Origin of the sequence: Labrys okinawensis, from assembly GCF_002982075.1 — a bacterium.
In the GTDB taxonomy this organism is placed as follows: domain Bacteria; phylum Pseudomonadota; class Alphaproteobacteria; order Rhizobiales; family Labraceae; genus Labrys; species Labrys okinawensis_A.
Genome location: NZ_PUEJ01000015.1, coordinates 1 through 57,172, shown reverse-complemented (window position 1 = coordinate 57,172; position 57,172 = coordinate 1). Strand labels below are relative to the sequence as shown.

Sequence of the window (57,172 nt, the reverse complement as noted above, 5' to 3'; positions counted from 1 at the left end):
GCTTCGGTTTGGCGGCGGGAGCGCCGCCATCCTGGTCCTGCGATTCGGCGGGCGCGGCCCGTTTTGCCGGCGCGCCTTCGCCATCCTGTCCGGCGCCCTTCTTGTGGCGCTTCAGAATGTCTTCGACCGAGGGCTTGGCGCCCGGCGCGGGCGCTTCGGTGGTGGGCGCCTGGGCATCCTGCGCCAGCGCGGTCTGCACCAGTACGATCGCCGTGGGCGAAACGGCGAGCATCAGCGTACCAGCCAGACGGATCAATTTTTTGCGCAGGAGCATCGCGACCTCTTTTGATTGGGCCGCCATCATCCCGATCGCGGCTGAACCGAAACTGAACGCGGATCGCCGAATATCCGTCGGTGCCCGGGACGCGTTCCCCGGCGTCGGACGCGATGCCGGAATCGGGGCCAATGCTGCAATCCATTGTTCCCGCATCGCTTTTGCCGAAAGCCGGCCCTTACCGGCACGATCCTCTAACGCTCGATCCGCGTCGACAGGATGAGGGAGGTCGAGGTGCGCTCGACGCCTTCCAGCGCACCGATGCGATCGGCGAGTTCGTCGAGCTCGCCGACCGAACGAGCCTCGATCACCGCGATCATGTCGAAATTGCCGCTGACCGAATGCAGCGTGCGCACGGCGGGAATTTCGCGCAGGCCCGCTTCAACTTGACGGATCAGTTTCGGCACGGTGGTGAGCAGCACATGGGCGCGCAGCAGCGAGCGGCTATGCTCCTCGGAAAGCCGGATGGTGTAGCCGGCGATCACGCCGCGACGTTCGAGGCGGGCGAGGCGGCTCTGCACGGTGGTGCGGGAGACGCCGAGACGCCGGGCGATCTCGGCCGTGGAGGCGCGGGCGTTCTCGCGCAGGATGGCAATCAGGGCATCATCGGCGGGTGTCGTCATAGTGACGCTATATCGTGCGGCATTGTGCAAAGAAAGTTCGGCATATCGTCGAAATGCAGGCTTCGAAAGGAAGGGTGGCAGGCGTAGGCTCTTTGACGAGATCTTGGACAGGAATCGCGACAGGGGAGGCCCATGATGCGCAAGGTCGTAGTGGCGGGAGCAGGCAAGATCGGGGCCTGCATCGCCGATATCCTGGCGGTCAGCGGGGACTATGACGTCACCGTGATCGACCGGTCGGCCGAGCAGCTGGAGGGGGCCGAGCTGTCGGCGGCTGTGGAACAGCGCGAACTCGACATCGAAGACGAGCGGGCCCTGCGCACCGTCCTGGACGGCGCCTATGCCGTGCTCAGCGCCGCGCCTTTCCATCTCACCACCCGTATCGCCGAGGCGGCGGCGCGTGCCGATGTCCACTATCTCGACTTGACCGAGGACGTCGCCTCGACGCGCCGGGTGCGTGATCTCGCCGCCTCGGCCAAGAGCGCCTTCATTCCCCAATGCGGCCTCGCCCCGGGTTTCATCTCGATCGTCGCCAACGATCTCGCCCAGCAGTTCGACAGCCTCGATTCCATCCGCATGCGCGTCGGGGCTCTGCCGCAATATCCTTCCAACGCGCTCAACTACAACCTGACCTGGTCGACCGACGGCGTCATCAACGAATATTGCGAGCCCTGCGAGGCGATTGTCGACGGCCACCGGGTCGAGGTGCCTGCGATGGAGGAGCGTGAGGAGTTCTCGCTCGACGGGGTCACCTACGAGGCCTTCAACACTTCGGGCGGGCTCGGCAGCCTGTGCGAGACCTATCTGGGGCGGGTCCGCACGCTGAACTACCGCACCATCCGCTATCCCGGCCATGCGGCGATCATGAAGGCGCTGCTGAACGACCTCGATCTCAGGCACCGCCGCGACGTGCTCAAGTACATCCTCGAAAATGCCCTGCCGGCGACGATTCAGGACGTGGTGGTGATCTTCGTCACCGTCAGCGGCAAGCGTCATGGCCATCTGGTGCAGGAAACCTATGCCAACAAGATCTACAACCGCCGCGTCGGCTCCCGGCTGCGCAGCGCCATCCAGGTGACGACGGCCTCCGCCATCTGCGCCGTGCTGGACATGCTGGTCCAGGGTGAACTGCCGCAGAAGGGCTTCATCCGCCAGGAGGACATCGCGCTGTCGGCTTTCCTCGCCAATCGCTTCGGCAGCGCCTACGCACAGACGGCGGCTCGATAGGTTTCTGGGATCGCAGGCCTCCTCGCCCATGGGCGCCAACTTAAGGGCCGGGCGAGATGATTGGATTGAAGATAAGGCTAGTGCGAGTCCCTTTCGCCCCGTTCTTACGTTAGCGCCTATAGGCGCGCTCGCCTGCATCTTCCTCGCCTCCAAGCTCGCAATTTCAAGAGCAGGCGAGGACGCCTGCGATGCCAGGGAGCATCCCCCCTCCAGTCATCTCATCTCTTGATAATTAAGCATTATGCTTTAATAATTGAGAACTTTCCGGCTCAAGATCTTTCATTCCTTGGAGCACGATGGCGATCATGTCCCAGCCGAACGCGCCCGCGAGCCGCAAGGGCAGCAACTCCGTGCAGGTGCGCCGCTACAATGAGCGTGTGGTGCTCGAGGCCCTGCAGCGCCTCGGCCAGGCCTCCAAGGCCGAACTCGCCCGCTCGGCCAATCTCACGCCCCAGGCCGTGGCCACCATCGTCGACCATCTCGAGGAGGTTGGGCTTATCCGCCATGAAGGCAAGAGGGCCGGGCAGGTGGGGCAGCCTTCCACGCTCTATGCGCCGGCGCCCGATGGTGCCTTCTCGATCGGCCTGCATGTCGGCCGGCGGGCCTTCGATGCCGTGCTGGTCGATTTCACCGGCCGGACCCTGCGCATGGAGACCAGCGAATACGAATATCCCGAGCCGCGGGTGGTGGCAGAGCTGGCGGCTGCCTATGTCCGAACCTTCCGGGCCGGCCTGGCGCCCGATCTGCGCAGCCGGGTCGTCGGCGTCGGGGTGGCGATGCCCTATTTCATGGACAGCTGGACCAAGGAACTGGGCATGCCGGCTTCGATCACCCAGGCTTGGGAGGATTTCGATTTTGCCAAGGCCCTGGGCGACAGCATCGACCTGCCGCTGTTCTTCGAGAACGACGCCTCCGGCGCGGCGACGGCCGAGCTGGTCTATGGCCGGGGCCGCGAGGTCCGCGACTTCATCTATCTGTTCATCTCCACCTTCATCGGCGGGGGGCTGATCATCAATGGCAATCTGGAGACCGGCCCGAACGGCAATTCGGCCGCCTTCGGTCCCTATCCGGTGACGCCTTCGCTGCTGTCGAGCGTGCCCCCGCCGAAAGGGCCCTTCGAGATCCTGCTGCGCCGGGCCTCGATCCATGTGCTGACCAACCATTTGCGCGAGAATGGCGTGCCGATCCGGCGGGCGCACGAACTGGCGGAGATCGGCCAGCAAGCCGAGCCTTTCCTGGGGGAGTGGATCGAAGACTGCGCCGACGCGCTCGCCCAGGCCATCGTCGGCGCCATCGCCGTGGTCGATGTCTCGGGCATCGTGATCGACGGCATCCTGCCGGCGGCCATTCTGCAGCGGACGGTCGAGGCGGTGTCGCACCGTTTCCAGGCGATCGTGCCCGAAGGCCTGTTCGCGCCCGAGATCGAGGTGGGCACCATGGGGCCGCGGGCGGCGGCGATCGGCGCGGCCATCCTGCCGCTCTACGCCATGTTCGCGCCGGACAGCGCCACGCTGGTAAAGGCCAAGGCGCCGGGCGTCGGTCGCGCCAGCCTGAAGGCCTATATCGGCGCGGGGTAGGCGAGGGGCCGCAGGCTTGACAGTCCAGGGGTATGGATATATCCATTTGCTTTAATAATTAAAGGGGGGACGATGATGGAGGGCGTATCTCGGTCGCGTCGTCGCCGGTGGGCAGCGTCATGAAGAACGGCCTAGCCGATGAGGATTTCGGAGCCTCGCTCGCCACTCCCCTCGCAGCTGCCGGGCTGGTGAAGGCCTCCAAGCGTTTCGGCGGAACGATCGCCCTTTCCGACGCCAGTTTCGATCTCCTGCCGGGCGAGGTGCTGGCGCTCCTGGGGGAGAACGGCGCGGGCAAGAGCACCTGCGTCAAGCTGCTCGCCGGCGTCTATAGGCCGGACGAGGGGGCGGTAACCATCGGCGGCCAGCCGGTGGAGCATTGGTCCCCCCTCGAAGCCCAGCGTCGCGGCATTGCGGTGATGCATCAGCATCCCGGCCTGTTCGGCGACCTGACGGTGTTCGAGAACATCTTCGTCGGCCACATGCCGCGGCGCTCGCTGGCCCGCATCGACTATGAACGCATGCGTGAGGAGGCGCGCGCCCTGCTCGATGTGGTCGGGCTGCAATGCCTGCCCGAGGATCCCTTGAAGGAACTGCGCACCTCCGAGCAGCAACTCGTCGAGATCGCCCGCGCCTTGTCGGTCAACGCCAAGGTGCTGATCATGGACGAGCCGACCGCGGCCCTGTCCCAGCGCGAGGTCGAGCGTCTCTTCGCCGTGGTCGCCGATCTCAAGGCCCGCCAGGTGGCGATGATGTTCGTCGGCCATCGCATGGAGGAGATCTACCGGATCGCCGATCGCATCGCCGTGCTGCGCGACGGCCATCTGATCGGCGTGAAGCGGGCGGCCGAGCTCGACCGCGACCAGGCCGTGCAGATGATGATCGGGCGGCCGCTCAAGGCCATCTACCCGCAATGGGACTCCAGGCCCGGCCAGGAAGTGCTCGCCGTCTCCGGCCTGTCGCGCGAAGGGGCGTTCGAGGACGTCTCCTTCACGGTCCGGGCCGGCGAGATCCTCGGCCTCGGCGGGCTGGTGGGCAGCGGGCGCACCGAGATTGCCCGCGTGCTGTTCGGCATCGACCAGCCGACGGCCGGCCGCATCGAGATGGCAGGCAAGGCAGTCACCTTTGCCGATCCACCCGCCGCCATGGCCGCCGGCATCGCCTATGTCTCGGAAGACCGGCTCGGCCAGAGCCTGGTGATGGATTTTCCCATCCTCGACAATGCGTCCCTGCCGGTAATCGAGAAGGCGACGATGGCCGGGCTGGTGATGCGGCGGCAGGAACTGGCCCTGGTCGAACCGCATCTCAAGCGCCTGAAGCTGAAATTCCGCAGCTTCGACCAGCCCGTGAAGACGCTCTCGGGCGGCAATCAGCAGAAGGTGGTGCTGTCGAAATGGCTCGCCACCCGGCCCAGGCTCCTCATCCTCGACGAGCCGACCCAGGGCATCGACGTGGAGAGCAAGTCCGAAGTCCATACCATGATCGCGGAACTCGCCCAGCAGGGCCTGGCGATCATCCTGATTTCCTCGGAACTGCCGGAACTGGTGAGCATGTGCGATCGCATCGTCGTGCTGCGCGAGGGCCGGATGACCGGCGCCTTCTTACGTGGGGAGGTCGACCAGGAAAAGGTAATCCGTGCGGCCACGGACGCTGGCGGCGCCTCGGCCAGCGAGGTTCCGCAGGCGCGGCGGGAAGAGGCTGCAAGGCGCGATGAGCCAGAGGGTACCTGGCTCAAGGCACTGCTGCGCCGACGCGAGGTCGGGCTGGTCGGGGCCATGGCGGCCGTGGTCCTGCCGGTGATGTTCCTCAATCCGCGCATGGTCAGCCCCGAGAATCTCACGGCCATCGCCATGGACGCGGCGCTCCTCATGATCGTCGCCGTGGCGCAGATGCTGGTCCTGCTCACGCGCAACATCGATCTGTCGGTAGCCTCGGTGATCGGCCTGTCGGCCTATGGCGCCGCCAGCTTCATGCACGCTTATCCCGACAGCTCGGTGCTTCTGGGCGCTGCCGCGGCCTGCGCCATCGGGCTCGCCTGCGGCGCGCTCAACGGGCTGGTGGTGACCCTTGGCCGCGTGCCGGCGATCGTGGTCACGCTCGGCACGCTCTCGGTCTTCCGCGGGCTGAACAGCCTGTGGGCGGGCGGCCGCCAGATCAGCGCCGACCAGGTGCCGCAGGCCTGGCTCGACATGACCAGCGCCCGTATCGCCGGCATTCCGGCCGTGATCCTCATTGCCCTTGCCTGCCTGGTTGCGATCGGCGCGATCCTCAAGCACTGGCCGCTCGGCCGCGAGCTCTATGCCATCGGCTCCAATCCGGATGGAGCCGCCCTCATCGGCATCCGCCGCACGGCACTGGTGCTCGGCGCCTTCATGCTGGCGGGCCTGCTCGCCGGTTTCGACGGCGCCTTGTGGGCATCGCGCTATGCCACCATCGACGCCCGCGTGGCGCTCGGCTTCGAACTCACCGTGATCGCCTCGGTGGTGGTGGGCGGCGTCGCCATCAGGGGCGGTGCCGGAACGGTGCTGGGCGTCGCGCTCGGTGCGCTGACGCTCCTGGTGATTCAGAACGGCCTGACGCTGGTGCGCGTCGATCCGCTCTGGCTGCAGGGGGTCTATGGCCTCGTCATCCTGCTCGCCATCGGTGTCGACACCGTGATCGGGCGACGGACCCAGCAGGGACGGAGGGCGCGATGAAGACCAGTCTCATCGAAAGGATCGCCAGCTGGGAGAACTTCCTGGCCCTGTTGACGGTGGCGGTGCTTGCCTATGCGGTCTTCGCGGTGCCGAACTTCGCTACGGTCTTCAACATCTCGCAGGCCATTGCCGGCGCATCCGAGCGGGCCCTGATCGTGCTGCCGATGGTGCTGCTGATCATCGCCCGCGAGATCGACCTCTCCGTCGCCAGCATCCTGGCTCTCAGCAGCGTGGTGTTCGGCCTGTTGATCCGCGAGGGCGTGGCGCTGGAGGGGGCGATCGCGCTGGCACTGCTGACCGGCATCCTGGCAGGCGCTTTCAACGGCGTGCTGGTGACCTATCTCGGCCTGCCCTCGCTCGTGGTCACCCTCGGCACCATGGCGATGTTCCGCGGCATCGGCTACATCCTGCTCGGCACCGGCTCGGTGAACGAATTTCCCGAGAGCTTTACCGATTTCGGCATCGACACGCTGGGCGACACGCCGATCCCCTGGACGATCGTGCCCTTCCTCGTGCTGGCGCCGGTCTTCGCCGTCCTCCTGCAGAGGAGCGGCATCGGCCGGCGCATCTATGCGATCGGCGGCAGTCCCGATACGGCGCTCTATGCCGGGGTGCGGGTGGCGCGCATCCGCCTCGGCCTGTTCGTGCTCAGCGGCTTCATCTGCGCCATCGCCTCCATCGTGTTCACGGCCCGCCTCGCCAATGCGCGGGCCGACAATGCCATCGGCCTCGAGCTCGACGTCATCACCATCGCGCTGCTCGGCGGCGTCAGCGTCTTCGGCGGCAAGGGCAAGCTCACCGGCGTTTTCCTGGCGCTGGTGCTGATCGCCACGCTGCGCAACGTACTGGGCCTCAGCCAGATCGGTGGCGATGCGCAGGGTACGGTGATCGGGCTGTTGCTGATCTTCTCGCTGCTGCTCAGCACCACGGCCCAGCGCCTCTATGGCGGCCTCCAGGCGAAGTTCAAGACAGCCGGCCTGCCGAAAGGGCCGGAACGGACGACCTGACTGAAAGCGTAGACCAACAACGACCTGAAGAGAGGCGTGAAGGAGGAGACGAGCCATGAAAAAAGCGATGAGAACACACCTGATCCTGACCACGGCCATCCTGCTCGGCGCAGCGGTCCCGGCCCTCGCGGCCGAGAAATGCGCCAAGGAGCCGGTTACCGTCGGCTTCCTGCCCAAGCTCGACACCGACCCCTATTTCCAGGTCGCCAGGACCGGGGCGGAAGAGGCCCAAAAGGAGATCGGCGGCAAGGTGATCCAGCAGGCGCCGTCCCAGGCGACCGCCGAAGCCCAGATCGAGTTCATCAACAATCTGGTGTCCCAGAAGGTCGACGTCATCGCCATCTCCGGCAATGACGCCAATGCCGTGACGCCCGCCCTCAAGCGCGCCGCCAAGCAGGGCGTCAAGATCGTCTCCTATGATTCCGACGTCTCGGAAGCCGCCCGTTCGCTCTTCTTCAACCAAGCCAAGGGCGACAGCCTGGCCGAGATGATGCTGGAAAGCATGGGGCAGATGATCGGCTATGAGGGGGATTTCGCCATCCTCTCCTCCACCCCGACCGCCACCAACCAGAATGCCTGGATCGACTTCATCAAGAACAAGATGAAGGAGCCGAAATTCGCCAAGATGAAGCTGGTGCAGATCGCCTATGGCCAGGAGAGCGAGCAGGTCAACCAGCAGCAGGCCCTGGCCCTCGTCCAGGCCTTCCCGAACCTCAAGGGCATCATCATTCCCGCCGGCATCGGCCTGCCGGCCGCGGCGCGCGCCCTCGAACAGGCGGGCAGCCTCGGCAAGGTCAAGCTGACGGGCCTGGCGCCGGCCACCCTGATCAAGAAATACATCCAGAACGGCTCCGTCCAGGACATCTGGTGGAACGTCAAGGATCTCGGCTACCTCACCTATTACGGCGCCCAGCAACTGGCGCAGTGCAAGATCGAGGGCAAGCCGGGCGACAAGTTCAAGGCCGGGCGGCTCGGCGACTATACTGTGGGCGAAAAGGGCGAAGTGGTGCTCGGGCCGGCCAAGATCGTCACGCCGGCCAATGTCGAGGAATTCAAGTTCTAGCCGAGCCGGCGAAGGGAGCGGGCCTTATCATGCCCGGGCTTGACCCGGGCATCCAGTGCACGGGCCGTCGCCGCTTCGAACGCAAGACTGGATTGCCGGGGTCGAGCCCGGCAATGACAAGGCTCGAGCCACCTTCGTTCAGACATTCGGGACATTCACATGCCGCAATCCTGGTCGCTCGACTGGTCGCATGGCCAGGTGACGGTGCATGCCGGTGCCGCCGCTCTGGGCCGCGTGCGCTTTCGCCTCGAGGATGGCCGCTTCGTCGAACCCTTCCACGAGGCGCCCTGGATCACGGCCGGCGAAAAAGTCGAGCCGGGCCTGGAGAATCTGCGCGGCGATTGGCCGTGCCTGCCTTTCGGGCGGCTCTACAGCAGCGATGATCCCCTGGTCGGTGCCTGGCGGGGACTGGTGGATGCCTCGCTGCCGGACGCCGCCCATCCGCTCGTCCCGAGCGACCGCCTGCTGCATGGCTACAGCGCGGCGTCCGAATGGAAGCTGGTGGCGCGCATGCAGGATGCGATCAGCCTCAGCCTCGATTATCCCGGCGACTCGCCCATCGAACGCATCACCCGCACGATCCGGCCGATCGATGGCCAGGCGGGGTTGGAGGTCTCCGTCGAGATCCGGGCCCGGCGCCGTTGTGTCAGGCCCTTCGGCTTTCATCCCAACTTCGCCCTGCGCGGTGCGCCGGGATCCTTCCGCATCGAGCCCGGCCCCTATCGGTTCGGCCTGACCCATCCGGTCGCGGAGCCGGCGGCGCGGGCCGAGCCGGACCGCCGGTTCACGACACTTGCCGATGTCGCGGTGAAGGCGGGCGGCAGCGAACGTTTCGACAGGCTGCCCTTCGCCGATGACCGCGAGGACATCTTGCAGCTCTGCGGCATCGAAGGCGGCGTGCATCTCATCGATGAGCACGACCGCGTCGCCTGGGATCTTTCCTGGGACACGGCGAAGCTGCCATCCTGCCTCCTATGGATGAGCAATCGCGGCCGCAAGTTCCCGCCCTGGAATGGGCGGCATCTGTGCGTGGGTGTCGAGCCCGTGGCCTCGGCCTTCGATTTCGGGTCGGTGATCGCCGCCTCGGACAATCCCATCGCGCGTGCCGGCGTGCGCACGGCGCTCACGATCGAGCCCGAAACTCCGCTCACGCTCGGCTGGCGCATTCGCGGCCATGCCCAGGCGCCAAGCTAGCGCGACGGTTGCGTTTGTGTGAATGAGCGCAGGATGTGCGGAGTGTCGGGCTCCGGCTGACATCTTATCTGCCGGTGAGGACTTGGCTTTCAAGATGTCAGCCGGAGGCTGACACTCCCAATCCCGCCAAATGTGATTATAGTGCTGGCACCCCGCCTGCCGGTTCGCCTTTGTGGGCGCGTATTCAACTGGGTGAGGGCGCGTTGATCGCAAATTGCGCGGCGAAAGCCCGGATATAGGCGGGCCGGGCTTCGCCGCGAGCGACATAGGCCGCCAGATTTCGATATTCGTCCAAAAGACCGGATGGCCTCAGGCGCAGCAGCACGGATACCATCAGGAGATCGCCCGCGCTGAACGCACCGTCGAGCCAGTCGGCATCGCCCAGGCGAGACGAGAGCTGGTCGAGCCGGGCGCGAACGCGGTCCTTGACCAGCGGCAGGCGCTCCTCGCTCCAAGGCTTGTCGGCTTCGAATATCCTGGCTGTCACCAGTTCGAGGATCGGGGGCTCGACGGTGTTGAGCGCGGCAAACATCCAGGTGATCGCCCGCGCGCGGGCATCGGGAACCCCCGGCAGCAGGCCCGCATGCTTCTCGGCGAGGTGAAAGACGATCGAGCCGGTCTCGAACAGCGACAGGGAACCGTCCTCATAGGTGGGAATCTGGCCGAAGGGATGCAGGGCCAGATGGCCGGGCGCCTTCATGTCTTCGAAGGAAACCAGGCGAACCTCATAGGGCTGGCCCACTTCCTCGAGCGCCCAGCGGACGCGGGTGTCGCGCGCCAGTCCCTTGCCGCCGTCGGGCGAGCGTTCAAAGGCCGTGATGGTGATTGTCATCGCATCCTCTACCTTGCGTGAGGCGAATTTCTTCGGCCTCCTATTGGAACGACGAACGAGCCTGCCGGAGGGCGACATCGGCCTTGAATTATTTCCAGGGCCGGGCGCAGATCCAACAGGCCCGATTCCGATCTAGGGGCGTTGGGGAAAGAGCGAGGTCGCATGAACTACCCTGCCGGAACAGCCTATATCGATGGCGCCTTCGTGCCGATGTCGGAAGCCAAGATCTCGGTGCTCGACTGGGGCTTCCTGCATTCGGATGCGACCTACGATGTCGTGCATGTCTGGAAGGGCCGCTTCTTCCGTCTCGACAGTCATATCGAGCGCTTCCTGCGCTCAGCCGACAGGCTGCGCCTCACCCTGCCCGTCTCGCCCGGGGAATTGGCCCGGATCCTCGCCGAATGCGTCGCCCGTTCCGGGTTCCAGGATGCCTATGTCGAGATGGTGCTGACGCGCGGCGCCTCGCCGACTTTCTCGCGCGATCTTCGCGATGCCCGTCACCAGCTGATCTGCTTTGCCATTCCCTTCGGCTGGATCCTCAGGCCGGAACAGCGCGAGGCCGGGCTGTCGATCGTACTGTCCGACATCCGCCGCATCCCGCCGGATTCGGTCGATCCCACCGTCAAGAACTATCACTGGCTGGATTTCGTCATGGGCCTCTACGACGCCTATGACCGCGGCGCCCAGAGTGCCGTGCTGACGGACGCCGGGGGCAATCTTGCCGAAGGTCCCGGCTTCAACATCTTCACCGTGCGCCAGGGCCGGATCGCCACGCCGGATCGTGGCGTGCTGCGCGGCGTCACGCGCCAGACCGCCATCGCCCTCGCCGCCGAGCTCGGCTTTCCCCTGGAGGAGCGGCTCGTGGCGGCGGCCGAGGCGCTGGCAGCCGACGAGGTCTTCGTCACTTCGACCGCCGGCGGCATCATGCCGGTGACGCGGATCAACGCCGCCGCCGTCGGCGCGGGCCGCATGGGGCCGGTCACGAGGGCGCTGCTCGAAGCCTATTGGGCTAGGCACGATGATCCTGCATGGTCGACGTCGGTCGACGAGGTGCTCTCGGGGAACCTAGCAGGATAAGGCGTGACGGCCTTCCCCGCTCCGCGAAGAAGGCGAGCCATCGCTTCCTGCTTGCTGCATGTTCGATGCCGCCATGGCATTTTTTCTTGTCTCTTGGCAGGCGGCAGCCCTATGTGCATTCATGCTGTCATGCAGCATGACGATGCTGCAGGGCATTTCTCGCCTTTTCGACACCTTGTTCCAACGGCCTAGAGACTTCCCTCCATGTATGATTATGACATGCTCGTCATCGGCTCGGGCCCGTCCGGCCGGCGAGCCGCCGTACAATCGGCCAAGCTCGGCAAGTCGGTCCTGGTGGTGGAGAAGGGGCGGCGCGTCGGCGGCGTGTCGGTACATACCGGGACGATTCCTTCCAAGACGCTGCGCGAGACGGTGCTCAACTTGTCGGGCTGGCGCGAGCGCGGCTTCTACGGCCGCGCCTATCGCGTCAAGCAGGATATCGGCGCCACCGACCTGATGGTGCGTCTGCAGAAGACGCTCGACCACGAGGTCGAGGTGCTGGAGCATCAGTTCAGCCGCAATACCGTGCGCACGGCCCGCGGCGAGGCGCGCTTTCTCGGGCCGCACGAAATCGAGATCACCACGGAGACCGGCACGCGCAGCACGGTGACGGCCAACTACATCCTGATCGCCTGCGGCACGCGCCCCTTCCGCCCCGACTACGTGCCGTTCAATGCGGACAATGTCTTCGACAGCGACGAGATCATCGAGCTGCCCCGGCTGCCGCGCAGCCTCACCGTGATCGGGGCCGGGGTGATCGGCGTCGAATATGCCACCATCTTCAGTGCCCTCGACGTCGCCGTCACGCTGATCGAGCCGCGCTCGAGCTTCCTCGATTTCATCGACAAGGAACTGATCGAGGAGTTCATGCATGAATTGCGGGACCGCAACGTCTCGCTGCGCCTGGGTTCGCCGGTGGTCTCGATCGAGTGCGAGGACAGCCGTGTCGTCACCAAGCTGGGCGACGGACGCAAGGTATCCTCGGAGATGCTGATGTTCGCCGCCGGGCGCGTCGGCAATACCGACAGGCTGAACCTCGATGCGGCCGGCCTCAAGACCGATCATCGCGGCCGCATCGGCGTCAATCCGGCGACCTTGCAGACCGAGGTGCCGCACATCTATGCGGCCGGCGACGTCATCGGCTTTCCCAGCCTCGCCTCCACCTCGATGGAGCAGGGACGGGTGGCTGCCTGCCACGCCTTCGGCCTCGATCCGCCGCCGCCGCCCGAATATTTTCCCTATGGCATCTATTCGGTACCGGAGATCTCCACCACCGGCCTGACCGAGGAGGAAGTACGCCAGAAGGGCATTCCCTACGAAGTCGGCATCGCCCGGCTGCGCGAGACCTCGCGCGGCCATATCATGGGGCTGAACAGCGGCATCATGAAGATGATCTTCTCGACCAAGACGCGGCGCCTGCTGGGCGTGCATATCTTGGGCGAAGGCGCGACCGAACTGATCCATATCGGCCAGGCCGTGCTCAATCTCAAAGGCACGATCGACTATTTCATCGAGAACACCTTCAACTATCCCACCCTCGCCGAGGCCTACAAGATTGCCGGCCTCGACGCCTGGAACCGGATGGGGCGTTAGCGCGGCGCTGTCCGGGCCCTGTCCCCGCCTCGTGTAAAATCATAGGAGTTCGCCGTGTCCCCTGACCGCAAACTCGTCGTTCTTCTCGACGTCGACAACACGCTGCTCGACAATGACCGCTTCGGCGAGGACCTCGGCGACCATATCGAGGAAGCCTTCGGGGCGGACCAGCGGGCCCGCTACTGGACGATCTACGGCAAGATCCGCGACGAATATGGCTATGCCGATTACCTCGCCGCGCTCCAGCTCTTCCGCGCCGGGCTGGACGATGATCCCGGCCTGCTGCAGATGTCGAAATTCCTCTTGGAATATCCCTTCGCCGAACGCGTCTTTCCGAGGGCCCTGGAGGCGATCGCCCATCTCAAGACGTTCAGCGCTCCGGCCGTGCTCTCGGACGGCGACATCGTGTTCCAGCCGCGCAAGGTGCAGCGCGCCGGCCTGTGGGATGCGGTGGAGGGGAGGGTGATGATCTATCTGCACAAGGAGCAGATGCTGGACTCCGTGCAGCGCCATTATCCGGCGGCGCATTACGCCATGGTCGACGACAAGCCGCGACTGCTCGCCAAGATGAAGGCGGTGATGGGCGAAAAGCTCACCACCATCTTCGTGCGCCAGGGCCATTACGCCCTGGAGGCGGACATGAGCACCATCGAGCCCAAGCCCGACGTCACCATCGAGCGCATCGGCGATCTCCTGACGCTGGATCGGGCGGCTTTCACGAAGGCGGGATGAATTGGGGGGCGGGTCTTCAGACCCGCCATCTTCGTCCCGGCGGATGCTTGGTCTGAGGACCTGACCAATCGTCTCGATCAGTGCAGAGAAAAGCGCGGTTTTGTCATGCCCGGGCTTGTCCCGGGCATCCAGATGCAGCTCCAGCCGAGATTGCGGCCCTGGGTTGCCGGGACCAAGCCCGGCAATGACAAAGAAGGTCGAGGTTCCCGCGACTTTTCGATCAAAGCTCGGGAGGCCTACCCCCCGAGAACAGCCTCAGCGCACCAGTTCAAGGATCTCGAGCGTGCTGCAGCAGGTCTGCGGCATTTCCAGCCGCAGTTTGCGTGGGCCGGCCTTGAACAGATAGGCCACCGCGTCGGATTTGGGCGAGGCGCCATAGGCGACCGGCGGATCGTCGCCATTGGCATTGCCGCCCAGGAAGACGAAACGGGTGTTGCTGACGCGGTAGAGAAAGCCGCTGACCCGCTGGGAGCCGTTCACCTTGGCGAAGAACAGCTTGCCGCCGCGTTCGCTGATGGCGCATTTGAAATAGGGATAGGCGTAGACGCTGCCCTTGCCGTCATTAGCCTTGGAACCGTCGTCGAGCTGGGCGCTGCGGCAGCGCCAGCTACCGACGAGTTCGCGCGTATTGGCGATCGGCCTGGGCTCACCGGCGAGGATCTCCTCCAGGGCTATGCCGTCGGCCGTGTAGCGGGCGTTGGAGCCGAGCACCGCATCGACGGCGCTGCGGCGCGTCTGCTCGAAATTCATCAGGCGGGTGCGATCGGCATCCTCGATCGAAACGGGCAGCAGCGGCGTGGGATCGAAGTCGGAGGCGGCCAGGGCCGTGCCGGTGGCGGCCGCGAACCAGGCGAGAGCGGCGACGGCCAGACGACATCTAGTCATGATGATACTTCCAATTGGCAAGACGATCTGTTTGCCCCAGCTGGTGCTGCCCTGGCAAGGTGGTCGCAGCGTCATGGGTCATCGCGCGGTGTCTGGAGCCCGGAAGTATTTTCGCCTAAATGCTAGGTGCTTTTCTTCCGCCTGCCCTGCAACGGCGAGACATTGTTTGTGACTGTTCGCTATCTCTTCGCTGCTGCCCTCCTGCTGGCGGTTTTCGCTTGCCTTGCCACGCCGGGCAAAGCCCAGGCGCGCCAGGAGAGCCTGGACGAGGCGATCTGCCGCCTGATCGAGACCTCGGCGCGCGCCAACGACATTCCGCCCGAGCTCTTCACGCGGCTGATCTGGCGCGAGAGCAGCTTCCGGCCCGGCGTCACGTCCAGCGCCGGCGCCCAGGGCATCGCCCAGTTCATGCCGGGCACGGCGGCCGAATGGAAGCTCGACGATCCCTTCGATCCCGAAAAGGCGATACCGGCTTCCGCCGCCTATCTCACCGCGCTGAAGAACCAGTTCGGCAATTGGGGACTGGCGCTCGCGGCCTACAATGCCGGCCCCAGGCGCCTGTCGGACTGGTTCACGCGGCAGCGCTATTTGCCGGCGGAAACCGAGGCCTATGTCCGCTTCATCACCCATCGCAGCGTCTATGACTGGGCTTCCGCCGACGGGCTCAAGCGTGAGCGGGAGCCAGCCAAGCCGGCCAATTGCCTCGCCGTCGTCACGGCTGTGCGCAAGGAGGCGCCGCGCATGATCGAAGGGCCCTATGCGCCCTTCGGCGTGCAGCTGTCCGGCAATTTCTCCAAGGCGATCGCCATCGCCTCCTATGAGCGGGCGGTCAAGCGCTTCCCGGCCATCCTGGCGGGCCGGGAGACCTTGATCATCGGCACGCGCATGGCCGGGCGCGGGCGGCGGGCCTTTTATCGTGTCCGCTTGCCGGCACGCAGCATGCGTGAGGCGGGCCTCATCTGCGACAGGCTGCACCAGGCCGGTGGCAGCTGCGCGGTGCTGCGCAATTGAGGCCGGTGCCGGCCGCCCAAAGAAAAAGCCGGATGCGGGGGCACCCGGCAGTTGGGTCGTTGGGTCGGGCCGCAAAGCCCGAGAAAACCACGAGTGCGTCAACAGCTCGAAGTCATGCGGGCGGGCCCGCTCGAATGCCAGGAACGGTCTCAAGGCATCCGACTGCGAACTCAACCAGTGGGCCGGGGTTTGGTTCCGTGCCTCGGCGAGAAATTTTTGAAGCGGCCGCGAGCGCGCTGCGTAGAGCCTCGGGTGGGGCGCACCGGCGCTGTCGATATCAGAACATAACATGAACAAAATACTCGACAGGCACGGCGAGCTCGCCTAATTTTCCGGTCTCGATTCCGAAGTCGTCCAACGTTTTGCCGGCAGCGGCAGGAACCGGCTGGGCGGAATTCGTGCATCGTCACGGTGGAGCGAGATACCAGCCGATTTCGGTTTTCTGAACAGGGAGATCCGCCAATGACGTCGCAGGCCAGCAAATCCGAACGGGCTTTGCCGGAGGATCTGGAGGCGGACGTGGAGCGCGTCATCGCCGATTGCGACGGCGATGCGCGTATGGCCGTGCGCGTCCTGCTGGTCGCCAACAGCCACGCCATGGCGGAAATCTCCGCGCTCGAGGCCGAGATGGCCAAGCTGCTTGCCGACGTCTCGCGCGGCTATGCCCGCGGCCATTGGGAATGGCTGCTGGAACGGGCCGAGATCGGCATTCCCTATTCCCGGGGATAACCGAACGGAAGCTGATGCAACCCAGCCCCCTCGCTCAATGCAGGCAGGAAAAGAAAAAGCCCGCTTACGCGGGCTGGGAGGTTAGACGAGAGAGAGACGAGCTGGAAAGACGCGAACAACACGGCAGGGAGGGGATCTGTTCGGAGATTGCCGCGCCGTTCGCAGAATCAACTTAGCCGCTACGCTGTGTTCGCGCACACCGGCAAATTTGACGGACATTGGAAGAGACCCGCAGGCTGCGGCCGCCGCCTTGCCCGGCTTGCCGGAGCCTGCAGGACCGCTTGCCTCGCTGCGGGCCGGTGGCTTATGACGGCCGGCATATCCGCTCCGGAAACAGCCTCCGGAAACCGGCTTCCGGCGCCCGGCCGGGTTTTCTGCAATGATGTGAAATGGATAATGAGCTACCTCGATAATTTCATCAATCGCATGACGGCCCAGCGCAACTGCCTCGACCTTGCGGTCGAACTCGTCCGGGGCGTCGAGGGGCCGGTTCTCGAATTCGGTCTCGGCCACGGCCGGACCTATGACCATTTGCGCCAGAACTTCCCCGATCGGGACATCTATGCCTTCGACATCAGGGTGAGCCCCAATGTCTTCGTGCGCCCGGCGGACGAACTGCTCTTCCTCGGCGATATCGCCGAGACCATCCGCACCGCCGCCGAGCGTCTGCCGCGCAAGGCTGCGCTGGCCCATTCCGATCTCGGCCTCAAGGACAGGCAGGGCGCCGTGCCGATCGTGGCCGACATCATCGCTTATCTGCCCGGTCTGATGGCGAAGGGCGGCTTCTATATCTCCAATGTCGACATCGCCCTGGTGGACGGCGAGGTGCCGCCCGCCTTCCGGCGCCGGGACTTTCCCCAGGCGACGGGCGACCAATATCACATCTACGAGATTGTCTGAGAGGGGCGGGCGCATGCCGCCGTGGCGGGTGCCCTCGGGAGAAGTACCGTGAGCGACAGAGTCGAGGAGATCGAGGGGGTCAGGGTGCTGGTCTGCGCCGGGGACGGCGAGAAACTCGCCGGCGAGGGCGATGTGAACTGCTTTCTCGGCAAGGCCTGGGAGCAGGAGGCGACTATGATCGCGATTCCCGTCGCCCGGCTCGCTGACGATTTCTTCCGCTTGCGCACGCGGCTCGCCGGCACGGTGGTGCAGAAATTCGTCAATTACCGCCTGCGCCTCGCCGTGATCGGCGACATCTCGGCCTGGATCGCCGGTAGCGACGCCCTGCGCGATTTCGTGCGGGAAGCCAATCGCGGGCAGGATATCTGGTTCGCCGCCGACCTGGCGGAGCTGCGCAGCCGGCTATAGGCTTACCGTTCCGGTGACAGTCCATTTAATTGACAAAGCCAAAGCGCTCCGAGAGGTTACTTGCCTCCACGTCAAAAAGATCAACGATTTCAGGGATAAATGGCGGAGAGGGAGGGATTTGAACCCCCGATGGAGTTGCCCCCATGCCGCATTTCGAGTGCGGTGCATTCAACCACTCTGCCACCTCTCCGCAGCTGGTCGGGCGCTTCATATAGATATGCGCCGCGCGGGGCAAGACCGGAAGGGCGGAAAAATTGGGAGAAAATTGCGGCATGGCGCGGCGGACGATCGGGGCGGGCGCTTTGGCCCTGTCGTCCTGGTTCCAAAGAGCCGGCGAGAAAAATGGAAGCCTGCGTCGGTGTTTCGATTGCCAGCGGCGGGCGAGGTGCTTAAGTCGGGAGGGCGCCTGCGTCGGGCCGGCGCCCTCGCGGCATCACAGCGGAGCCCATGTCCGTCATCTCTTCCGCCTATTCGGGATTTCGCTTGGCCTATGAGGCGCTGCGCGGACATCGCGGCTGGGGGCCGGCCTGGCGCAAGGCGGCGCCCAAGCAGGCCTATGACGTGGTGATCGTCGGCGGCGGCGGGCATGGCCTGGCCACCGCCTACTACCTTGCCAAGAATCACGGCATCACCAATGTTGCGGTGCTGGAGCGCGGCGGCATCGGGCTCGGCAATGTCGGGCGCAACACCACCATCATCCGTTCCAATTATTTCTCGCCCGAAAACATCCGCTTCTACGATTTTTCGCTGCGATTGTGGGAGGGGCTGGAGGCCGAGCTCAACTACAACGCCATGGTCTCGCAGCGCGGTGCCCTCAATCTCGTGCATGCGGATGGGCAGCGCGATCTGCTCGCCCGGCGGGCCAACCAGATGCTGCTGGAAGGCGTCGATGCCGAGCTGCTCGACAAGGACGGCGTCAAGCGCCTGGTGCCGCTGGTGGATGTCGACAATGGCCGCTTTCCCGTGCTCGGCGGCTTCCTGCAGAGGCGCGGCGGCACGGTGCGCCACGATGCGGTGGCCTGGGGCTATGCCCGCGCCGCAGACCGGCGCGGCGTCGACATCGTGGAGAAGTGCGAGGTCACGGGCATCACGCGTGAGGGCGATGCCGTGACCGGCGTGGAGACCAGCCTCGGCAGCATCCGCGCCGGCAAGGTGCTGTTCGCCGTGGCCGGGCATTCCTCGCTGCTGGCGGCGATGGCGGGCTTCCGCCTGCCGCTGGAGACCCATGTGCTGCAGGCCTTCGTCTCCGAGGCCGTCAAGCCGCTGATCGACTGCGTCGTCACCTATGGCGCCGGGCATTTCTATGTCAGCCAGTCGGACAAGGGCGGCCTCGTCTTCGGTGGCGCGCTCGACGGCTACAATTCCTATGCAAGGCGCGGCAGCCTGCCGATGGTGGAGGACGTGCTGGCGGCCGGCCTCACGCTGATGCCGGCCCTGGGGCGCCTGCGCGTGCTGCGCCAATGGGGCGGGGCGATGGACATGACAGCCGACGGCAATCCCATCATCTCCACCACGCCGGTGCGCAATCTCTATCTCAATGGCGGCTGGTGCTATGGCGGCTTCAAGGCGATCCCCGCCGGCGGCTTTACCACCGCCCATCTGGTGGCGACCGGCGCGCCCCACCCGCTGATCGCCCATTTCGGCCTGGAGCGCTTCCGGGAGGGGCGGGTGATCGATGAACGGGGCATCGGCCCCTATGCCTGGATGCATTGAGATGGGCGAGCCCGTGGCAGCATTTATCGTCATTGCGAGCGTAGCGAAGCAATCCAGCCTTTGCGCCCTTTGGCCCCTGGGTTGCTTCGCTCGAGCCAATCCATATGGATTGGCCGGGCTCGCAATGACGTCGAGCTTTAATGCCAAGGCCTCCCCGTCATGCTGAGAATTGCCTGTCCCCATTGCGGCCTGCGTGACGAGGTCGAGTTCCGCTATCGGGGCGATGCCTCGGTGCGGCGGCCGGGCGAAGAGGCCGAGGCGCAAGCCTATTACGATTATGTCTATGAGCGGGCCAATCCGGCGGGCTGGCACCTGGAATGGTGGCAGCATGTGCATGGCTGCCGGCAGGTGCTGAAGGTGCTGCGCGATACCGTCAGCCACGAGATCCAGGCCGTCGTCAGCAGGCATGACGAGATCGCCCTGCCGGAGCGTCCGGCATGAGCGGGCCCTATCGCCTCGCCGAGGGCGGCCAGATCGACCGCGGCAAGCCGTTGTCCTTCCGCTTCGACGGCAAGATCCTGCATGGCTATCGCGGCGATACCCTGGCCTCGGCCCTCCTGGCCAATGGCGTGCGCATCGTCGGGCGCTCGTTCAAATATCACCGGCCGCGCGGCATCTTCACGGCCGGAGCGGAAGAGCCCTCGGCCCTGGTGGAACTGCGTGCCGGCGCCCGGCGCGAACCCAATATCCCCGTCACCACCATCGAGCTCTTCGAGGGGCTGGAGGCGGTGAGCCAGAACCGCTGGCCCACGCTCGGCTTCGATCTCGGCGCGGTGAATGGCTGGCTGTCGCCCTTCCTGCCGGCGGGTTTCTACTACAAGACCTTCATGTGGCCGGCGGCCTGGTGGGAAAAGGTCTATGAGCCGTTGATCCGCCGCGCGGCGGGGCTGGGACGGGCAGCGCGGGAGCCCGATCCCGACAGCTACGACACCATGCATGCCCATTGCGACCTCCTGATCGTTGGCTCCGGGCCATCGGGGCTCGACAGCGCCCTGGCGGCCGGGCGGGCCGGCCAGCGCGTGATCGTGCTGGAGCAGGATTTCGCCTTTGGTGGCTCGGCGCTGCTCGATCCCGCGGCGCGCGACGACCTGACCGACAAGCTTGCCGAACTCGCGGCGCTTCCCGAGGTGACGCTGCTCAACCGCACCGGCGCCTATGGCCTCTATGACGGGCTGGTGGTCGGCGCCGTCGAGCGGGTGGCCGATCACCGCGCCGTGCCGAGGCCGCACGAGGTGCGCCAACGCCAGTGGATCATCCGCCCGGGCCGGATCGTGCTCGCCACCGGCGCGCAGGAACGCCTGATCGCCTTCCCCGGCAATGACCGGCCGGGCGTGATGCTGGCGTCGGCTGCGGCGACTTATGTCGCACGCTTCGGGGTGGCACCGGGGCGAAGGGCGGCCTTCTTCGTCAACAATGACCGCGCCTATGCTTCGGCCAGGCAGCTTGCCGCTGCCGGCGTCGAGATCGCCGGCATCATCGACACCAGGCCCGATTCGGCGGCCGGCCGCGAGGCGGAGCGATCCGGCATCCCCGTCTGGTTCGGCTCGCAGGTCTCGGCCACCGAGGGCGCGCCGCTGCATGTCCTGACCATCACGCCGGTCGCGGCGAGGCTGCGGCCGCAAATGCTGCTGGCCGATCTGCTCTGCATCTCCGGCGGGCACGATCCCCGGCTGCAGCTCGCCGGCCAGGCCCGCCTGCCGTTCGAATGGGACGACAAGGCCGTGGCCTTCCGCGCCCGGGGCAATGACCGGATCGAGATCGTCGGCGATGCCGCCGGTGTGGAGGGGGAGGGCACGCCGCCCCAGCCTTTCTGGGAGGTCCGGCCTTCGCGCGGCGCGAGCAAGGCCTTCGTCGACCTGCAGCACGACGTCACCGCCGACGACCTGCGGCTGGCGGTGCGTGAGGGCTATGCCCATGTCGAGCATGCCAAGCGCTACACCACGCATGGCATGGCGACCGACCAGGGCAAGACCGGCGGCCTCGTCGGCAGCGCCATCCTCGCCGCCGAGAAGGGCGAGAGCCTTGCCGAGACCGGCCTGCCGACCTCCCGGCCCTATGCCTCGCCGGTCTCCTTCGGTGCGCTGGCCGGGGCCGAGACGGGCGAGCATTTCCGTCCCAAGCGCCGCCTGGCTCTGCATGACTGGCATTCGCGGCATGGCGCCGTCTTCGTCAGGCTCGGGCTCTGGCTGCGGCCTCTGGTCTATTCCCCCTCACGCGATACCAGCTGGGCGCCGGTGCTGGCCGAGGCCAAGGCCGTGCGCGAGGCCGTCGGCGTCACCGACGCCTCCTCGCTTGGCAAGATCGACATCCAAGGCCGCGACGCCGGCGCCTTTCTAGACCGCATCTATGCCAACACCTTTTCGTCCCTGCCCGTGGGACGGGCCCGTTACGGCCTGATGCTGCGCGAGGACGGCATCGTCCTCGACGACGGCACCACGTCGAGATTGGCCGAGGACCATTATTTCGTCACCACCACCACGGCCAATGCCGGGCCGGTGCTGGAGCATCTGGAATTCCACCACCAGGCGGTTTGGCCCGATCTCGACGTTGAGATCACCAATGTCGCCGATCAATGGGCGACTTTCGCCGTGGCAGGCCCGAAGGCCCGGGCGGTGCTCGCCCGCATCACCAGCCAGGATCTCGACGACGCCGCTTTCCCTTTCATGGCCGTCGCCGAGGCCGTGATCGCCGGGGTTTCCGGCCGGCTTTTCCGCATCTCTTTCTCGGGCGAACTCGCCTATGAGGTCAGCGTGCCCTCAGGCCATGCCGAGCCGGTGTGGGAAGCGATCCTCGGCGCCGGCAAGCCCTTCGGCATCAAGCCCTATGGGCTCGATGCCCTCAACCTGCTTCGGATCGAGAAGGGGCATGTCGCCGGCAGCGAGCTCAACGGCCAGACCACGGCCGCCGATCTCGGCCTCGGGCGCATGCTCAAGAAGAAGGGCGATTATGTCGGCCGCGTCCTGGCGGGCCGCCCTGGCCTTGCCGACCCCGGACGCCTCGTCCTGGTCGGCGTGAAGGTGGACGATCCCGGCCGCAAGCTGCGGGCCGGTGCCCATCTCACGGCGACGCCGGAGTCGAAGGAAAGCCTCGGCTTCGTCACCGCTGCCTGCCCGACCACCGAGGGGAAGGGCTTCATCGGCCTTGCCCTGCTGCGCGGGGGCAGGGAGCGGATCGGGCAGAGGCTTCATGCCGCCGATCCCGTGCGCGGCGAGGCCTGCGACGTCACCATCGTTTCTCCGCATTTCGTCGATCCGGACAATCTCAGGGTGAAGGATGCTTCGCCGGTCGGGGCCGTCGAGCCGCTGGTCCTGCCGCGTTCGGTGCCCGGTCATCACGCCCTGATCCCCGATCGTCCTTCCGATCGCGTCGCCGAGGTGCAACTGGCCGAGCGCAGCCCCGATATCGCCGAGATCAAGCTGCGCCGGGGCGGGGAGGCGGGCCTGCGCCGGGCGCTCCAGGCCGAGTTCGGCCTCGATCTGCCGGAGCCCGGCCGGTCGGCGGTCTCGGGGGCGCTGAAGCTGCTCTCGCTCGGGCCTGGCGACTGGCTGGTGCTGGACAAGCACGGACGTCCGGGCAGTCTTGCCGTCAGCCTCAAGCATGCGCTCGGCGAGAGCGCCTCGGTGGTCGATCTCTCCTCGGCCTTCGGCGTGCTGCGCCTGTCGGGGCCCAAGGCGCGCAGCGTCCTGATGAAACTATGTCGGATCGACCTGCATCCGCGCGTGTTCGGGCAGGGCCATGTCGCGCGCACCCTGATGGCGCAGATCCCGGTCCTGCTGCACCAGGTCTCCGACGAGCCGGCCTATGATCTCTTCGCCCCCTCGACCCTGGCCCAGGCCTTCGCCGAGGTGCTGGTGGAGAGCGCGGCCGAATATGGCTTGAGGCTGGACTGATCCCGGGACCGCCAGCATCCCTGCTGGCTCTTTGAGACGCTGCGTGTGCAGGAAGTGAGGGCCAGCAAGGATGCTGGCGGTCCCAGGAAAAGCGCTCCGCCGGAGAAGGCGGAACGCTCATTTGCGAACGATACTGCGAGCCTCAATGCTTGGCAGCCGCCGTGGCGCCAATGCCGGTCTGCGACCGGACATACTGGTCGTCGAAGCCGGCCCGGTCCTCGGCGGCGCGCTGGCTGTTGTCGAGCTTGGAGAACAGCCAGATGCCGGCAAAGGCCAGGGCCATCGAGAACAGTGCGGGGTTCTCATAGGGAAACGGCGCCGAGCCCTTGGGGTGGCCGAGCACCGCTTCCCACACGCCGGGCGAGAAGATGACGCCGAGCAGGGCCGAGATCAGGCCGAGATAACCCCCCATCACGGCGCCGCGCGTGGTCATGCCGCGCCACATCATCGACATCAGCAGCACCGGGAAGTTGCAGGAGGCCGCGATGGCGAAGGCCAGGCCCACCATGAACGCGACGTTGACGTTCTCGAAGGTGATGCCGAGCACCATGGCGACGATGCCGAGGACGATGGTGGTGATCTTGGAAACGCGGATCTCGTCCTGCTCCCTGGCCTTGCCGCCCTTGATCACGGTGGCGTAGAGGTCGTGGCTGATGGCGGAGGCGCCCGCCAGCGTCAGGCCGGAGACCACGGCCAGGATGGTGGCGAAGGCGACGGCGGCGATGAAGCCGAGGAAGACATCGCCGCCGACCGCGTCGGCCAGATGGATGGCGGGCATGTTGATGCCGCCCCGGATCGCCTCCAGCCCCTTGGACGGATCAGTCAGGAAGGCCGGGTTGGTCGACACCAGAGTGATGGCGCCGAAGCCGATGATGAAGGTGAGGATGTAGAAATAGCCGATGAAGCCGGTGGCGTAGAACACCGATTTGCGGGCTTCCTTCGCGTCGGCGACGGTGAAGAAGCGCATCAGGATGTGCGGCAGGCCGGCCGTGCCGAACATCAAGGCGAGGCCGAGCGAGATGGCCGAGAGCGGATTGGCGAGCGTGCCCGGCTGCATGATCGCCGCGCCCTTGGGATGGACCTCCACCGCCTTGGCGAACAGGGCTTCGGGGCTGAAGTTGAAGGTGAGCAGCACCATCAGGGCCATGAAGGTGGCGCCGCCCAAGAGCAGGCAGGCCTTGATCAGCTGCACCCAGGTGGTGGCGACCATGCCGCCGAAGGTGACGTAGAGCATCATCAGGACGCCGACGATGACGACGGCGTAGCTGTATTGCAGCCCGAACAGCAGCTGGATCAGCTTGCCGGCGCCGACCATCTGGGCGATCAGGTAGAAGGCCACCGTCACCAGCGTGCCGAAGGCTGCGAGCACGCGGATCGGCGTCTGCTTGAAGCGGAAGGAGGCGACGTCGGCGAAGGTGAACTTGCCGAGATTGCGCAGGGGCTCGGCGATCAGGAAGGTGACGATGGGCCAGCCGACCAGCCAGCCGATCGAATAGATCAGGCCGTCATAGCCCTTCATGTAGACCAGGCCGGAAATGCCGAGGAAGGAGGCCGCTGACATGAAGTCGCCGGCAATGGCAAGGCCGTTCTGGAAGCCGGTGATGCCGCCGCCCGCCGTGTAGAATTGCGAGGCCGATTTGGTGCGGTTGGCGGCCCAGGCGGTGATCCCCAGCGTGAGAAGGACGAACAGGCCGAACATGACGATGGCGTGCCAGTTGGTCGCCTGCTGCTGGACCGGTCCGGAGACCGCGTCGGCGAGGGCCTGGGTGGCGGTGAGAGCCGGCAGGAAGGCGGCGAGGGCGAGGGTGCTGCGCTTCATCCGCGTGCCTCCTTGACGATCTCCTGGGTCAGCGTGTCGAATTCCGCATTGGCCTTGCGGACATAGATGCCGGTGAGGATGAAGGCCGCGATGATGACGAGGATGCCGATCGGAATGCCGATGGTGGTGACGCCGGTGCCCAGATGCTGCCCGAGCACGCCCGGCAGATAGGCCACGACCAGGATGAAGCCGAAATAGATGATCATCATGATTGCCGAAAGCGTGAGGCTGAGCGTTCTTCGGCGCCGCACCAGTTCCTGATATTTCGGATTTTGCTCAATGGATTTGTAAGAAGACATGTTGTTTCCCCCGACGCCGCTTTACCGGCAAGGCAGCCCAGATTTTTGTCGGCCCACCATCTGGTTCAACCTAGAGCAAAGCGCGTTCAAGCGTGAACGCTTATTTGCTCTAGGTTATTGTTCTGACGCGTCTTTGCGATTCTTGGTGACTCCGTCTAATCGCAAAATGCTTTAGAATTAAGCCAACATGTCGCGCAATGGACAATTGCGGCTATGCCCATCCCTTGGCCGTCCTGCGCCTGTTGTTGTGCGTTATTGCGTTGATGAGGCTTGGTCGTAGCCTGGGTTCCTTGGAAAATTCTCGGTCGTCCGGCAGCAATGCCGGATGGGCCCATCTGCCCGCGTGCTGGTGAAAACTCGGACTGGTCAACAATATCTTAACAGCCGCTTCCTAGCCTGACCGCAACACGAGCGGACAAGGCGGGCATGGAGACGATCTCGGTCATTCTATTGTTGTTGCTGGCGGTCGTTCTCAGCGGCGCGCTGGCCAGGATGCTGCCCATCGTCCTGCCTCTGCCACTGGTTCAGATCGGCTTCGGCGCGCTCATCGCGTCCTTTGCCAATTTCAGGGTCGAGCTCGATCCGCAGGTCTTCTTCCTCCTGTTCCTGCCGCCACTGCTGTTCCTGGATGGCTGGCGCATTCCAAAGGATGGCCTGTTCCGCGACAAGGGCACCATCCTCGAGCTCGCCTTCGGCCTGGTTGTGTTCACCGTGATCGGGGTCGGCTTCTTCATTCACTGGATCATCCCGTCCATGCCGCTGGCGGTGGCCTTTGCGCTCGCCGCCGTGCTGTCGCCGACGGATCCGATCGCGGTATCGGCCATCGCGGCCCGAGTGCCCATCCCCAAGCGGCTGATGCATGTGCTGGAAGGCGAATCGCTGCTGAACGATGCCTCCGGCCTGGTCTGCATGCGTTTTGCCGTCGCCGCGGCCCTGACCGGCACCTTCTCCTTCACCAGTGCGCTCGGCACCTTCCTGTGGGTGGCGAGCGGGGGCATTGCCATCGGCATTGCCGTCACCTGGGGTGCGTCCCTCGCCAATCGCTGGGTTGCGCGCCGCTTCGGCGACGAGGCGGGCTCCCAGGTGCTGGTCAGCCTGCTGATCCCCTTCGCCGCCTACCTCCTGGCCGAAGAATTGCATTGCTCCGGCATCCTGGCGGCCGTCGCCGCCGGCATGACCATGAGCTATGTCGAGCGTTTGGGGCAGTCGCTGGTCGCGGCCCGCATGCGCGGCGGCGCGGTGTGGGACATGGTGCAGTTCGCGGCCAACGGCATCATCTTCGTGCTGCTCGGCGAGCAGATTCCCCAGATCGTCGCGGCTGCGGCCGAGAGCCATGGGGCGATCTGGATGATCGTCTACGTCCTCGCCATCACGCTGGCGCTGGCGATCCTGCGTTTCCTGTGGGTGTGGACCTCGCTGCGCTTCACCCTGTTCCGCGCCGCCCGCAAGGGCAAGGCGGTGATGCTGCCAAGCTGGCGGCTGATCGCCGCCGCCTCGCTCGCCGGCGTGCGGGGCGCCATCACCCTGGCCGGCGTGCTGACGCTGCCTCTGGCCCTGACCGACGGTTCGCCCTTCCCGGCGCGCGATCTCGCCATCTTCCTGGCGGCCGGGGTGATCGTGATGTCCCTGGTGGCAGCGAGCGTGGGGCTTCCCCGGCTGCTCAAGGGCCTGGAATTGCCGCCCGAACCGTCCCATCAGGAAGAGGAGGACCAGGCCCGCATCGCTGCGGCGGAGGCCGCCATCAAGGCGATCGAGCGCACCCAGCACGAATTGGGACTGGGACGCAGCGATGCCGATCTCTATGTCGATGCCAGCGTGCGCATCATGGAACTCTATCGCCAGCGCATCGACGGGCATCTGCAGACCGGCGAGGAAGCCGAGCTGACTCGCCGGATCGACGAGATCGAGCGCCAGCTGCGCCTGGCGGGCCTCAGGGCCGAGCGCGACGAGATCTTCCAATACGCCCGGACACGGCGGCTTTCGGACGAGGTAGCTCGCAAATTGGTGCGCGAGCTGGACCTGTTGGAGGCCCGCTTCGCGACAGGGTGAGGCGGGCAGGAGCCAGATTGGTGGGTCGATCTCCTCAGCTCCATTATTTGATGGAGCTGGATCGACCATCTTCCTTCGAGCGGGGCAGTTTCAAGATGGTCGATCTGGAGATCGATCCACCTGTCTTGCGCTGTACTCCGCAAGATCGGGCCCATGCCTGAAATGTTCGTTTCCATCTCTACCAATTGTTTATAATTCAAACTTTTAGGTCGTAAGGCCCGATAAGTTGACTCTCATCATGTTTGTTTTGTCATCGATGCGTTTTCCCTACCATCGTCGCGAAGCGGGCTGATGTCGTGTATCAGGGACTCATGCTTTGAAAGGGTCTCGAGAATGAAGAGCGAAGTGCGTGCCGTGGTGATCGGCGGGGGCGTGGTGGGATGTTCCATCCTCTATCACCTGGCCAAGATCGGTTGGACGGACGTCGCCCTCATCGAGAAGAACGAGCTGACCTCGGGCTCGACCTGGCACGCCGCCGGCGGCATGCACACCTTCAATGGCGATGCCAACGTCTCCAAGCTGCAGAAATATACGATCGACCTCTATCGCGAGCTGGAGGCGCTGACGGGTCAGTCCTGCGGCATCCACGCCAATGGCGGCCTGATGCTCGCCGCCAATGAGGGCGAGATGGACTATCTGCGCCTGGTCGCCAGCCGGGCCCGCTACCTCGACATGGAAACCGAGATCATCCCGGTGGCCGAAGCCAAGCGGCGCAACGTGCTGATCGAGGAGAAATACTTCACCGGTGCGCTCTGGCGCTCGGATGGCGGCCATGTCGATCCCTGGGGCACCACCCACGCCTATGCCGCCGCGGCCCGCAAGCTCGGCGCCGAGATCCATCGCTTCACCCGGGTCACCGGCCTCAGCCAGCGTCCCGACGGCTCTTGGGACGTCGCCACCGACAAGGGCTCCATCCATGCCGAGCATGTGGTGAATGCCGGCGGCCTGTGGGCTCGCGAGATCGGGCGCATGGTCGGCATCGAGCTGCCGGTGCTGGCGATGGAGCACCATTACATCGTCACCGAAGCCATCCCGGAGCTGGAGGGCCTCGAGAAGGAGATCATCAACACCACCGATTTCTCCGGCGAGATCTATGTGCGCCAGGAGGGTAAGGGCGCGCTGCTCGGCACCTATGAGCACAATTGCACGCCCTGGTCGGTCGACAAGACGCCGGATGATTTCGCCACCCAGCTCTTGCCCGACAATTTCGACCGCATCGCCCCCGAGCTGGAAGTCGGCTTCGAGCATTTTCCGGCCGTCGGGCGCGCCGGCATCAAGAAATCGATCAACGGGCCCTTCACCTTCGCCCCCGATGGCAATCCGCTGGTCGGCCCGATCAGGGGCCTGCCGAATTTCTGGGTCGCCTGCGCCGTGATGGCGGGCTTCAGCCAGGGGGGCGGCATCGGGCTGACCCTGTCGCGCTGGATGGCCGAGGGCGATCCGGGCGCCGACATCATGGCCATGGACGTCGCCCGCTTCGGCGTGTTCGCCACGCCGCGCTACACCAAGGCCAAGGTGATCGAGAATTATCGCCGCCGCTTCCGCCTCGCCTTTCCGAACGAGGAACTGCCGGATGCCCGCCCGCTGCGCCGCACGCCGGTCTATGGCCGCCTGAAGAAGGCCGGCGCGGTGTTCGGCGCCAATTTCGGCCTGGAACACGCGCTCTGGTTTGCCCCGCCGGGCGTCGAACCCGTCGAGAATCCCACCTACAGGCGCTCCAACGCCTTCCCCTATGTGAAGGCCGAATGCCTGGCCGTGCGCGAAGCCGTCGGTCTCTATGAAACGTCCAACTACGGCAAATACGAGATCACCGGCGCCGGTGCGCGCGCCTGGCTCGACAAGCTGCTGGCCTGCAAGCTGCCCCGCCCGGGTCGCATGGCGATCGCGCCGATGCTCAACTCGCAGGGCCGCATCGTCGGCGATCTCTCCATCGCCTGCCTCGCCATCGATCGCTATCTCCTGATCGGCTCGGGCTTTGCCGAGGCTTATCACCTGCGCTGGTTCTGGCAGCAAGAGCCGCCCGAAAACGTGCATGTGCGCTCGGCGGCTTCGACCCTGACGGGCTTTTCCGTTGCCGGCCCGAACGCCCGCACGCTGATGCAGCGCCTCATGCGCGAGGATCTCTCGCCGGACGCCTTCAAGCTCTTCGCCGTCAAGGAGACGGCGGTCGGCATGTCCCCGGTGATCTTCTCGCGCGCCGGCTTCACCGGCGAGCTCGGCTATGAAGTCTGGAGCACGCCGGATTTCCAGGCCACGCTCTATGACGAGATCGTCGAAGCGGGCGCCGACCTCGGACTCAAACTGTTCGGGGGCAGGGCGCTCTCTTCCTTGCGCCTCGAAAAGGGCTATGGCTCCTTCAACAAGGATTTCCGGCCTGATTACACCCCGGCCGAAACCGGGCTCGACCTCTTCATCGACTTCAAGAAAGAGGGCTTCACCGGCCGTGACGCCGTGCTGGCGGAGCGCGAGCGCGGCCCGAAGCGGCGGCTTGCGGTGCTGGAGGTCGATACCGATACCGAGGTGATCGGCTACGAGCCGATCCTCAAGGACGGCAAGGTCGTCGGCCATGTCACTTCGGGCGGCTATGGCCATTATGTCGGCAAGAGCCTCGCCATCGGCTACGTCAAGAGCGAGTATCACGAGGAGGGTGCCGCCTTCGCCATCGACATTTTCGGTGAGGATCGTCCGGCCATCCTGCGCGCGGCACCCCTGCACGATCCCAATGGCGGGAGGCTGCGCGGATGAGCCGGGAAAACACCGGGTCTGAGCACGGCCGTGCCGGCCGGCGCGAGCGCGGCGCCCGCAACACTGGACCGTTGACGACGCAATTGCCGCGGCTGACCAACCGCTTCGCGCCGGTCGATATCCTCTCGCCCGAGCAGGTCGAGCGCATCCTCGATGCCGCCTATGCGCTGCTCGAAACCGACGGCATGAAGATCCTCAGCCCGAGGGCGCGCCAGGCCTATGCCGCCCATGGCGCCCTGGTCGACGAAGCGACGCAGATGGTGCGCCTCGGCCGCGACATCGTCGAGGCCATGCTGGCCAAGGCGCCCGGCAGCTTCGTCCTGCATGCCCGCAATCCCGAACGGGACCTGCATGTGGGCGGCAATGTCGTCAATTTCGGCCCCGTCAACGGCGCGCCCAACATCCGCGACCTCGATCGCGGCCGCCGCTATGGCGACCTCGAGGCCTTCCGCGACATCCTCAAGATCACCAACGGCCTCGGGCTGCTGCATTGGCAGGGCGGCGTGGTGGTGGAGCCGGTCGATGTCGCCGTCCCTGTGCGGCATCTGGAAATGTACCGCGCCCATATTGAATTGTCGGATCTGGTCTGGGCGGCGCGCGGCGTCGGCGGCGTGCAGGCACGCGATGCGCTGGCGCTTTCGGCGATCGAGCATGGCTGCAGCATCGAAACCCTCGCCGAACGCCCGACCCTGATGACGGTGACCAACGTCAATTCGCCCCGCGTGGTCGACGAGGACATCCTCGACAGCATCATGATCATGGCCGAACATGGCCAATGCGTGGTGATCACGCCCTTCACGCTGATGGGCGCGATGGCCCCGGTGACCCTCGCCGGTGCCCTGGTGCAGCAGACGGCCGAGGCCCTGTCGATCATCGCGCTCTGCCAGATGCTGAGGCCTGGCGCGCCCTGCGTGATGGGCGGCTTCACCTCCAATGTCGACATGAAGACCGGCTCCCCCGCCTTCGGAACGCCCGAATATGTCAATGCGGCCCTGGCGACGGCCCAGCTCGGCCGGCGCCTCGGCGTGCCGGTGCGCACCAGCGCCGTCAATGCCAGCCCGGCCCCGGACGCCCAGGCGACCTGGGAGACCAGCTTCTCGCTCTGGGCGGCGATCATGAGCCACAGCCATCTCATCAATCACGCGGCCGGCTGGCTCGAAGGCGGGCTGTCGGCGAGCCTCGAAAAGATCGTGATCGACGCCGAATTGCTGCGCGGCTGGGCCGAGATCCTCAAGCCCGTCGAGTTCGGCGACGACGAGATCGCCCTTGATGCCATCCGGGGTGTGGCGCCGGGCGGCCATTTCTTCGGCTCGCCCCACACGCTCGCCCGCTACGAGAACGCCTTCTATCGCCCCGTGCTCTCCGACTGGTCCAATTTCGAGAACTGGCGCGACGCCGGCGAGCGCACGGCGACCGACCGTGCACTGGATGTCTGGAAAAAAACGCGGAATGCCTATGTCCCGCCGCCCCTCGATCCGGCCGTGCGTGAGGCTGTTGATGCCTATATCGCCAGGCGCAAGGAGGAGATCGGGGGATGAGCCCAACGGTATCAAGACCGAACAAGCGATAGGCGCAGCGCCGGTTTTCTGGGATCGCTACTTCCAGCCGGCTCTTCCTTCTTGACGAGTACAGTGGTTGCAAAGCCGGCTGGAAGCCGCCGGTCCCAGGAAGGGTGGTCCCTACAAATCCCAGGCCCGATAGAGTTCGTTGAGTGCCTTTGCCGTGTGGCATTCGACGGCGGGCAGGCCGGATTGGCCGATGATCGCGGCATATTTGCTGGAGCTGTCGCGAGTCTTGACCAGGATCCAGTGGACCATCTCCCATTTGAGACTGTCCTTGGCGCCCTCCAGATGGCCGGCGCGGCTGGAGCGGTTGACCAGCGTGCGCTTGAGATAGCGATAGAAGCGCAGCCAGTGATGGGAGGTGATCAGGATCGCACCCGTCGCCCGGGCGAAGCGCTGAGGCATCAGGCGCGAATAGTTGCCCTCCATCACCCAGCGCTCTTCCATGATGGCAGCATCGTGCAGGGCCGCGAACTCGGCCTCCGGCCGGGGCTGCCAATCGGTATGGGGCAGATGGTGGAGCTGGTCGAGATGCACGGCGGGCACCGCGAGCTTTTTGGAGAGGGCGACGGCCAGCGTCGACTTGCCGGCATTGGAAGGGCCGAGGACGACGATGCGCTCGCCGAGGCAAGCCAAGTCTTTCACGGTCGTGGGCAGCATGGTGGCACCGATCATGAAAATTGGGGGCGAGCCCAATGCGCCAGGCGGGTGGCGTTGTCAATGACGGTGCCAGAGAAGGCGGAGTATGGCCTGCCCGTTCACCCCGTTGTGATCGGGCAATTGCCAGGGTTACGAATAAAATCCAGCACGGTGTGTTTTCCAGACGAACCTTCTGCGTGACGGATCGAGACGGAACTGAGCCATGACCACCGCAAGCACGACCACCGCAAGACTGAAGAGCCTCTCGCTGGGAGTCATTCCCCTAGTCGCCTGCCTCATTGGCGCGAGCCAGGCCGATTCCGCCCAGGCGCGCAACTGGCGCATCAATCCGGCGCGGACCTCGGTGGGCTTCGTCGTCGACGGCATCGGCTGGCCACGCACCAAGGGGCGCTTCCGCGATTTCGACGGCAGGATCTCGATCAATTTCGACAACCCCGCCGCTAGCCGCGTCAGTTTCAAGGTGGCGGCGAAATCAGTCGATGTCGGCTCGCCCTCCTTCAACGACTATCTGCGTACCGATGCCTTCTTCGACGTGGCGCAATATCCCACCATCACCTTCACCTCCACCAAGGTCGAGAAGGTCGATGACAGCCACGCCCGGGTCACCGGCGATCTCACCATCCGAGGTATTACCCGACCGCTCACCATCGATGTCGCCCTGGACAAGCCGGCCGACAGGGGAAGCTCGCAGATCGGCTTCCGGGCGACGGGCGTGATCAAGCGGCTCGCCTTCAACATGAGCGCGGGCTTTCCGGCGATCAGCAACGACGTCGACCTGATCGTCACCACGGAAGCGCAAGCTCAATGAGAAAGACTTGCCCAGTGACGAGGGTGGTGATGAAGGGAACGGCATCCCGCAGCCATCGCTGGAGCGCGACCGGGCAATTCCTGCATTGGTCCTGCGCTGCCCTCATCCTGTTCATGCTGGGGCTCGGCCTTGCTATGGTGGAATGGGTGGAGGACCAGGGCCAGCGGTTCGATCTCTACCAGCTGCACAAGAGCCTGGGCGCTCTCGTCTTCCTGCTGATGGCGTTGCGCGCCGCCTGGCGCCTCCTGGCCCGCGCGCCGGTATTGCCGGAGAGCATGCCGCGCCATGAACGCGTGCTGAGCAAGACCGTGCATGTCGCCCTCTATGGCCTGATCTTCGCCATGCTGGTCACCGGTTATGTGATGATCTCGGCCTCGCCGCTGCCGCTGCCGATCCAGCTGCCCGGAGGAGGGCATGTTCCCAATCTCGTTGCGCCCGATTTCGAGCTTTCCGAACGGATGAAGGCGCTGCATCACCGCATCGCCTTCGTGCTGATCGGCCTCGTCCTGCTGCATGTGGCCGCCGCCTTCAAGCACTGGCTGTGGGATCGCGACGGCGTGCTGCAGAGCATGCTGCCGGGGCGGGGCTGAGGCTTCATTGCTTTGCCAAGCAGGACCGACTCCGCGTAAGACAGGTTCTTGGCCTTGCCTTGCTCGGAGTTTGCCATGAACGGTGCGCAGGACCTCGGCGGCATGATGGGCTTCGGGCCGATCGCGCCGGAAAAGGACGAACCTTTCTTCCATGCCGACTGGGAGAAGCGGGCGCTGGCCGTGACGCTGGCGATGGGCGCGACCGGCTCCTGGCCGCTCGATGCCGGGCGCTATGCGCGCGAGAGCCTGCCGCCGGCGGATTATCTGTCCTCCTCCTATTACGAGATCTGGATCAAGGCCTTGATCAAGCTGCTGCTGGCGAAAGCGCTGGTCAGCGAGGCCGAGCTTGCCGAGGGGCGGGTGATCGAGCCGGGAAAACCGCTAAAGCGCGTGATCAAGGCCGCCGAGGTGCCGGCTGCGCTCGCCGCCGGTACCCGCTGCGACCGCCCGGTCACCCAGCCCGCGCGTTTTGCCGTCGGCGAAGGCGTCAGGGCGCGCAACGAGCACAAGATCACCCATACAAGGCTGCCGCGCTATGCGCGCGGCCATCTCGGCACCGTCGTGGAGGCGCATGGCATGTTCGTGCTGCCGGACAGCAACGCCCATGGCGAAGGCGAGAACCCCGAATGGCTCTATACGGTGCGCTTCGCCGGCACCGAGCTCTGGGGGCCGCAGGCCGACCCGACGCTGACAGTGATGCTCGATCTGTGGGAGAGCTATCTTGACCCCGCTTGACGCCATTCCGTCCATTCCGCGCGATCGTGGCGAACCCGTGTTCCGGGAGCCCTGGGAGGCTCGCGCCTTCGCGCTTGCCGTCTCCCTCCACGGAAAAGGCGTGTTCACCTGGCCGGAATGGGCCGAAGCGCTGGGCCGCGAGATCGCGGCGGCGCCTGCCGACGATGGCTCGCATTACTACGAACACTGGCTGTCGGCGCTCGAGAAACTGGTGGCAAGCAAGGGCCTTTCGAACAGACCGGGAAAAGGGTTCGGATAGGGATCGCCACCCCTCATCCGCCTGCCGGTCCCTTCTCCCGCAAGGGAGAAGGGGGATTTTTTGAAAGCGCAACGCCAACCGATAGCCTTCTCCCCCTGCGGGAGAAGGTGCCCCGAAGGGGCGGATGAGGGGTGGACGCACCCCATCCTACCAAGGCAGCCCAGCCCGAGCCAGAATGGTGTCCTGGACCACCGTGGGAGATTGCAGGATGTCGGCATTCCAGAAACGGACGATTGTAAACCCTTGTGCCGCCAGCCAGCTGTCACGAATGTGGTCGTGCGTGCTCTCGGCGTGCTGGGAGCCATCCGCCTCGATGATGAGGCGATATCTAAGGCAGACGAAGTCGACGACATAACGCCCGATCGGTACCTGGCGGCGGAACTTCAAATAAGCAAGCCGACGGCCGCGCAAAAGATGCCAAAGCTTGGCCTCAGCATCCGTAAGATCGTGACGCAATTTACGTGCGAAATCGCGTTGCTCAGGCTTCATGGTTTCCATCCAGAGGCCTGAGCAGTTTCGTGCTGGGAGGGGTTTCGTCCACCCCTCATCCGCCCTTCGGGCACCTTCTCCCGCAAGGGGAGAAGGTAAAGTGGCTTACCGCACCAGGATGTTGCGGAACTGCCAGGGGTCGGAGGTGTCGATGTCCTCCGGGAAGAAACCGGGGCGGCCGTCGAGCGGGGTCCAGTCGGTGTAGTAGCCCTTGACCGGGCCGAGATAGGGCTTCTGCACCTCGAGGCACCGGCGGAAATCCATTTCGTCGGCCTCGACGATGCCCGCGTCCGGATTCTCCAGGGCCCAGACCATGCCGGCGAGCACGGCCGAGGTGACCTGCATGCCGGTGGCGTTCTGGTAGGGCGCGAGCCTGCGGGTCTCCTCGACCGTGAGCTGGGAGCCGTACCAATAGGCGTTCTTGCCATGGCCGTAGAGCAGCACGCCGAGTTCGTCCGCGCCGTCCTCGATTTCCTTCTCGTCGAGGATGACGAACTTGTCCTGCGCCTTGCCGGCGGCGCCGAACATCTCGTGCAGCGAGAGCACGGCGTCATTGGCCGGGTGATAGGCGTAGTGGCAGGTCGGGCGGTAGACCGCCTCGCCATTCTCGTGCACCGTCAGATAGTCGGCGATCGAGATCGCTTCGTTATGGGTGACGAGGAAGCCATATTGCGGGCCGGGCGTCGGGCACCAGCTCAGCACGCGGGTGTTGGCGCCGGGCTGCAGCAAATAGATCGCCGCGCCGCAGCCTTCCTTGTGGGTGCGGCCGGTCTCGGGCATCCAGGTCTCGTGCGTGCCCCAGCCCAGCTCTGCCGGCTGCATGCCTTCGGAGATGAAGCCCTCCACCGACCAGGTGTTGACGAACACCCCGCGGGGCTTGGGATGCTTGGCGCGCTGGGTGTCGCGCTCGGCGATGTGGATACCCTTGACCCCGACCTTGCGGGCGAGCGCGGCCCATTCCTCGCGGGTCTTGGGATCGGCCGAGCCGTGGCCGGTGGCCTCGGCGACGTCGAGCAGGGCCTGCTTAACGAACCAGGAGACCATGCCGGGATTGGCGCCGCAGCAGGAAACGGCGGTGGGACCGCCGGGCGTGCGGCGCTTGGCGGCCAGCATGCTTTCGCGCAGGGCGTAGTTGGTGCGCGCTTCCGGGCCGGCATTCTTGTCGAAATAGAAGCCGAGCCAGGGCTCGACCACCGTATCGATGTAGAGCGCGCCGAGGCTGCGGGCAAATTCCATGATGTCGACGGAACCGGTGTCGACCGAGAGATTGACGCAGAAGCCCTGGCCGCCGCCGGCGGTAAGCAAGGGCTGCAGCAGGCTCTTGTAGTTGTCCTTGGTAACGGCCTCCTGCACGAAACGAATGCCGTGCTCCTCGATGATCTTGCGGTCGGCATCGAGCGGATGCGGGTCGATGATGACCATGCGCTCCTTGTCATATTCGAAATGACGCTCGATCAGCGGCAGCACGCCGCGACCGATCGAACCGAAACCAATGATCACGACGGGGCCGGAAATCTTACCGTAGACAGGCCATTGAGCCATTCAATCCTCCAAAATGTGCAAGCCCCAGCGTTTAGGCGCTGGGACCGGCGGGTGCAAGTTTTGTCGCGTGAATGTGAAGCGGGGATGACACGGAGTGTCGACCTTCAGGTCGACATGTCCTTCCAACGGGCTCGGCATTGCCGAATGGCGGTGTTTCAAGAATGTCGACCTGGAGGTCGACACTCCAATTTCGAAAACTACGCCGCGAAACGCAAGCCGGTGTCGTTGGCCGCCTCGGCGACGAGCGCCGCGAAATCGGGCGCGGTTTCGAGTTCGCCGGTGGCGTTCACCAGGCCGGCCGCTCCCACCAGCCCGTCGGGCACCAGCTCCAGGCCGAGGAAGCGGTTGCGCTCCACCGGACCGGGCAGCCAAAGGCGCTCGGTGAGGTCGGTCGAAAAGCCGAAACGGCTGTAATAAGGGGCATCGCCCACCAGGAGAATGGCCTTGTGTCCATATTCCTGCGCGTAGCCGATGCCATGCCACATCAGGCGCGCGCCGAGACCCTCGCTGCGATAGCTGATATCGACGGCGAGCGGTCCCAGCAGCAGGGCCGGGCGGCCGGGGCCGGCGGAGATGTTCCACAAGCGCAGCGTGCCGATCAGCCGGCCGTCATCGACGGCGGCGAAGGCCAGGCCCTTGGCCGGCAGGCGGCCTTCGCGCAGGCGCTCGCTGGTCTTGGCGAAGCGGGACGGACCGAAGCAGGCGTCGAGCAGGGTCTCGCGAGCTTCGAGATGGGAGGAGGCTTCCTGGACAATACGGATCATGGCCGTGGCTCCTTCAAAGGATAGAGCGACAGCCCTCGCACCGATGAAACGGCCGTACGGGACGATGGGAGGTCATCCCGTGCGCGATGCAGCGCAAAGCGATGCGTCGCAGACACGGGACTGGGTTCAGGATGAGACGCCAGAGCGGTCCCGGATCTGCATCGCATCATTGCATGCTGAGATGCGTCCGGGATGACACCCTTGTCAGATCACCACGGAGGCCAGCGGCGGGAAGCCGTTGAAGCCGATGGTGGAATAGGTGGTGGTGTAGGCCCCGCAGGCTTCGATCAGCACCTTGTCGCCGATCGACAGGCTCACGGGAAGATCATAGGGGGTCTTCTCGTAGAGCACGTCGACGCTGTCGCAGGTCGGTCCGGCCAGGACGCAGGGCGCCTTGGCGTCACCGTCCCTGTTGGTACGGATCGGGTAGCGGATGGCTTCGTCCATGGTCTCGGCAAGGCCATGGAACTTGCCGATGTCGAGATAGACCCAGCGGATCTCGTCCGTTTCGGCTTTCTTGGACACCAGCACCACCTCGGCCTCGATCATGCCGGCATCGCCGACCATGCCGCGGCCCGGCTCGATGATGGTCTCGGGCAGCTGGTTGCCGAAATGGGTGCGCAGCGCGTTGAAGATCGCTTCGCCATAGGCGGGCACGCCTGGCATGGCGCGCAGATATTTGGCAGGGAAGCCACCGCCCATGTTCACCATCGACAGCGTGATGCCACGCTCGGCCATTTCGCGGAAGATGCCGGCGGCGGTGGCCAGGGCGCTGTCCCAGGCCTGCACATTGCCCTGCTGCGAGCCGACGTGGAACGACACGCCATAGGCGGTGAGGCCGAGGATCTGGGCCTGCTCGAGCACGTCGGGCGCCATGGAAGGCGCGCAGCCGAACTTCTTCGACAGCGGCCATTCGGCGCCGGCGCCATCGCACAGGATGCGGCAGAACACGCGCGAACCGGGCGCGACGCGGGCGATCTTCTCGACCTCGGCCACGCAGTCGACGGCGAACAGGCGCACGCCGAGCTCGAAGGCGCGGGCGATGTCACGCTCCTTCTTGATGGTGTTGCCGAAGGAGACGCGATCGGCGCCGGCGCCGGTGGCCAGGACCTGCTCGATCTCCACCACGGAGGCGCAGTCGAAGCTGGAGCCGAGGCTGGCCAGCAGGTTGAGGATCTCCGGGGCCGGGTTGGCCTTGACGGCGTAGAAGACGCGGGTGTCGGGGAGCGCATGCGCGAATGCCGAATAGTTCCGCTCCACCACGTCGAGATCGACGACGAGCCGGGGGCCGTCGGCGGGGGTACGTCGGAGATAGTCGAGGATGCGGTCGGTCATGGCGGGTCTCCCCAGAATCCAAAGGGTGTCACAGATCGGTGCGACACCACCGCCGCCGCGGGGTGGAGCCGCGGACGTTCGATGCTGACGCGCCGCCCACCGCCGGAAAGGCCGGATGCCTCACCGCGACGGGATGCAAATCGCCACACAACGGATCAAGCCGCTGCATGGTTCGAAACTGCCTTGGATTGGATCGGGATACCCGGTCCGCACGCCTGGCAAAGAGAAACAAGCCTCTTCAGTCGCTGGATATGGAAACCAGCCGAGACCAAAAAAGCCCGTTCGTCGTTGCTTCAAGCTGCGTCCCCCGCGGAGTACGGGGTTCACCGGTCGCCTCCGGCTGCCGATCGTTGTTCGGGATTAGATGATGTCGGCACTTGAACGATGCCTGATCACCTCAGGGGATCACTGCCGCGATCCCTGTACATCCCTGGCGACCGTCCAGCCTCTTGTCTGGATGTCCACCGACCGACACGCGGCCACAGGCACGTGCGAAATTGGGCAAGGCGGGAAATAGGGAGAATGGACGTCACATGCAAGAAAAATTTTCGCCCGGACCGAAATTTTTCTGCGACGCAAAAAGTCAAAATTCACGTGGCCGGCAAAGGAGTTATGCCAAGGGCCCGCTCGCATGCCGACGACAGGGGCCGGAGCGGGGCCACGGGGCCTTACATGGCGCCTTTTTTAGGCGCGACGACCGGCGATCGCAGCCTGATAGGGGATTTGACTCTCGCCGTGTGGTGCGATCGCAAAGGCAGCTTTGGCCAGCTTATGCGCATGCCTGCTGATGTCGTCGGGCCAGCCGGCGATCATGGCAGCGAATTTTTCGTCGTCGCCGGCAAACAGGGCGCGAATCGCTTCCTCATAATGGGGCTCGTCGCCGGCCATGGCACTCATGAAACGGTAGGCGGCCTCGCGCGCCTCGCGCAGCCGGTCCGTCGCCTCGGAGGCATGGCGTGCCTCGTCGACCAGCCGGCGCAGCGCCACGGAGGCACCGCCCGGCTGGGAGGCCAGCCAATCCCAATGACGCGGCAGCAGGGTGATTTCGCGGGCGACGACGCCGAGCTTGGGACGCCCCGGCCCGCGCGGCGGCGGCTCGATCAGGGCATAGCGCGCGCGGATGTCCTCCGGCGTGCCGCGCAGGTCGAGATCGACAGGTCTGCCCGTCGCCTCTTCGAAAACATGCACCGGCGAGGCCTCGCCCGCGTCCTGGGCCTGGCGGATGGCGATGGCAACGGTGATGGCATCCCCTTCGGCCAGACACTTGCGTCCGGCGAAGGCGATGAGGGCAAGATGGGTCATGATCGCTGATCCAGTTTAACCCGGAGGATAAGCTCGGGCGAAATCGATGTCAATATTACCCGGGTGAATATGGGCGCGCATCCGACAGAGAGGCCGGCCGTGCCAGGAAAACGGCAGGCGTCTTTTTCCTGCATGGCAGCCCTGTGTGCGGTGCGGCAGAGATTTCTTGCAATTCATGTTGCGGTGCACAATATCTTGGATCCTAGGGAGGTGACGACTCGGGGGTAAGCCACGAGGACTGCGAGATGAACCAGATCACCACCATGGCCCCCAGGGGCATTATCCGGCAGTTGAGACCGTCCGATCTGCCGAAGTTTCGCGATCACCTGCTGCGGCTGGACCGCGAAAGCCGGCATGACCGTTTCAACGGCGGCATCAGCGCCGCCTTCGTCGCCGACTATGCAGAGCGCAGCTTCCGCGATGGTGCAACCGTGATCGGTTATGTCGAGGATGGCCAGGTTCTCGGTGCGGCCGAATTGCACGAATTGCCCGAATTGGCGGAGCCGACGGCTCAGATCGCCTTCAGCGTCGAACGTCACCGCCAGCATCAGGGCATTGGCGGGCGCCTGTTCGCGCGCCTGCTGCTGCACGCGCTCGGCCTCGGCTATACCCGCCTCGAGGTCTCCACCCATGCCGACAACGCCAGCATGAAAGCGCTGGCCCGCCGCTTCAACGCCAAGCTCAGCTTCGCGCAGGGCGAGACCATGGGCGTGATCGAACTCGATCCGGCGGTGACGCTTGAGCATCCCGCCTTCGAGGCCATCGGCGAAATGCTGCCGGGACCGCTGACCCTGACGATCGTGGGCGACGGTATCGCCAGAGCGGCGGCCTGAGCGGCTGAAGTCTCGAGGTCAGCTATTCTCGAGACTTGATCCTACTTGTAGCGCCGCTGGTTCTTCGGTTTCCAGCTGTCGAGCCAACGCCGGATCCGCGCCATGAAGCCGGTGGCGCTGCTCGACACCGCCACCGCCCGTTCGTCGACGGCGTCGGCGGCGGCACTGACGTGGCCCTCGATGCGGGTCAGCATCGGGTCGATTCTCTCGCGCTTGAAGCGACGCAGGCGGAAATAGAGCCAGATCAGCCCGATCGCCAGGCCGCCGAACACGAAGATCCGCAGCCACGGAATGACATATTCATCCGGCCCGGTCGCTGCCCGGATCGAGAGCGCGTTGGGGAACATGGTCAGATAGGTGACGCGCCAGCCATAGCTCTTGATCACCACCCATTTCGGGCTTTCGGAGCTGGACTGGAAGGACTGGGCGGCGGCCATCAGGTTGCCGGAGTCGAACTTGTAGTACCAGGGGAAGCCCCAGTCGGTATCCTCGTTGCGATACACCCGGAGGGCGCCGCTGGGATAGACGGTGTTGATGAAGCGCACGTCGCGCGTGTTGGTCGCCTGCACATTGGGCGCCTCGCTGTCGAAGAAGCCGGAGCTGTCGAGGCGCTTGGTGTCGGTGCCGACGATGCGCACCACGTCGTAGCGCGGCAGCACCTGGTCGAGCCAGCAATAGCCGACCACCAGCACCAGGACGATCAGGAACCATTTGAACAGGCGCAGCATGAACTCTCCCGTGTGCGCGGGCATCTCGCCCGCTTCTTCCTATCCGACAGGTGGGGCCTTTCCAAGAGGCCGGCAAGGGGGCGGTTGTTCGGACCCGCGTTCCGGCGCGGTGGCTCCCCGGCAGGTCTGAAGAGCCTGACCGGAAAATCTGTAAAACTCGGCTCCTGTCATTGCCGGGCTTCGCCCCGGCAAGCCAGTGCCGCACTCTCGACGAGTGGCGGTATCTGGACGCCCGGGTATGACAAAACTGAGCTTTTCTCCGCGCTGTTTGTGATCATAGAGTCAGGTTCTGAAGACCAGCCACCCGTTCTTTATCCCTTCGGGATTGCGCCCCAGGGTCCCGCCTGCGGCGGGGGCTCTTCCTCCGGCGTGCCGTCGCCGAACAGATCCTCCCAGGCCTCGTCGTTCTTGAGCGCCTCGTCCCTGGACAGGAACTCCACCACATAGTTCTGCTTGCGCTCGGTCCAGCCCTGATAGGCCTTGTAGAAGGCGGGCTTGTTGCACAGGAAGAGCTGGCGGATGTCGAGCGGCGTGAACTCGCTCAGGAGCTGGTTGACGAGATCACGGTCCGGCAGTTGGGCAGCACGATAGAGATAGAAGCAGCCCGGCTCCGTCGGGCCGGGCAGGCGGGGCTTGAGTCCCTGCTCGGCGGCGCGCAGGGCAGCCTCGACCACCTCGAATTCCGGCGGCAGGTCATTGGCGTGACGCATGGCGAAGCGGCGCAGGTCCTGGCGGTTGAGGCGGGCCAGTTCCGCCGGCGCGTCGGCTTTGCCGGCGAGGACATTGGCCAGCATGAAGTCGAGCCGCTGGCGCAGCAGCGCCTTGGCATTGAGATCGGCAGCCTCGAAGACAGAGGTGATCAAGCCGTTGAGCTGCAGGAAGTGCCAGACATCCACGGCGCTTTCGAGATCCTTGGTTTCCACCGCACCGATCTTGGGAAAACCCGGGGCCACCCCGCGATAGAGCATGGCGGGGTAGGACATGTCTCTGAACAGATAGAGCCCGTCGAAATAGTTGGTGTAGAAATTGCCCTGGCTGTACTCGGTCTTGCGGAAACGCACCGGATGGCGGGTGATGTCGCCCACCCGGCCGGCGAGCTTGATCATGGTGTCGATATAGGCGTCGTCCTGCCACAGATCGTCCTTGGCGCGGAAATCCTCGATCAGGCGCGACAGCTGCTCGGCCTCGCCCAGCCGGTCGGTCGGCGTGTTGGCCTCGACGGTGACGGAGCGCAGCTCCAAGAGGTCGGCCGGGCTCTTGATGCGCCACATCGAGTGCACGAGTTCGCCCATCACGGCCTCGCGCACGCTGAGCGCCATCAGTTCCCTGGCATTGTCCTGGATGAAGTTGCGCAGCACCGACCGCATGGTCGAGAACTGGGCATTCAGCAGCGGCGCCTTGAGCTGGTCGAGGCTGAGCAGGATGAACATCCGGTTGCAGCCCTCGGGATTGAGGTAGCGGATGTCGTCGAGCTCGTCGCCGACCTCCGGCGAGAAGCCGGAGAGGTCGATGTGAAATTCGGTGAGCGTGGTGCGCTTGCCGATGAGTTTCTCCAGCGCCGCATTGTAGCGCGCCACCATGGTGGGGGAGGAGACCTCGATGAGGTTCCCGAACATCAGCCCCGCTTCGATCAGGCGCTCCATCATGACGGCGACTTTCTAAGACCATCTGTCATTCCGCACGCATCCCGGCATGAAATGCTGCGATGCAGATGCGGAACCGCAAGGGAGACGAGCCTCATCCTGCCGGCGGTCCCGGATCTGCGCCGCATCACTGCCTGCTGCAGCGCGTCCGGGATGACAGAAACCGACCCTGTGCTGACATCGTGCCTCATGCTCCGCGCTGCTCCAGATAGCGTTTCTTGGCTTCCTCCATGCGCCCCATCTCGCGCACCGCATTATCGATGGCGGCCTCGTCCGACTTGTCGGCATAGCGGAATTCGCTGTCGGCGTAACGGTTGATCTCCTGGATCACCATCTCGACCGTGATCGGCTTGGCAAGTTCGGAGATCATCGCAAGCTTGGTGGCGTAATCCTTGGTGAGGAAGAGGTCGGGCTTTTCCATCCACTCGTCCGGCAGCTCGAAATCCATTGCCCTGACCTTGATGGCATCGGTGATGTTCTTGATGGCGCGGCCGGTGAAGCGTTCGTCCGCCTCCTGGATCGCCTTGAGATAGGCGCCGAGCTTGGCGACGGTGTCGAGCGCCCCGATCTTGCCCTGCACGCTGTCGAACACCTTGGTCAGGGCCTCTTCCTGCGGGCGCGCATGCGCCTCGTAGGAGGCGGCCACCGCCTTCTTGATCTCCTGGGCGGCAAAGAGGTCGTGCTCGCCCAGCGGGATCTTGTGGCGCTTGCCGAGCAGCAGGGAGAGCAGGTCGATATAGTCCTCCTTGCTCTGCGGCCCGTCCACCAGGAAGCGGGCGCCTGCGCGCTGGCGCAGGGCATCGTCGACATTCTCCGGGAAGTTGGAGAACATGCCGAAGGTGCAATTGCCGCGCACCACCGTATTGGCGCCGGCAAAGCTCTCCATCAGCACGGCGGTAATCTCGAGCTGGCCCGAGGAGGATTGTCGGTCTCCGCGCTTGCCGGCGAGCTGGTCGATGTCGTCGATGGTGCCGAAGCCGATCACGGCGGGGTCGATGATCTCGCGGATGAAGGCCTTGGCGTTCTGGGCCGACTTGCCCTGGTAGCTGTCGATGCTCTCGGTAGAGAGGTTGGCATAGCGGAAGGGATAGCCGGCATTGCTGCAGTAATCGTTGAGCAGGCCGGCCATCATCTGGATCAGCGTGGTCTTGCCGGTGCCGGGCTTGCCGTCGCCCATGAAGGTGAAGATGAAGCCGCCGAGCTCGGCGAAGGGGTTGAGGCGCTTGTCGAAATCATAGGCCATCAGCATCTTGGCCAGCTTCATCGACTGGTATTTGGCGATGTGGTTGCCCACCACCTCGGTCGGCTTCTTGAAGGCCATGGTCAGCGCGGTGGAGCGCTTGTGGGTGGCGGGCGTGAAGCCGTTGAGCTGGAAGTCGTCGGCCTCGACGCGGTAGGCGGCACTGGTGAAGGCTTCCAGGCGCGGTGCGGTACCGGCGCGCAAGGCGACCGCTTCCATCAGCCGCTCGCACCAGGCGGTCAGGGTCGGTACCAGCTTGAGGCTGCCATCCATCCGGCTCAGGATGCCGTCGAGCTCCCACAAGGCGCCTTGCAGGGCGATGGAGGGATTGTCGGTGAGGATTTCATCGAGTTCGCCGACCTCGGCCTGGCCCTCGCTCGCCTGCGCGGCAAGCAGGAAGGAGAGCATGTTGGCGGTGACATGCAGGCCGATGAGGGAGGCCGCCGCGAGGAGCTCGGCGAATTCGGCGCGCCGGGCCGGATCGAGGCGCCCCTCGCGATTGTCGCGCTTGAGCTGGCCGAGGGCGGTGCGCTCCTCATAAAGCTCGCCCACCGCCATGGCGGTGGCCAGGGAGCGGCGCAGAGCCTGCAGCACGCTGGCCTGGGCCGGGCTCATCAAGGCTTCGCCCGGGTCGGCCTGGCTGATGCGGGCGATCAAGTGGACGCCGTCCTGGGCCGCGCTGGAGCGCGCGGTCAGCCCCGGCGTGGTGGCGCGGAACAGCCGGCCGGTCGCGGTTGGAATGCCGGGCGAGCGTTCGGCCGGCGCGCTGCCCGCCTGCGCGGGCCTCGCCTTGGCGATGCGCGGCGCATGGTCGAAGCCCTCCATCACGGCCAGGGCCTGGGGATAATGCGCGCGGATCGCCGCTTCGCGGATTTCCATCAGATTGAGGGAAGCGGTCATGGGGTCCTCGTGGCCTTTCTACCCTCCCTTGGAGGGGGAGGGGCGATGCGAAGCATCGGGGTGGAGTGGCTAGGCACCCCGTGGCAATCAATATCAGGGAAAGAGTTTTCCGACGGAGGAACACCCCACCCCGGCCCTGCGGGCCAACCCCAGGCACTTCCAAGAGGAAGTGCCGATACCTCCAGGGGAGGGTAAGAACGCCCTCTGCCCATCCTCTAAAACCCCGTCAGCAGGGAACCGTCCTCGCCGACCACATATTTGCGCACGTCGCGGAAACCGGGCGGATCGCGGTCGACGAGAACCTGATAGGGCAGCACCGGCAGGACGAGCGAGCGTTCGAGCCGGGTCACGCCCGCCTCGGCGGCAGCGGGCTGGTACTGGTCAAGGTCGAAGATCTCGCGTTCCACCGTGGAAAGCAGGCCGGCGGGCACCCGCTCGCTTCGGGCCGAGACCAGCGTCTCGATGGTCCAGGCCAGGGCCCAGTCGCTCTCCTCGGTGCGCGAGACCTCGGCGAGGATTTCACGCAAGGGGCCGGTCTGCTCGGTGAAGGCGTGCGAATACATCGGCCCGACATGGATGCGCCTCAGGAGCTTGGGATGCAGATTGTCGAAATCGACGTCGAAGCCGCGGGCGATGGTGAGGAGCTTGAGGCTGGAAAGCGACTGCGCCATCAGGTGGGACTGCACCTGCGGCCAGCGCATCTGATCCTCGTTGAGGATGACATGGCCGGTATCCTCGACCACCAGGAGGTAGATCACCGGCAGGCTAAGGGCGCTGTCATAGACGGCCCAATGCAGCAGATAGCGCCGGCGCTGCGCCTTGGCGTCGGACAACAGCAGGAATTGCGGGTGGTTCTGGGCGAAGAACAGGCCGCGTGATTTCAGCGTCTCGTAATAGATGCGCTGGCTCATCGCATATTGCAGGCTGGTGGGTCTCGCCCGTTCGGAGAGGATGGCCGCGATCATCGCCTCCTTCAGCCGGGCCTGGTCCGGCTGGTTGGCGAGGTGGCGGTCGACCTGCACGAGGTCGTTCGCCATCGTCATGATCTCCTGGAACACCGGAAAGCCGCTCTCCGAGCGGTCGATCGTCAAAGTGAGCGGCAGTGAGGAGACGCGGCCCGACATCAGGTGCTTGAGGCTGAGGGCGGTGAAAGTCTTGGCCAGGCGTTGCAGATAATTCTCGATCAGGTCGAGCTGGATCCTGGCGAACTCGCTGCCGCCATATTTGGCGTCGTCGACGAGGCTTGCCTGGCTTCCCTGGCCGGTCTGGCCGGCGATCTCCCGCAGATGGCGGATGATGCGGGAGAACTTGCCGAAATAGCGCCGCATCGCCTGGGGATCCGGCAGGGTGACGTGGTCGTTACCGGGAGGGGTCAAGGGCGGGCCTCGGCAATCTTTACCCTCCCCTGGAAGGGGAGGGTCGGCCCGTGGGCCGGGGTGGGGTGATTTTGCCGGAAGGATTTGAAGCCTTCCATGCTATCCCGTGGGCAAGGCGGCACTGCCACCCCACCCCGAGGCTTCGCCTCGACCCTCCCCCTCCAGGGGAGGGTAGGCTTCATGCCCCGCCATAGAGATTCTTGTCGTGCTTCTCGACGATCTTGGCGAAGCGGCGGGCGAAGCGCTCGTCGGATTTGGCCTTTTCTTCCAGGATCTTGCGGGCGAAGACCATGTGATCCTCGTGCTTTTCCATCATCTCGGCCATGCGCTGATTGGTGGCCGAGCCGATCGCGGCCATGGCAGCCTGGGCCTCTTGGTCGGTCTTGACTCCGATCTCGTTGATGCGGTGGGCGACATCCTGCTGCTGGGCCGTCTTGAGCGACTTGGTGAGCGCATCATAGAGCACCACGCGCTGCTTGGTGTCGGTCTGTAGCTTGTTGATCAGCACCATCTGGGTAGCGGCCTGGTTCTGCAGGCTGTCGACCCAGCTCTTGCCCTGCTCGATATAGCGCTCCAGCGTCTGCGACTGCGCGAGCTTGACCTGCTCTTCCTGCACGAGGCTGTTATAGGTCGCATTGGTCTGGGCGAGTTCGGTTTCCAGGCGCGTGCGGGCGGCGGCATCCTGTTCCATCGAGATCTTGTTTTCGAGGTCGATGATCTTGGGATCCATGGCCAGGACTTGGGCGCGGATCTTCTCCAGTTCCGCCACGGTGGCTTCGCGGTCCGCCAGGGTGCCGGACAGGTTCTTCTCAACCCGGGCCTTGTGGTCGTTGAGCACGCCGAGCTGGTTCTGCAGGAGGTTGACGATGATGTCGGACTTGGAGATCAGGTCCTGCAGCTTGTCGTCGATGGAGGCGGCGCGCAGGCGCTCCTCGCGCATGGAGTCCGACTTGGCGGAGGAGAAGATGCCCACGAAGCTCTCCCAGCCGGACTTCTCGCGCATGGCGTCGAATTCCTTGGAGAAGCCGGCGGTGACGTCGTCGAGACCCATGATGAGCTCGGCGATGTTGGCGTTCATCGCGTTGGAATGGGCGTGAACGTCGTCGAGCGTGGCGTTCTGGATGTCGATGGAAATATCCTCGCCCTTCTCCATCTTCGAATGGGCGAGCTCGATCCTCGAGCTGACTTCGGAAATCTTGGCCTGGGCCGCCTTGATTTCAGCTTCGGCGGACTTGATCGCGGCGTCGAACTCGGCCATGCGGCTCTCCCCTGGGTTTGCCATCCCGGAGCAAAACGCGTTCATGCTGAGCGCTTATTTGCTCCAGGCTCGTTGTTTCCCGGCCAATCCAGCGGATTGGCCAGAGCGTCTTTGCGTTTCTTGGCAATTGCGCCAATTCGGAAGACGCTTTGACTATTGAGCAACCAGATAGGGGAAATCGAGACAAGTTTAAAGGGCGTGGCGAGGGGGCACCGACTGGCGTGTGACGTAGGGCACATGGTGACCGGGGAAAGGGCGCGTGCGGGCCTTATGGGGGTGCGATGAAGCGGCCGATGCCGGCAATACCGCAAGCAATCGGCCGGACGGCCGCAGCGCGAGATTTCTCTAAGTGAAGAACCCTTTAGCGCATTGTTGTTGCGGGCTTTTTCATTTCGGGGGCGCGCTATTGCGCGGGGTGGGCTCGTCTCGGTGTCTCCTTCACCCCTCCGGCGTCTCCGCCACGATCGGGGTGATCCTCAGCGAGGCGATGCGGTTCTTCTGCTTCCTCAGCACCTGGAAGCGGTAGCCATGGAAGGTGAAGGTCTGGCCGGCCTCCGGGATGGTGCGGGCCTCGTGGATGACGAGGCCAGCGATGGTGGTGGCCTCCTCGTCCGGCAGCGTCCAGTCCATGGCGCGGTTGAGGTCGCGGATCGGCACCGAGCCGTCGACATTGACGGCGCCGTCGGCCTGCGGGCGCACGCCCGTCACCACCAGATCATGCTCGTCGGAGATGTCGCCGACGATCTCCTCGATGATGTCCTCCAGCGTGACGATGCCGAGCACCGAGCCGTATTCGTCGACCACGAAGGCGAAATGCTGCTTCCTGCGGCGGAAGGAGCGCAATTGGTCGACCAGCGAGGTGGTATCGGGTACGAACCAGGCCGGCAGGGCGATCTCCTCGATGTCGAGCTTGAGGGGATCGTTGCCGGCGGCATCGAGGGCGCGCAAGAGGTCCTTGGCGTGCAGCACACCGATGATGTTCTCGGGGCTCTCCTTCCACACAGGGATACGGGTATAGGGGGCGGCCAGCACGCTCTGCACGATCTGGGCGGGCCCCTCGTCGAGATCGACGGAGAACATCTTGGTGCGGTGGACCATGACGTCGTCGACGGTGAGTTCCTGCAGGTCGAGCAGGCCGCCGAACATGTCGCGCTCGGTCTTCTCCACCGAGCCTTCCTTGTGCAGGAGGTCGACAGTGCCGCGCAATTCGTCGGTGGCCGAGAGCAAGGAGGGATGCTTGCCGACCTCCAGGCCGACGAGGCGCAGGATCGCGCGCACCAGCCAGCCGAGCAGGCCCGTCACCGGCGAGAAGATCAGCACCACCAGCCGCACCGGCCAGCCGACGGCCAGGGAGAAGCGCTCGGGATAGTTGATGGCGATGGTCTTGGGCAGGATCTCGACGAAGATGATGGTCAGCACCGAGATGACGATGGTGGCGTAGAAGATGCCGACATCGCCGAAGATGTCGAGCAGGATGCCGGTGGTCAGCGCCGCGGCGGCCGTGTTGACGATGCTGGTGCCGACCAGCAGCGAGCCGATCATCGCCTCGCGGATGTCGAGCAGCTTGTTGACGACCTTGGCGCGCTGGCTGCCGTTCTTCTCCAGCGACAGCAGCCTTGCGCGCGAGGCGGCGGTGAGGGCGGTCTCGGAGCCCGCGAAGAAGAAGCCCGCCAGCAGAAGCAGGAAGACGATGAAGAGCGAGTACCAGGCCTCGGGATGCATGGGTTCCTTCCGATCAGGCCCAAGGAAGGAGAGGGATCGTCATTGCGAGCGCAGCCAAGCAATCCAGATCTTCATGGTGGGCCAAATCTGGATTGCTTGGCTGCGCTCGCAATGACGGTTTAGACATCATTACGCTCCCAGCTTGCCGGCGTCGGCGAGCTTCTCTTCCAGGAAGCCCGTCACGGCATGGGGATCGACATCGTTGGCGATGAAACTCTCGCCGATGCCGCGGGTGAGAATGAAGGTGAGCTTGCCGCGCTTGACCTTCTTGTCCTGCAGGATGGCGTTCAGCAACTCGTCCGCGGTGCCGGCTCCGCCCGGCACCTGGTCGATGCGGGTGGGCAGGCCGGCCGCGGCGAGATGGGCGGCGACGCGCGAGGGCGTTTCCTGGGAGCACAGGGCGAGCCGCGCCGAGAATTCATGGGCCAGCACCATGCCGATCGAGACGCCCTCGCCATGCACGAGACGGGCCGAGTTGTAGCCGGTGACCGCTTCCAGCGCATGGCCGAAGGTGTGGCCGAGATTGAGGAGCGCCCGCTCGCCGGTCTCGGTCTCGTCGCGGGCGACGATGCCGGCCTTGGCGCGGCAGGAGGTGGCGATGGCCTCGACCCGCGCCGGCCCTCCCGCCATCACGTCCTGCCAATGCGTCTCGAGCCAGTGGAAGAAGGGAGCGTCGTTGATCAGCCCGTATTTGGCGACCTCGGCATAGCCGGCGCGGAATTCGCGCCGGGAGAGGGTATCGAGCACCTGCGTATCGGCCAGCACCAGGCTGGGCTGGTGGAAGGCGCCCACCAGGTTCTTGCCGTGGCGGGAATTGATGCCCGTCTTGCCGCCCACCGAGGAATCGACCTGCGCCAGCAGGCTGGTGGGAATCTGGACGAAGCGCATGCCGCGCCGGACCGCTGCCGCTGCAAAGCCGGCAAGATCCCCGATCACGCCGCCGCCGAAGGCGACGACGAGATCGCCGCGCTCGACGCGCGTGGCGATCAGGCTCTCGCAGACCTCGGCGAAGGTGGCGAAGCTCTTGGAGGCCTCGCCGGGGGCGACGGTGATGGTCTGATGCTCGATCCCGGCGGCATCGAGGCTCCCCGTCAATGTCGCCAGATGCAGGGCCGCGACATTGGCATCGGTGACGATGGCCAGGCGCGCCTTGGGCGCGAGGGCGGCGATGCGTCGACCGGCCTCGCCGAGAAGGCCCGGACCGATGGCGATCTCATAGGAGCGCGCGCCCAGCGCGACGGGAACGACGATGGGCTGGCTCATGCCGGTTTGTCCGATCTTTCTGTCGATAAATAATGTTCGAGGGCGGTGACGACGTCCTCCAGCACCGTCTCCTGGGCGACGTCACGCGACAGCACGGTGACGTCGGCTCCGGCATAGATGGGATAGCGGGCTTCGATCAGCTTGCGCAGCGTGCCTTCCGGATCGGCGGTCTGCAGGAGCGGGCGGGTCGGCTTGCGGCGAACGCGCCGCATCAGCACGTCGAGTTCCGCCTTCAGCCAGATCGAGACGCTGCAGCGGGCGATGAGGGCGCGGGTCTCCTCATTCATATAAGCGCCGCCGCCGGTCGCCAGCACGATCGGCTTGTCGCAGGCGAGCAGCCTTGCAATGACACGGCGTTCTTTGTCGCGGAAGAAGGCCTCGCCATCCGAGGCGAAGATCTCGGAAATGGTCTTCTGGGCGGCTTCCTCGATCTCGGTATCGGCATCGCGGAATTCGAGGCCGAGCCGACCGGCCAAGCGCCGGCCGACGGCGCTCTTGCCCGCCCCCATCATGCCCACCAGCACGACCGACCGCCCCGCGAGGGCTTCCGCCATTTTCTTCTCGCGCTCGGCCGGGACAGGGGGTGTCGCAAAGCCGCTCATATCGTCCCGCATCAACAAGTCCATCGTTCTAATGAACCGGAGAGGGGCCTCGATGCAAGAGCCTGAGGGGCAAGCGGAGGGCACAACGCCATGGTGCTGCCCTGAATCACGCATTATCCTGGCACTGTTGCGTTCAGGATCCTCATGCCCAGCCTCTTCCGCTTCCTTCTCATTCTCCTGCTGCTGGGATTGGCCGGTTTCGGCCTGGTCTATGCGCTGGGCACGTTCGTAAAGCCGGCGACACGGCCGATGAGCCAGGACATTCCTCTCAAGAATCTCGAACCGGCCGAGGAGCCGCCGAAGCCCTGAAGCAGGAGCCGCCCGCAACCGCGAGGATTCAGCGAAACAGGTTTTAGAATGACGAGCGCCGGGAGATTCAAAGTGAGGCCATCGCTTTTCGCCGCCATGTCCATCCTCACGGCCTTGCCCTTGTCGCCGGCCGCCCAGGCCGGGAGCGAGGGGCTGGAATCGCGGGAGTACAAGGTCGGCCTCGACCCGGCCGCCTTGCCGGGGGATTCGGACGCGGCGATCTTGGCGGTCGAAGAGCGGCTCAGCCAGGTGACGAAACTCGAATTCGGGCAGCCCAAACAGATGCAGGTGCAGTTCTTCGATACGCAGGAATGTGCCCTGACCCGCGCGTCCATGCTGCTTCGCTCGCGCGAAAAGCCCGGTAAGACACCGCGCATCACCTTGAAAATCCGAAATACCGATATGCTTGCCGTTAAAACCATGCCCATCGGGCTCTCAAGGACGGGCGAGACGGCCTTTCAGGACGATTATGGCATCGGGCCGACCGGCAAGCCCTCGAGCGACTTCTCGAAATCCTTTTCCTTCGACGACACTCCGCCGAAGACGCTGAGCGAGCTTGCCCAATCCATCCACAATCTTCACGAGATCGTGCCGTTCCAGGGAAACTCGGTGCTGCAGGCCGGACCGCGGGTCGCCCAAACCGCCTATGCCTCCGAGCCGCTGCCTATGAGCGCCAAGCGGAAGATCCGGCTCGAGGCCACCTTGTGGTATCCGGCAGACGGCGGCAAGCCACTGGCAGGGGATGTCTCCTTCACTCTGGAAGCGCCGTTCGACTATGGTGAGTTGCGGGCGGCCGACAAGCTGCTGCTTGATCTCGCCAAGCAACTGGGACCACTGAAGGGGTCTTCGGCGGAAAAGGCGCTGGCTGTCATTCCCGAGTCCTGCCGCTAAAGCGTGTTGCTCGAAAGCCCTGACAGGCATGCCTCGGTCGGGAGGCGCCGTCCCGCCGATATCGGACTGTCGCCGCGAGCCGATACCAATCAGATGACAAACCCTGTATGGCCGGTGTGATGCCTCGCCCGAGTTTCCTTTCCGCCCGTCCCTCGTTCAGCCTGCCGCACCTGGCCATGCCGCCGCGGGCCGACTGGATCTTCGCCTTCCGCACCACCGTCGTCGGGCTCCTCGCCCTGGCGATCGCTTATGCGCTCGGGCTCGAACAGCCGCAATGGGCGATGATGACCGTCTATATCGTCAGCCAGCCCGTCGCCGGCATGGTGCTCGCCAAGGGCCTGTTCCGGTTGGCCGGCACGCTGATCGGCGCCCTTGCCTCGGTGGCGATGGTCAAGCTCACGGGCAGCGAGCATCTGTTCTTCCTGGGTCTGCTGGCCGCCTGGATCGGCTTGTGCACCTTCGTGGCCTCGACGCTGCGCAACCCCGAGGCCTATGGGGCGGTATTGGCCGGCTATACGGCCGCCATCATCGGCCTGCCGGCTTTCGACAATCCTCATCTCGTCAACGAGCTGGCGATAGCGCGCTGCATCGAGATCATGCTCGGCATCGTCTGTGCGGGCCTCGCCAGCCGTTTCCTGCTGCCGCAGCTCGCCCGCGACGTGCTGGTGGAACGGGCCGGCGCAAGCCTCAGGGACATCGCCCGCTATGGAGCGGGCGCGATCGGGGGCACTGCGAAGGCGGAGCTCGACGCGCGCTATCAGCGCCTGATCGTCGATATCGAGGCGCTTGCGGGCATGCGCGCCTATGCCCGCCTGGAGGCACCCAGCCTGGTGACGCATGGGCGCATGGCCCGGCACACGATCGGCCATATGCTCTCGGCCATCTCGGCCGTGCATACGCTGCTTGCCCATGCCAGCGCCCCCGATTCGAGCTGGCGCCCGCTGCTCAACCGCATCAAGACCATGCTGGAGGGGATCGCACAGGGCGATTGGCTCACCCAGGATGTCCGCCCCTGGCTGCGGCAGATCGAGGAATTCTGCCGCGAGGCCGAGGCGATGCGCGGCGCACCGCTGCAGCCGCACGAGGACCGGGCCGCGGCGGCAGCCCGCATTACCCTGCTGATCGAGTTTCTCACCGCCATCCGCCAGGTGCTGGAGGGACTGGCCGCCCTGCGGCTGCGCGCGCCCGACCCGCCCGGCCAATGGAAGCTGCCGGCCCTCGCCATCGATCGCGACTATGAGGTAGCGGCCGTCAACGCCATCCGGGCGGCGATCGCCACCACCATCGTCACCGCCTATTGGATCGCCACACGGTGGGCCGATCTCGCCGGGGCCGCGGTGATGGTGGCGGTGATGTCGAGCCTGTTCGCCACCATGCCCAATCCGCTGCGGTCAGCCTGGGACTTCCTCAAGGGCACGGCCTATTCGGTGCCGTTTGCCTTCCTGGTCGGCCAGCTCATGCTGCCGCATCTGCCGGGGCTTCCCTGGCTGCTGGCGCTGATCGGGCTGGTGCTGCTGCCGGCGGCGCTGGGCATGGCCAATCCGCGCTTCACGCCGATTGCAACCGCCTTCGCCATCAATTTCCTGCTCTTTCTCAATCCGCGCCAGCCGATGGTGGCCGAGCCCTGGCTCTTCCTCAATGCGGCGATCGCTGTGCTCGGCGGCGGGCTGCTCAGCCTCGCCGTGTTCGCGGTGGTGCTGCCCCGGCGCCCGCAAAGCGTGGTCGAGCGGGTGGTGGAGGCATTCCGGGCCGATCTGACCAGGCTCTGCCTGCATGAGCGCCTGCCCAAGCCCTCAGCCTTCGAAAGCCTTGCCTATGACCGCATCAACCAGCTGATGGCGCCGCTGGAACGGGTCGGCAGCAAGGGCCAATATGTGCTGGACGGGAGCCTGGCCGCCGTGACCATGGGGCTGGAGATCCTGCGCCTTCGCCGTTTCCTGCGCGAAGGCCAGATCGAGCCCGACCATGCCGCGGCCGTTTCGGAGATGCTGGTGCGCCTCGCCCGCCTCCTCGCCATCCGTATCCCGCATGCCAAATTGCTGCGCGACATGATCGGCTCGCTCAGGGAACTGGCGGCCGAGATCGTCAAGGAAACCAGCCCAAACGCGCATCTGCAGGCGGCGGCCTCGCTCAGGGTGATTGCCTTGGCCCTGGAGGATCACCCGCTTTATTTCTGAGGCCGGGCGGGAGGCGGACCGAAATGTCCCTGCCGCGGCCCGAGTCTCTGCGGGTGATTTTCCTGCCGTTAACCCCGAGGCGCTAGGCTGGCTCCATGTCAAAACCCGCCAGTGACAGCCGTCTCATCAACGCCTTCCTCGACATGGTGTCCGCGGAGCGCGGCGGCGCCGACAACACGCTGCAGGCCTATCGGCGCGATCTCACCGATTACAGCGATTTCCTGAAGGGGCGCGGCGGGGCAATCGCCACGGCAGGTGCCGACGAGGCGAGGGCACATCTCGCCGCGCTCAGCGATCTGGGCTTCAAGGCGACCACTTTGGCGCGCCATTTGTCGGCGATCCGGCAATTGCACAAATTCCTTTATGCCGAAGGTTTCCGGACTGACGATCCAACCGGCGTGCTCGACGGGCCCAAGCGCGGGCGTGCCCTCCCCAAGGTGCTGGATGTGGCGGAGGTCGATCGCCTGCTTGCAGCGGCGGCCGAAGGAATCGAGGACGCTACGCGTCCGCTGTCGGAACGCCTGAGGGCGGCGCGGTTGAGTGCCCTGCTCGAGACGCTCTATGCCTCGGGGCTGCGTGTCTCGGAGCTGGTCAGCCTCAAGCGCACCGCGGCCCGGCCCGGGCTTGCCATGCTGAACGTGGTGGGCAAGGGCGCCAAGGAAAGGCTGGTCCCGCTCACCGAGGCCGCCCGGCGCGCCATGCAGGCCTATCTCGGCTTGCTCGCCCAGACGGGCAGGGACGGCGCCTCGCCCTGGTTGTTTCCATCCTTCGGCGAGAGCGGCCATCTCACGCGCCAGCATTTCGCGCGGGAATTGAAGATGCTGGCGGTGGGCGCCGGCATCCGCGCCGACCGAGTCAGCCCGCATGTGCTGCGCCATGCCTTCGCCAGCCACCTCCTGCAGAACGGTGCGGATCTGCGCTCCGTGCAGATGATGCTCGGCCATGCCGACATCGCCACCACGCAGATCTATACCCATGTGCTGGACGAGCGCGTGAAATCGATGGTGCGCGACCTGCACCCACTGGCGGATTGAGGCTGCCGCGGCAGGCGAGGCGCCCCAAGGCGGCTGCTTGGTGGCGAACCGCCTCGGCATGATCAAGGCCTCTGTTGACCGGCGCATCTAGGGCAGGCGGGGAATGAAAGAAGAGATTTCTTTCCTCAATATACTTGATTAATTAGCGAAGTTTGTGGAGTGGCTGCTTGATGGGATCCCCGCGTCTACTGAAAGCTCAAATAATGGTGAGTTGAATTCTATGTGTGCCCGAATGGCTGCAAGCTAACCTAAGGATTTATTTCAAATCGTGATTTTAAATGTAAATAAGCAGAGAATTTAAAAAATATTTTCGTATCTTCAGAAGTTTTTACGCTGCAGAAATAGAGATTCTGATGTATGGGCTCTACAAAAAAGAATTAATTTAGATAAAAATAAAACTCATAACGATTTGTTTATTCGCGTGCAGCTTATTATAAAAATATATTTGATTTAATTTATAGAAAAGTAAAACGTTTTATATTGGTATATGTTTTTAGAAATATTTATGCCCGCTACAATTTGCATTCAATATGATGCCTTCTGGTGGGGTGATTATATTACACCTTATTCTTCAAATTAGAAATAAATATAAACTTGACATATGTAATAAAATTCCAATAGATCTTTATAAATTCTGACGAGTGCAGTGTGATGATCGTCGAGCGTTTATCCATTCCCGAGGTTGCCCGGGTTCGTCCGCGGCGTTTTGGTGATGCTCGGGGGTATTTTTCGGAAGTGTTCAACGCGCGCGTGTTTCGCCAGCAGGTGGCGGATGTCGAGTTCGTCCAGGACAACGAGGCCTTGTCCGGTGCT

General features: G+C 64.9%; 49 protein-coding genes and 1 tRNA gene (1 of these 50 cut by a window edge). 29 read left to right on the top strand and 21 right to left on the bottom strand.

What is annotated here, in order from left to right:
* Together C5L14_RS28250 and C5L14_RS28245 are read right to left on the bottom strand one after the other, a co-directional pair.
* Window positions 1-274, bottom strand: the 5' end (the start) of a protein-coding gene (locus C5L14_RS28250) for an OmpA family protein (RefSeq protein WP_181161368.1). 1,700 nt of this gene lie to the left of the window's left edge; 274 of the gene's 1,974 nt are visible here — the first part of the coding sequence; it begins with the start codon at window positions 272-274; the stop codon falls past the left edge of the window.
* 194 nt (window positions 275-468) lie between these two features.
* The gene (locus tag C5L14_RS28245) at window positions 469-897 is read right to left on the bottom strand and encodes an Lrp/AsnC family transcriptional regulator (protein WP_105865391.1); all 429 of its coding nucleotides are present in this window, start codon (window positions 895-897) and stop codon (window positions 469-471) included.
* A 135-nt stretch (window positions 898-1,032) separates the two neighbouring features.
* On the opposite strand from C5L14_RS28245, the gene C5L14_RS28240 reads away from it, so the two are divergent.
* The 6 genes from C5L14_RS28240 (at window position 1,033) to C5L14_RS28215 (ending at window position 9,655) form a co-directional block, all read left to right on the top strand.
* Window positions 1,033-2,121 carry a saccharopine dehydrogenase family protein gene (locus tag C5L14_RS28240; RefSeq protein WP_105865454.1) on the top strand — a complete coding sequence of 363 codons (1,089 nt, stop codon included), beginning with the start codon at window positions 1,033-1,035 and terminating at the stop codon, window positions 2,119-2,121.
* 305 nt (window positions 2,122-2,426) lie between these two features.
* A complete protein-coding gene (locus C5L14_RS28235; protein ID WP_105865453.1) occupies window positions 2,427-3,698 on the top strand; it encodes an ROK family transcriptional regulator in 1,272 nt (423 codons plus the stop codon).
* Between the two features lie 119 nt (window positions 3,699-3,817).
* Window positions 3,818-6,391 (top strand): ATP-binding cassette domain-containing protein, encoded by a 2,574-nt coding sequence (locus C5L14_RS28230; RefSeq protein ID WP_105865452.1) that lies wholly within the window; start codon window positions 3,818-3,820, stop codon window positions 6,389-6,391.
* The gene (locus tag C5L14_RS28225; RefSeq protein WP_105865390.1) at window positions 6,388-7,398 is read left to right on the top strand and encodes an ABC transporter permease; all 1,011 of its coding nucleotides are present in this window, start codon (window positions 6,388-6,390) and stop codon (window positions 7,396-7,398) included. The genes C5L14_RS28230 and C5L14_RS28225 overlap by 4 nt, the downstream gene beginning before the upstream one ends.
* Window positions 7,399-7,453: 55 nt before the next feature.
* Window positions 7,454-8,461: a rhamnose ABC transporter substrate-binding protein gene (locus tag C5L14_RS28220; protein WP_105865389.1), complete on the top strand. Its 1,008-nt coding sequence runs from the start codon at window positions 7,454-7,456 to the stop codon at window positions 8,459-8,461.
* Window positions 8,462-8,620: 159 nt separating this feature from the next.
* A complete protein-coding gene (locus C5L14_RS28215) occupies window positions 8,621-9,655 on the top strand; it encodes a hypothetical protein (RefSeq protein WP_105865388.1) in 1,035 nt (344 codons plus the stop codon).
* Between the two features lie 184 nt (window positions 9,656-9,839).
* On the opposite strand, the gene C5L14_RS28210 is transcribed toward C5L14_RS28215, so the two are convergent.
* On the bottom strand, window positions 9,840-10,487 hold the full coding sequence (locus tag C5L14_RS28210; RefSeq protein WP_105865451.1) for a glutathione S-transferase family protein: 648 nt from the start codon (window positions 10,485-10,487) through the stop codon (window positions 9,840-9,842).
* A gap of 162 nt (window positions 10,488-10,649) precedes the next feature.
* Between C5L14_RS28210 and C5L14_RS28205 the strand changes: the two genes are divergently transcribed.
* The 3 genes from C5L14_RS28205 to C5L14_RS28195 all read left to right on the top strand — a co-directional run bounded on the left by C5L14_RS28205 (window position 10,650) and on the right by C5L14_RS28195 (window position 13,889).
* A complete protein-coding gene (locus C5L14_RS28205; protein ID WP_105865387.1) occupies window positions 10,650-11,564 on the top strand; it encodes an aminotransferase class IV in 915 nt (304 codons plus the stop codon).
* Between the two features lie 204 nt (window positions 11,565-11,768).
* Window positions 11,769-13,157, top strand: a complete 1,389-nt coding sequence (sthA, locus tag C5L14_RS28200) for a Si-specific NAD(P)(+) transhydrogenase (RefSeq protein WP_105865386.1) — start codon at window positions 11,769-11,771, stop codon at window positions 13,155-13,157.
* A 54-nt stretch (window positions 13,158-13,211) separates the two neighbouring features.
* Window positions 13,212-13,889 carry an HAD family hydrolase gene (locus C5L14_RS28195; protein WP_105865385.1) on the top strand — a complete coding sequence of 226 codons (678 nt, stop codon included), beginning with the start codon at window positions 13,212-13,214 and terminating at the stop codon, window positions 13,887-13,889.
* A gap of 255 nt (window positions 13,890-14,144) precedes the next feature.
* On the opposite strand, the gene C5L14_RS28190 is transcribed toward C5L14_RS28195, so the two are convergent.
* Window positions 14,145-14,774 (bottom strand): DUF4893 domain-containing protein, encoded by a 630-nt coding sequence (locus C5L14_RS28190; protein WP_181161367.1) that lies wholly within the window; start codon window positions 14,772-14,774, stop codon window positions 14,145-14,147.
* Between the two features lie 168 nt (window positions 14,775-14,942).
* Here C5L14_RS28190 and C5L14_RS28185 point away from each other — a divergent pair, with 168 nt between their 5' ends.
* The 4 genes from C5L14_RS28185 (at window position 14,943) to C5L14_RS28170 (ending at window position 17,822) form a co-directional block, all read left to right on the top strand.
* A complete protein-coding gene (locus C5L14_RS28185) occupies window positions 14,943-15,785 on the top strand; it encodes a lytic transglycosylase domain-containing protein (protein WP_105865450.1) in 843 nt (280 codons plus the stop codon).
* 462 nt (window positions 15,786-16,247) lie between these two features.
* The gene (locus tag C5L14_RS28180; protein ID WP_105865383.1) at window positions 16,248-16,514 is read left to right on the top strand and encodes a hypothetical protein; all 267 of its coding nucleotides are present in this window, start codon (window positions 16,248-16,250) and stop codon (window positions 16,512-16,514) included.
* A 396-nt stretch (window positions 16,515-16,910) separates the two neighbouring features.
* The gene (locus tag C5L14_RS28175) at window positions 16,911-17,414 is read left to right on the top strand and encodes a class I SAM-dependent methyltransferase (RefSeq protein ID WP_105865382.1); all 504 of its coding nucleotides are present in this window, start codon (window positions 16,911-16,913) and stop codon (window positions 17,412-17,414) included.
* A gap of 48 nt (window positions 17,415-17,462) precedes the next feature.
* Window positions 17,463-17,822, top strand: a complete 360-nt coding sequence (locus C5L14_RS28170; protein ID WP_105865381.1) for a DUF4180 domain-containing protein — start codon at window positions 17,463-17,465, stop codon at window positions 17,820-17,822.
* Between the two features lie 100 nt (window positions 17,823-17,922).
* Here the strand turns inward: C5L14_RS28170 and C5L14_RS28165 are convergent.
* Window positions 17,923-18,012: transfer RNA gene (locus C5L14_RS28165), tRNA-Ser, on the bottom strand.
* A 257-nt stretch (window positions 18,013-18,269) separates the two neighbouring features.
* Here C5L14_RS28165 and C5L14_RS28160 point away from each other — a divergent pair.
* From C5L14_RS28160 to C5L14_RS28150, 3 genes are all read left to right on the top strand, one after another.
* A complete protein-coding gene (locus C5L14_RS28160; protein WP_105865380.1) occupies window positions 18,270-19,535 on the top strand; it encodes a sarcosine oxidase subunit beta family protein in 1,266 nt (421 codons plus the stop codon).
* Between the two features lie 159 nt (window positions 19,536-19,694).
* The gene (locus tag C5L14_RS28155) at window positions 19,695-19,976 is read left to right on the top strand and encodes a sarcosine oxidase subunit delta (RefSeq protein WP_181161366.1); all 282 of its coding nucleotides are present in this window, start codon (window positions 19,695-19,697) and stop codon (window positions 19,974-19,976) included.
* A complete protein-coding gene (locus C5L14_RS28150; protein WP_105865379.1) occupies window positions 19,973-23,425 on the top strand; it encodes a 2Fe-2S iron-sulfur cluster-binding protein in 3,453 nt (1,150 codons plus the stop codon). Before C5L14_RS28155 ends, C5L14_RS28150 begins: the two co-directional genes overlap by 4 nt.
* 142 nt (window positions 23,426-23,567) lie before the next feature.
* On the opposite strand, the gene C5L14_RS28145 is transcribed toward C5L14_RS28150, so the two are convergent.
* Both C5L14_RS28145 and C5L14_RS28140 read right to left on the bottom strand, forming a co-directional pair.
* Window positions 23,568-25,244, bottom strand: coding sequence for a cation acetate symporter (locus C5L14_RS28145; protein WP_105865378.1), 1,677 nt, complete (start codon window positions 25,242-25,244; stop codon window positions 23,568-23,570).
* Window positions 25,241-25,543, bottom strand: coding sequence for a DUF485 domain-containing protein (locus C5L14_RS28140; RefSeq protein ID WP_105865377.1), 303 nt, complete (start codon window positions 25,541-25,543; stop codon window positions 25,241-25,243). Before C5L14_RS28140 ends, C5L14_RS28145 begins: the two co-directional genes overlap by 4 nt.
* A 426-nt stretch (window positions 25,544-25,969) precedes the next feature.
* On the opposite strand from C5L14_RS28140, the gene C5L14_RS28135 reads away from it, so the two are divergent.
* From C5L14_RS28135 to C5L14_RS28125, 3 genes are all read left to right on the top strand, one after another.
* Entirely contained in the window at window positions 25,970-27,592 is a 1,623-nt protein-coding gene (locus tag C5L14_RS28135) for a Na+/H+ antiporter (protein WP_105865376.1), read from the top strand.
* 333 nt (window positions 27,593-27,925) lie between these two features.
* Window positions 27,926-30,337: a GcvT family protein gene (locus C5L14_RS28130; protein WP_105865375.1), complete on the top strand. Its 2,412-nt coding sequence runs from the start codon at window positions 27,926-27,928 to the stop codon at window positions 30,335-30,337.
* On the top strand, window positions 30,334-31,875 hold the full coding sequence (locus C5L14_RS28125; RefSeq protein WP_105865374.1) for a trimethylamine methyltransferase family protein: 1,542 nt from the start codon (window positions 30,334-30,336) through the stop codon (window positions 31,873-31,875). Before C5L14_RS28130 ends, C5L14_RS28125 begins: the two co-directional genes overlap by 4 nt.
* A gap of 141 nt (window positions 31,876-32,016) precedes the next feature.
* On the opposite strand, the gene C5L14_RS28120 is transcribed toward C5L14_RS28125, so the two are convergent.
* Entirely contained in the window at window positions 32,017-32,559 is a 543-nt protein-coding gene (locus tag C5L14_RS28120) for an AAA family ATPase (RefSeq protein ID WP_105865448.1), read from the bottom strand.
* A 202-nt stretch (window positions 32,560-32,761) separates the two neighbouring features.
* Between C5L14_RS28120 and C5L14_RS28115 the strand changes: the two genes are divergently transcribed.
* The 4 genes from C5L14_RS28115 to C5L14_RS28100 all read left to right on the top strand — a co-directional run bounded on the left by C5L14_RS28115 (window position 32,762) and on the right by C5L14_RS28100 (window position 34,951).
* Complete coding sequence (locus C5L14_RS28115) at window positions 32,762-33,367, top strand: YceI family protein (protein WP_105865373.1); 606 nt, start codon at window positions 32,762-32,764, stop codon at window positions 33,365-33,367.
* Between the two features lie 29 nt (window positions 33,368-33,396).
* Window positions 33,397-33,957, top strand: a complete 561-nt coding sequence (locus tag C5L14_RS28110; RefSeq protein WP_181161365.1) for a cytochrome b — start codon at window positions 33,397-33,399, stop codon at window positions 33,955-33,957.
* 75 nt (window positions 33,958-34,032) lie between these two features.
* A complete protein-coding gene (nthB, locus tag C5L14_RS28105) occupies window positions 34,033-34,692 on the top strand; it encodes a nitrile hydratase subunit beta (protein WP_105865371.1) in 660 nt (219 codons plus the stop codon).
* Window positions 34,679-34,951, top strand: a complete 273-nt coding sequence (locus C5L14_RS28100) for a nitrile hydratase accessory protein (protein WP_428832667.1) — start codon at window positions 34,679-34,681, stop codon at window positions 34,949-34,951. The genes nthB and C5L14_RS28100 overlap by 14 nt, the downstream gene beginning before the upstream one ends.
* 147 nt (window positions 34,952-35,098) lie before the next feature.
* Here C5L14_RS28100 and C5L14_RS28095 read toward each other — a convergent pair whose 3' ends face one another.
* The 5 genes from C5L14_RS28095 to C5L14_RS28075 all read right to left on the bottom strand — a co-directional run bounded on the left by C5L14_RS28095 (window position 35,099) and on the right by C5L14_RS28075 (window position 40,383).
* Window positions 35,099-35,440, bottom strand: a complete 342-nt coding sequence (locus tag C5L14_RS28095) for an endonuclease domain-containing protein (RefSeq protein WP_245443622.1) — start codon at window positions 35,438-35,440, stop codon at window positions 35,099-35,101.
* 105 nt (window positions 35,441-35,545) lie between these two features.
* Window positions 35,546-36,982 carry a homospermidine synthase gene (locus tag C5L14_RS28090; RefSeq protein ID WP_105865368.1) on the bottom strand — a complete coding sequence of 479 codons (1,437 nt, stop codon included), beginning with the start codon at window positions 36,980-36,982 and terminating at the stop codon, window positions 35,546-35,548.
* Between the two features lie 197 nt (window positions 36,983-37,179).
* A complete protein-coding gene (locus C5L14_RS28085) occupies window positions 37,180-37,746 on the bottom strand; it encodes a GNAT family N-acetyltransferase (protein WP_105865367.1) in 567 nt (188 codons plus the stop codon).
* Window positions 37,747-37,950: 204 nt separating this feature from the next.
* A complete protein-coding gene (locus C5L14_RS28080) occupies window positions 37,951-39,081 on the bottom strand; it encodes a type III PLP-dependent enzyme (protein ID WP_105865366.1) in 1,131 nt (376 codons plus the stop codon).
* A 684-nt stretch (window positions 39,082-39,765) separates the two neighbouring features.
* Window positions 39,766-40,383, bottom strand: coding sequence for a DUF2239 family protein (locus C5L14_RS28075; protein WP_105865365.1), 618 nt, complete (start codon window positions 40,381-40,383; stop codon window positions 39,766-39,768).
* Window positions 40,384-40,628: 245 nt separating this feature from the next.
* Here C5L14_RS28075 and C5L14_RS28070 point away from each other — a divergent pair, with 245 nt between their 5' ends.
* Window positions 40,629-41,216: a GNAT family N-acetyltransferase gene (locus C5L14_RS28070; RefSeq protein ID WP_105865364.1), complete on the top strand. Its 588-nt coding sequence runs from the start codon at window positions 40,629-40,631 to the stop codon at window positions 41,214-41,216.
* Between the two features lie 41 nt (window positions 41,217-41,257).
* Here C5L14_RS28070 and C5L14_RS28065 read toward each other — a convergent pair whose 3' ends face one another.
* The 8 genes from C5L14_RS28065 to C5L14_RS30510 all read right to left on the bottom strand — a co-directional run bounded on the left by C5L14_RS28065 (window position 41,258) and on the right by C5L14_RS30510 (window position 51,960).
* Window positions 41,258-41,968 (bottom strand): DUF1523 family protein, encoded by a 711-nt coding sequence (locus C5L14_RS28065; protein WP_105865363.1) that lies wholly within the window; start codon window positions 41,966-41,968, stop codon window positions 41,258-41,260.
* A gap of 287 nt (window positions 41,969-42,255) precedes the next feature.
* Window positions 42,256-43,590 (bottom strand): DUF6638 family protein, encoded by a 1,335-nt coding sequence (locus C5L14_RS28060; protein ID WP_105865362.1) that lies wholly within the window; start codon window positions 43,588-43,590, stop codon window positions 42,256-42,258.
* Window positions 43,591-43,774: 184 nt separating this feature from the next.
* Complete coding sequence (locus C5L14_RS28055) at window positions 43,775-45,727, bottom strand: ATP-binding protein (RefSeq protein WP_105865361.1); 1,953 nt, start codon at window positions 45,725-45,727, stop codon at window positions 43,775-43,777.
* 215 nt (window positions 45,728-45,942) lie between these two features.
* Window positions 45,943-47,103 carry a hypothetical protein gene (locus C5L14_RS28050; RefSeq protein WP_209433504.1) on the bottom strand — a complete coding sequence of 387 codons (1,161 nt, stop codon included), beginning with the start codon at window positions 47,101-47,103 and terminating at the stop codon, window positions 45,943-45,945.
* Window positions 47,104-47,281: 178 nt separating this feature from the next.
* Complete coding sequence (locus tag C5L14_RS28045) at window positions 47,282-48,361, bottom strand: hypothetical protein (protein ID WP_105865359.1); 1,080 nt, start codon at window positions 48,359-48,361, stop codon at window positions 47,282-47,284.
* 438 nt (window positions 48,362-48,799) lie between these two features.
* Complete coding sequence (locus C5L14_RS28040; protein WP_105865358.1) at window positions 48,800-50,083, bottom strand: HlyC/CorC family transporter; 1,284 nt, start codon at window positions 50,081-50,083, stop codon at window positions 48,800-48,802.
* Between the two features lie 129 nt (window positions 50,084-50,212).
* Window positions 50,213-51,346 (bottom strand): 3-dehydroquinate synthase, encoded by a 1,134-nt coding sequence (gene aroB / locus C5L14_RS28035; protein WP_181161364.1) that lies wholly within the window; start codon window positions 51,344-51,346, stop codon window positions 50,213-50,215.
* Window positions 51,343-51,960: a shikimate kinase gene (locus C5L14_RS30510; protein ID WP_245443621.1), complete on the bottom strand. Its 618-nt coding sequence runs from the start codon at window positions 51,958-51,960 to the stop codon at window positions 51,343-51,345. Before C5L14_RS30510 ends, aroB begins: the two co-directional genes overlap by 4 nt.
* Before the next feature lie 132 nt (window positions 51,961-52,092).
* On the opposite strand from C5L14_RS30510, the gene C5L14_RS28030 reads away from it, so the two are divergent.
* The 5 genes from C5L14_RS28030 to C5L14_RS28010 form a co-directional block, all read left to right on the top strand.
* Window positions 52,093-52,257 carry a histidine kinase gene (locus C5L14_RS28030; protein ID WP_105865357.1) on the top strand — a complete coding sequence of 55 codons (165 nt, stop codon included), beginning with the start codon at window positions 52,093-52,095 and terminating at the stop codon, window positions 52,255-52,257.
* Window positions 52,258-52,329: 72 nt separating this feature from the next.
* Window positions 52,330-53,148, top strand: a complete 819-nt coding sequence (locus C5L14_RS28025) for a hypothetical protein (protein WP_146127043.1) — start codon at window positions 52,330-52,332, stop codon at window positions 53,146-53,148.
* 119 nt (window positions 53,149-53,267) lie between these two features.
* Window positions 53,268-55,325, top strand: a complete 2,058-nt coding sequence (locus tag C5L14_RS28020; RefSeq protein ID WP_245443620.1) for an FUSC family protein — start codon at window positions 53,268-53,270, stop codon at window positions 55,323-55,325.
* 95 nt (window positions 55,326-55,420) lie between these two features.
* The gene (locus tag C5L14_RS28015) at window positions 55,421-56,359 is read left to right on the top strand and encodes a site-specific tyrosine recombinase XerD (protein ID WP_105865355.1); all 939 of its coding nucleotides are present in this window, start codon (window positions 55,421-55,423) and stop codon (window positions 56,357-56,359) included.
* Window positions 56,360-57,010: 651 nt separating this feature from the next.
* The coding region (locus tag C5L14_RS28010) for a dTDP-4-dehydrorhamnose 3,5-epimerase family protein (RefSeq protein ID WP_181161371.1) at window positions 57,011-57,172 on the top strand (162 nt) is incomplete at its 3' end.

Coding starts and splice junctions, on each gene's coding strand:
- C5L14_RS28245 (WP_105865391.1), bottom strand. CDS start 897: ATGACGACACCCGCCGATGATGCCCTGATTGCCATCCTGCGCGAGAAC.
- C5L14_RS28240 (WP_105865454.1), top strand. CDS start 1,033: ATGCGCAAGGTCGTAGTGGCGGGAGCAGGCAAGATCGGGGCCTGCATC.
- C5L14_RS28235 (WP_105865453.1), top strand. CDS start 2,427: ATGTCCCAGCCGAACGCGCCCGCGAGCCGCAAGGGCAGCAACTCCGTG.
- C5L14_RS28230 (WP_105865452.1), top strand. CDS start 3,818: ATGAAGAACGGCCTAGCCGATGAGGATTTCGGAGCCTCGCTCGCCACT.
- C5L14_RS28225 (WP_105865390.1), top strand. CDS start 6,388: ATGAAGACCAGTCTCATCGAAAGGATCGCCAGCTGGGAGAACTTCCTG.
- C5L14_RS28220 (WP_105865389.1), top strand. CDS start 7,454: ATGAAAAAAGCGATGAGAACACACCTGATCCTGACCACGGCCATCCTG.
- C5L14_RS28215 (WP_105865388.1), top strand. CDS start 8,621: ATGCCGCAATCCTGGTCGCTCGACTGGTCGCATGGCCAGGTGACGGTG.
- C5L14_RS28210 (WP_105865451.1), bottom strand. CDS start 10,487: ATGACAATCACCATCACGGCCTTTGAACGCTCGCCCGACGGCGGCAAG.
- C5L14_RS28205 (WP_105865387.1), top strand. CDS start 10,650: ATGAACTACCCTGCCGGAACAGCCTATATCGATGGCGCCTTCGTGCCG.
- sthA (WP_105865386.1), top strand. CDS start 11,769: ATGTATGATTATGACATGCTCGTCATCGGCTCGGGCCCGTCCGGCCGG.
- C5L14_RS28190 (WP_181161367.1), bottom strand. CDS start 14,774: ATGACTAGATGTCGTCTGGCCGTCGCCGCTCTCGCCTGGTTCGCGGCC.
- C5L14_RS28180 (WP_105865383.1), top strand. CDS start 16,248: ATGACGTCGCAGGCCAGCAAATCCGAACGGGCTTTGCCGGAGGATCTG.
- C5L14_RS28175 (WP_105865382.1), top strand. CDS start 16,911: ATGAGCTACCTCGATAATTTCATCAATCGCATGACGGCCCAGCGCAAC.
- C5L14_RS28160 (WP_105865380.1), top strand. CDS start 18,270: ATGTCCGTCATCTCTTCCGCCTATTCGGGATTTCGCTTGGCCTATGAG.
- C5L14_RS28155 (WP_181161366.1), top strand. CDS start 19,695: ATGCTGAGAATTGCCTGTCCCCATTGCGGCCTGCGTGACGAGGTCGAG.
- C5L14_RS28150 (WP_105865379.1), top strand. CDS start 19,973: ATGAGCGGGCCCTATCGCCTCGCCGAGGGCGGCCAGATCGACCGCGGC.
- C5L14_RS28145 (WP_105865378.1), bottom strand. CDS start 25,244: ATGAAGCGCAGCACCCTCGCCCTCGCCGCCTTCCTGCCGGCTCTCACC.
- C5L14_RS28140 (WP_105865377.1), bottom strand. CDS start 25,543: ATGTCTTCTTACAAATCCATTGAGCAAAATCCGAAATATCAGGAACTG.
- C5L14_RS28135 (WP_105865376.1), top strand. CDS start 25,970: ATGGAGACGATCTCGGTCATTCTATTGTTGTTGCTGGCGGTCGTTCTC.
- C5L14_RS28130 (WP_105865375.1), top strand. CDS start 27,926: ATGAAGAGCGAAGTGCGTGCCGTGGTGATCGGCGGGGGCGTGGTGGGA.
- C5L14_RS28125 (WP_105865374.1), top strand. CDS start 30,334: ATGAGCCGGGAAAACACCGGGTCTGAGCACGGCCGTGCCGGCCGGCGC.
- C5L14_RS28120 (WP_105865448.1), bottom strand. CDS start 32,559: ATGCTGCCCACGACCGTGAAAGACTTGGCTTGCCTCGGCGAGCGCATC.
- C5L14_RS28115 (WP_105865373.1), top strand. CDS start 32,762: ATGACCACCGCAAGCACGACCACCGCAAGACTGAAGAGCCTCTCGCTG.
- C5L14_RS28110 (WP_181161365.1), top strand. CDS start 33,397: ATGAAGGGAACGGCATCCCGCAGCCATCGCTGGAGCGCGACCGGGCAA.
- nthB (WP_105865371.1), top strand. CDS start 34,033: ATGAACGGTGCGCAGGACCTCGGCGGCATGATGGGCTTCGGGCCGATC.
- C5L14_RS28095 (WP_245443622.1), bottom strand. CDS start 35,440: ATGAAGCCTGAGCAACGCGATTTCGCACGTAAATTGCGTCACGATCTT.
- C5L14_RS28090 (WP_105865368.1), bottom strand. CDS start 36,982: ATGGCTCAATGGCCTGTCTACGGTAAGATTTCCGGCCCCGTCGTGATC.
- C5L14_RS28085 (WP_105865367.1), bottom strand. CDS start 37,746: ATGATCCGTATTGTCCAGGAAGCCTCCTCCCATCTCGAAGCTCGCGAG.
- C5L14_RS28080 (WP_105865366.1), bottom strand. CDS start 39,081: ATGACCGACCGCATCCTCGACTATCTCCGACGTACCCCCGCCGACGGC.
- C5L14_RS28075 (WP_105865365.1), bottom strand. CDS start 40,383: ATGACCCATCTTGCCCTCATCGCCTTCGCCGGACGCAAGTGTCTGGCC.
- C5L14_RS28070 (WP_105865364.1), top strand. CDS start 40,629: ATGAACCAGATCACCACCATGGCCCCCAGGGGCATTATCCGGCAGTTG.
- C5L14_RS28065 (WP_105865363.1), bottom strand. CDS start 41,968: ATGCCCGCGCACACGGGAGAGTTCATGCTGCGCCTGTTCAAATGGTTC.
- C5L14_RS28060 (WP_105865362.1), bottom strand. CDS start 43,590: ATGATGGAGCGCCTGATCGAAGCGGGGCTGATGTTCGGGAACCTCATC.
- C5L14_RS28055 (WP_105865361.1), bottom strand. CDS start 45,727: ATGACCGCTTCCCTCAATCTGATGGAAATCCGCGAAGCGGCGATCCGC.
- C5L14_RS28045 (WP_105865359.1), bottom strand. CDS start 48,361: ATGGCCGAGTTCGACGCCGCGATCAAGTCCGCCGAAGCTGAAATCAAG.
- C5L14_RS28040 (WP_105865358.1), bottom strand. CDS start 50,083: ATGCATCCCGAGGCCTGGTACTCGCTCTTCATCGTCTTCCTGCTTCTG.
- aroB (WP_181161364.1), bottom strand. CDS start 51,346: ATGAGCCAGCCCATCGTCGTTCCCGTCGCGCTGGGCGCGCGCTCCTAT.
- C5L14_RS30510 (WP_245443621.1), bottom strand. CDS start 51,960: ATGCGGGACGATATGAGCGGCTTTGCGACACCCCCTGTCCCGGCCGAG.
- C5L14_RS28030 (WP_105865357.1), top strand. CDS start 52,093: ATGCCCAGCCTCTTCCGCTTCCTTCTCATTCTCCTGCTGCTGGGATTG.
- C5L14_RS28020 (WP_245443620.1), top strand. CDS start 53,268: ATGCCTCGCCCGAGTTTCCTTTCCGCCCGTCCCTCGTTCAGCCTGCCG.
- C5L14_RS28015 (WP_105865355.1), top strand. CDS start 55,421: ATGTCAAAACCCGCCAGTGACAGCCGTCTCATCAACGCCTTCCTCGAC.